This is a genomic window from Tractidigestivibacter sp. (genome assembly GCF_050946515.1).
GTDB lineage: Bacteria > Actinomycetota > Coriobacteriia > Coriobacteriales > Atopobiaceae > Tractidigestivibacter.
This window is the reverse complement of sequence record NZ_JBMNUX010000004.1, coordinates 115344-173014: the sequence shown is the minus strand read 5'-3', so window position 1 is coordinate 173014 and position 57671 is coordinate 115344. Positions and strand designations below refer to the sequence as shown.

Below are 57671 nucleotides of genomic sequence, written 5' to 3'. Positions count from 1 at the left end.
ACGTGGACCAGCTGGTTGACGCGCTCGACCGTCCCGAGGCGCAGACTCGCTGGGAGGTTCTGGACGCGCTCTCAGAAATGGCAGACGAGTATCCAGACCAGGTTGCCGGGGCGTTCGATGGCGCCGAGGCGTCCCTGTTTGACGATGACTCGGCAACGGTCCGCCTGGCGGCCTTCCTGTTCTTGTGCCGCGTGGGAGCGACTTCCGAGCAGCGCTCCGACGCTGCGTGGTCGCTTCTGGACGAGGCCGTTCAGTGCTATCACGGAGACGCCGAGTATCGAGACATGCTGGCAGGGCTTCTCGCCTTTGCAAACGGCACCATCTCCAAGAAGACTGCCAAGAGCTTGGTAGACAGGATGTCGTTTGATGCCGAGCATGGCAACGGATACACAAAGGAGTACTCCGAGCAGATCGTTGCTGCGGCGAAGCCCAAGACAAAGTAGGTTACTTGCAGCTTTGTAGTTCGCGTTCGTCTCTCACGCGTTGATTGGATGACGCTTGGGGGACGAACGCATGTCTGCGTTAGAATGGCAGATGCTCTGTACGTTTTGCCATGCGCCCGAGGGCGCTGGGCCGAAAGGTGAGGTATGGCTGACACCGAAAAGAAGGACGAAAAGAAGGATGAGTCAATAGAGACTCCTGACGATTCCTCCAAGAAGCCCGAAAAGGATGACAAGAAGGACGAGAAGAAGCCAGAGAAGAAGGCCAAGGAGCCTCGCGAGAAGAAGCCTGCGAAGTCCGCTGGTCCTCGTAAGAGCCTGTCCAACGCAGTCTGGATCATCATTTGCGTGGTCGCTCTTGTCGGCGGCATTCTGATTGGTCACTTCCTGATTGGCTCCTCGAGCACCTCCGTTGGAACTACTACGGTCGAGGAGTCTGCGCTGGACGACTCCATCGCTACCTACACGTATAACGGCAAGACCACTTCCGTTACTACTCGCGAGGTTCTCGAGCAGAACGGCGACGTCTCCGAACAGGCTAACGACGACGGAACCTACACCGTGCCTTCCGCCGACACCATCATTAGCTACATCCGCAACGAGATCGTGCTGCAGGCTGCTGAGGACCAGGGCATTGACGCCTCCGACGACGAGGTCGACTCGTATGCCACCAGCACGCTGGGCACCTCCGACTACGCCACCATCGGCTCCAACTACGGCTTGAGCGAGGACGCCACCAAGGCGCTTCTGAAGGACGCCACGATCATGAAGAAGCTTCGTGACACCGTGGTCACCACCGAGGTTCCCGACGCGCCCTCTGCTCCTTCGACCCCCGAAGACGGCAACGAGGACACCGCAAGCTCCGAATACGCTCAGTACATCATCGAGCTTGCTGGCGACGAGTGGGATTCCGAGAACAACACGTGGGCACGCACTGACGGCGAGTACTACTCCGCCCTCTCTACCTACGACATCTCGAACGACTCTGCCACCTATGCTGCAGCCGAGCAGGCCTACTACGTTGCCTACTCCGACTACTCTACCGCTTCGAGCGAGGCCTCGTCCGAGTGGACTGCCTACGTTAACTCGCTTCTGGACGCCTCCACCGTCCAGATCAACACGCTGGCTGTCTAGCCGCTGGCCAAGCGTTTGCTTGCGGGGGATGGGGCGCCTGCCTTGTCCCCCGCTTTTCATAGGTCGACGACACGGCACTCGAGGCAAGGCCTTGCTTGAGAGAGGTGACGTTCATGCGTGCAATCGTGAGCGCGTGTCTTCTAGGTGCGCCTGTGCGCTACGACGGGGGCTCCAAGCTCAATGCAGCCGTGGCAGAGCTTGCAAGCAAGCTCGAGGTCATACGCGTCTGCCCGGAAGGCTCCTCGGGGCTGCCGGTTCCCAGGCCTCCTGCCGAGCAACGGGACGGGCGCGTGTGGCTTCAGGACGGCACCGACGTGACCTTGCAGTTCGAGCATGGCGCTGACATTGCGTTTGAAGCGGCCCGAAGGTCTGGCGCGCCGCTTGCCGTACTGAAGGCAAAGAGCCCGTCTTGCGGAGTCCATCTCATCTACGATGGGACATACACTGGTCGAGTGATCAAAGGCGAAGGCGTGCTGGCTCGTCGCCTTGAGAAGGAGGGAATCTGCGTGGTTACCGAGAAGACCGTCGAATCCTGCAAGCCGTCCGTCGAGCATCCAGTTGCCATCGTGCTGGGCAGCGGTCTTGGCCATCTGGGGCAGCTTGTTAAGCCTGTCCGCCGCATTGACTATCACGACATCGAGGGCTTTCCGCAGTCGGCGCGCCCCATTGCCGGGCACAGCTTTGAGGCTACGGTCGGCTCCATCGACGACGTACCCGTTATTGTCTATCCGGGGCGCATCCACCTGTATCAGGGCTACTCGGCAGCTGAGGTGACCTCGCTCGTTCGCCATGCCTTTAGGCTTGGGTGCCGCGACATCATCTTTGCCTGCGCAACCGGGGCCGTTCCGGGCAATGCCCATAAGGGTCTTGGCATCATCACGGACCAGATTAATTTGACGGGGAGAAACCCGCTGGCCGACTGGGACGAGCTCCGTGACGTTGACACGCCGTTCGTGGACATGAGCACGGCATATTCTCCCTACCTGCGCACCATCGCCCGCGGCGTGGCAGACGATTTGGGCATCGCCGTCGAGGAGGGCGTGCTCGCTGGCGTCCTTGGACCCAGCTTTGAGACCCCTGCCGAGGTGGCCGCGCTGGGCAAGCTCGGCGTGTCCTACACGGGCATGTCTACGGTCAACGAGGTCATCATGGCGCGGGCCTTGGGCATGAACGTGCTGGGGCTGACGCTTGCCGCTAACGACGCCGGAGCGGCTGACACGACGCACGAAACGGTTCTTGCGGAGGCAAAGAAGCATGGCTCGGATTTCGAGAGCCTTGTCCGTGGCGTGCTCCACCTTCTGTAGAAGCACGTAAGTGTTGGTGGATTTAGGATTGACGCTTGAAATGCGGGCGCGTCACCCGTATAGTTACTTCTGCTGTTGGAAAAGCAGCGTGCCAGCATAGCTCAGTTGGTAGAGCACCGCTCTCGTAAAGCGGGGGTCATCAGTTCGAGTCTGATTGCTGGCTCCAGCGAATGCAAAAGGCCGGAAGGGTTTCTCGCCCTTCCGGCCTTTCTTGTTGCTGGCTTGCGGCTACTTCTTTGCTGCGGCAATGAACGCTTCTGCGCGCGCACGGTCGACCGGGTTCCAGAGCACCCCGTCTACCTTGATGCTCGTGCCGACGATGACGCCATCGGCGTGGGGGAGAAGCTTGCCGATGTTGTCGACGGTCCCGCCGCTGCCGATGAGGATTGGGACATCGGGGAACTTGCGCTTGAGCTCTGCGATGTGCGATTCCTCGGGCGGAAGTCCTGCGTGCGCGCCGCCAAAGAGGGCGCCTGCGATGGGCATGTTCGGCACGGCCGCGTCGAGCATCTGCTCGCTCGTGCGCGTGTCAAGGCAGGTGCCCGCATGCGGCTCGAAATACGTGTAGACGCGCACGTCATCGGCGCCAATTGCGTGGCGGTAGCGGAAGATCTCGCCGGGCTGGAAGCTCTGGTGGCCAAAGGTGCCCTCGTAGGTGTTGGACACGTAGGTGCGGACGAACTTTGCGCCAATTGCCTTTGCGACTGCGATGGTTGCGATGGGGTCAATGAGCACGCCGCAGCCATACGGAACGTCAATGACCGACGCGACTTCCGTTGCAATGCGAACGTAGTTGGCCACGACCTCGGGCCCTACGGTGGTCAGATAGGGGCGGTCGCCCTCGTTGGCGAACACGACGGCGTCAAATCCCGCGTCTTGCAGAATCTTTGCCTCGCCCTTCAGGCGCTTGATCTGGTCCTCAAGGGTCACGTTGGGATCTGCGAAGGGCGTCCCTGGCAGCGCCTGCATATGGAGGCACCCAATGACCGGCTTGTCTGTGCCAAAGGTTTCGCGATGTTTATCCATCAACTCCGACATTCTTGATCCTTTCGATGGTTCGTTTCTGATGCTGGCAGTTCGCTAGGAGAGGATTCCCAGCGGGGAGAGGACGCAGGCAATCAGGAACATAAAGATGATGATGGTCGTGGGCTTGGTGCCCTTCTTGATGAAGTGGTAGGTGACAAGGAAGGCAACGAGCGGGAGCAGGCCCGGAAGGATGGTGTCGAAGATTGACTGGAGCTCGATGGTGCCCGTGGAAAGCTCGAAGGTCAGCGGGCAGGTAATGGGGATGACTGTTGCGACGAGGCAGCCAAGAACCATCGTGCCCATGGCGCCGAGACCCTCGGTCAGCTGCTTGACGAGGCCCCCCGACAGAAGCTTCGTTACGGCGTTCTTGCCCAGGCGATAGCCAGAGTTGAAGCAGAAGTAGCCAACGCCCAGCGCGTAGACGGAGAACAGGACAATAAGCAGGATGGGTCCAAAGGCACTGCCAGCAGAGGCAAGGCCAATGGCGATGGAGAGCAGGACGACCTTCACGAGGCTCTGGGTCACGGAGTCGCCGATGCCGGCCATGGGGCCCATCAGCGCGGTCTTGAGGTTGTTCTCCATGTCGTCGTCGATCTCAGCACCGTTGGCCCGCTCTTCCTCCATAGCGGCGATGATGCCGGGGATGATGGCGCCCCAGGTGTTCTCGGTGTTGAAGTAGGCCATGTGGCGAGTGAGGCCGGCGGCAATCTTCTCGGTGTCGTCGCCATAGAGGTCCTTCAGGACAGGAATCATGCAGTGGGCAAAGCCGAGGCCCATCATGCGCTCGTAGTTATAGCAGATCTGAGCCCAGCACTGCCAGTTCCACCAGCACTTGCGAAGGGCCTTCTTGGAGAGGTGCTTCTTGCCGTCATCGGATGCTGCGGGCTGCTCGTCGCCCTTTGCAAGCGAGAGATCATCGAGAGAGGTGCCGTCCTTCTGTGAGGTATAGATGAGGTGCAGGATTCCAGCCGCTGCGCCAAGGATGGCGATGGGCATGGTGCCCAGGCCGAGATAGGCGGAAAGCGCAAAGCCGATAAGGAAGAACGGGATGAGCGAGGACTTGAACAGCACGCTCGCGAGCATGGCAAGTCCAAGGGCCGGGATGAGGTGGCCAGCGAGCGAAAGGATGGAGGTCACCTGAGTCGGGATAACGTTCATCAGAGACTCGAGAGCGCCAGAGCCGAAGACGACGCAGAGGAATGAGGGGATAAAGTAGGTGAGGAACGGGAAGATCTGGGACGCAAAGAGGTTCATTGCAGCAACGCCACGGGTGTCTCCCTTTGCGGCGTACTGGTCAGCCTTGTGCACCCAGATGGAGTTGAGAGACATCTTCACGTTGAAGCTGAGAAGGCCGAGCAGACCAATGGGGACTGCGATGGTCAGGCCGACTGACGGGTCGGCGCCTGCGTACATGGTCATTGCCACGCCAAGGTATCCGGCGAGGGCATAGTCGCTGGGCAGCGACCCGCCGATTGCGACCATGCCGATGTAGGCCATCATGACGGTGGAGCCTACCTGGAGCCCGTACGATACGTCGCCAAGGAGAAGGCCGTCGACAAGGCCGGCTACGAGGGGAGCGCCAAAGTAGACGGACCAGCGCAGCCACATTGGAGCTGCGGTAGCCGAGTACCATGCGCACAGAGCGATGATGAGTGCTTGAAATACCAGCATGTGTTTTTCACCCCTACCAATTGGAACTAACTATTTGATTGCGTCGCCGGCCGATACGCGCGGGTCGGTGTAAAGCATCTGCAGAAAGACGTTCACCCCCAATTTGCCAAGAGCGTTGACCTGCTCCTTCTCTTGTTCGGACAGAAACACGTTCTTCGTGACCTGGGTCCTTCCAGGAATCGAACCAAGATTTCCGAGGTTCAGCTCCTGCATGGGATGGCTGGTGTCTTTCAGCGCTTCTGCAAGCGCGAGGGCTGAGGGGATGGTCTTGAAGAGCAGCATTGTGTTTTGCTGGCTCGTGTCGCTTTCGAGCTTCGTGACTGTTTCCGAGACGGGGAGAATGTCTATCTCGAGACCTGAGGGAGCAGACATTACCAAGACTTGCTTCATGAAGTCGTCGGCAGCGAGCTTGTCATCCACGACCACGATTCTTTTGAGTTGAAGGTGCTTTGACCACGAGGTCATGATCTGCCCGTGTACCAGGCGCTCGTCTACCCTGCATGCAACAACGTTCATGCGTTACCTCCCGATTCGACGCCGTTTCCCATACCTTTGATTGACTGCCTTGCTGCATCAATGGCCACTTGCGAGCCTTGCGCGGGAGTCAGCCCGTCTCGCTCGGCAATTACCTCGAGAAGCATCCCAAGGTTGAGACCGCACACCACCTCGACGGGGCACCCAGTCGCCTCATGCGCTGCTCGAGCTGCTGTAAGAAACGGGCTGCCTCCAAGGATGTCGCACAAGATCAAGACGCCGCCGCTTGGTCGAGAGCGCTCTATCGCTGAGCAAATTGTTTCGTAGAGCTCATCAACGCTCTCTCCGGGGACGAACCCTATCGCGGACACTCCTTCTCCGAGGTCTCCGTAGAGCATTTGGGCTGTGGCAATCATCTCTGAGCCAAGGTGCCCATGCGTAACGACAAGGACTTCAAACATTACGACCTCCCACTCCTCCGTCGCTGCATGAACCATCCTAATACTATGTGAAACATCTATTCACATAGTATTAGGATGAACTATCCCAAACGGATGGTTTTCACCCGTGAGCGTTGATCATTCAGCATTTTATATGGGATAACGTGGAGAAACGAGCACTCCCGGAATTCGGGAGATAGAATGATTATTGGATGACATATTCAGCCATAGGACGTGATGACATGGACGCTTTCAGGCAGATTGACCTTCACTACGGCGAACTGACCGCGACTGAGCAGAAGGTCGCAGACGCCGTGAGGGAAGATCCCGAGTCTTTTCTCCAAAGCACTTCGACCATGGTCGCCAAGCAGGTTGGCGTGTCTCAAAGCACCGTGAGCAGGTTTTGCCAAAAGGTCGGGTACGAAAGCTTCTCTGACTTTCGGATGAACCTCATGGTCTCGCTTTCGGCCAACACTCCTCGGAAAAAGGACGAGAAGCAGGGCGATCCGATTGACTATCTGTGCAACATGATCCGAGCGACTGACGAGTCTCTGAAGAAGGGGACCATCAAAGCCCTTGCGGAGGAGATTGTCGAGGCACGTATCGTGTATACGACGGGCGGGGGGCTTTCGTCTGCCCCCGCAGAGGCCCTTTCCCTTGAGCTTCTGAAGTACAACATTCCGTCGCTATATATCCCAACCGGCCAAGAGATGATACAGATGCACGTTGCCGACGCGCGCGACCTCGTCATCATCTTCTCCTCGAAGAACGATACGCAAAGGATGCTGCTCAACGTGCTGCATGAGACGGCGGCGTCTCGGCGGCCGAAGACGGTCATGGTGGCGCACATCCCCACGCACCCCTTGAGGAAGCTTGTCGACGAGTTCATCGTGCTGCCCACGTGGCAGACAGAGCGCTATCCGGTCTACATCGAGCCCATGACCTCAATGCTTGCCTTCACCAGCATCCTGATGTTCGGCATCTCCTCTCTTTCGGAGCGCGATCCAGAGGTGTTGCCTCCAATCGTGAACGGCAAGCGGCTGCATTCATAGCTCGTAGTCAATTACGCACCGCTCCGGGATGCCGCCGGTGCCTCAGCTTTCCCGCACAAAGACGAGGCGCGTCTCGCTTGAGTTCGCCTCGCTGAGCTTGTAGCCGCGCTCGGCGAAGCCTCGAAGCTCGTCGGGAGTGCCCACGGCATGCTCAGCGCACCAGCGGGTCATGGTTCCGCGCGCGGCCTTTGCCTCGGTTGCCTTCTGGATGAGCCTTCCGTCGCTTGGGCGGATGGTGCCAAATAGGCACGTCACGACGGGGGTGCCGGCCCTCTGGGCGAAGGGCACCACTGCCTTTGCGTATTCGACGGATGCCAAGTTGACGATCGTGACGTCATTGTCCCTCGCGCTGGGATCATCGTCGGCAATAACGCGCTGGTAGAGCGTGCTGTCCCAGTACGAGTAGAGGTTGCGCGCGTTGCCGACGGAAAGTAGCGCTTGCATCTCAAGGCGATAGGGGACAACCCCGTCGAGTGGGCGGAGCACGCCATAGAGGCCTGACAAGACGCGAAGCGAGCCTTGCAGCCAGGCTATCTGGTCGTCTGTCATGACTTGGGGCGCCATGTGCTGGTACTGGATGCCCTCAAAGGCAAGGATTGCGGGCGTGAGAAGCGCGGGGTCTTGCTGCATGTCGGCCTCGAGCGTTCTCGTCCTGGCGTAGTTGAGCCGGGCAAGCTTGTCCGAGCAGCGCCAAAGCGCCTTTGACTGAGAAAACGACAGAGAGCCGAGCTGGTGGGCAAGGACGACTGCCCTGTTAAGCAAGAAGGGCGCCGCCGTTGCATAGGGCGGGCCCTCCACGATGTTCATTTTCTTTGCGGGCGAGACAATCAGCCGGATCCTCATGGCGCACCTCCGCAGAGATTCTACTTGAGCTGCCAGCCAATCTGCCGCCACGCGGGCTATTTTGTCCCGACCTCAGAGGGGTCGTCGTCAAGGTAACGGGCGAGGAACTCGCGCGTTCGGGCTTGCTTGGGATTCGAGAAGATCTGCGCTGGCTTGCCCTCCTCGGCAATGACGCCCTGGTCCATGAAGACGACCTTGTCGGAGACGTTCTTTGCGAATTCCATCTCGTGCGTCACGACGACCATGGTCATGCCGCCTGCCGCGAGGTCGCGCATAACGTTCAAGACTTCGCCGACGATTTCGGGGTCGAGGGCCGAGGTGGGTTCGTCAAATAGCATGATCTCGGGCTCCATGCACAGGGCACGGGCAATGGCCACGCGCTGCTTCTGGCCGCCGGAGAGCGTGTTCACGTCGGCGTTGATGAAGTCGGAGAGGCCGACGGCGGCGATGTTCTTGCGCGCCCGCTCCTCTGCCTCTTCTTTGGAGCACTTCTTCAGCGTGACGGGTGCCAGCGTGCAGTTGTCCATCACGTTCTTGTTGTTGAACAGGTTGAATCCCTGGAAGACCATGCCGATCTTCTCGCGTAGCGAATTGACGTTCACGTGCTCGCCGGCAAGGTCTTGCCCATGGAACCATACGTGGCCTGAGTCTGGCGTCTCAAGCAGGTTGATGCAGCGCAGAAGCGTCGACTTGCCAGACCCTGACGCACCGATTATCGTGACGACCTCGCCCTGCATGACGGACAGATTGATGTCTTTCAGGACAAGGTGAGCGCCAAATGACTTGCGAAGCCCCTCAACTTGGATGACCGGCTCTGAAGCCTGCGCGGTGCCGTCCTTCTCGTTTGCCATGTGTCTTGCTCCTTACCTACGCCTTGCTCACGGGGACGTCAGAGGTGCCCAGGACGGGGCCGGGCGCCTTTACCTCAAGCCGGTGCGAGAGCATGGTGAGCAGCTTTGAGGCGATTGCGGTCAATAGCAGGTAGACGAGGGCGGTCATCACGTATATCTCCATCTGCTTGTAGTAGATGCCGGCGATTGTGGTGGTGGCAAACATGAGGTCCACGACGCCAATCACGGAGAGAACCGACGAATCCTTGATGTTGATGACCAGCTCGTTGGAGAGCGCGGGGATTGAGTTCTTGATGCCTTGCGGGAAGACGACCTTGGACATGGCCTGCCACTGCGAGAGCCCGAGCGAGCGCGCCGCCTCGGTCTGGCCCTTGTCGACCGACTCGATGCCGCCGCGCAGCACCTCCATCATGTAGGCGGTGGAGTTGAGCGAGATGGTGGTCAGCGATGCCACGAAGGTCGACCAGATTCCGCCAATCTCGCTCACGGACATGCCCGTGCCGCGCAGCACCGAGTACCCGGCAAAGTAGATGATGAGGCCTTGGACCATCATGGGCGTGCCGCGGACGATCGTGGAGTAGATGCGAGCGAAGCCCTGGCCTATTACCTTCCAGAAGCGGATGAAGTCGTTGTCCTGGCGGTCAATCTGAAGCATCCGCAAGAACACCAGCAGAAGCGCGAGGAAGAAGGCGATGATCGTGCCGAAGAGCGCCAGCTCGATGGTAGTGATGATGCCCTGCAGGTAAACGGCGCGAGAGTTGTACACCATGTAGATGGTGCTCGCGAGGAAGTCCTGCGGGTTGGAGTCAAGCGCGATGCTAGAGGCGACGACGCTGCAAAGGCCGAGCACCCCGCGGTCAATGACAAAGATCGCGGCAATGACCCACACAAAATAGGAGCAAATGCGCTCGATGCGCATCGCTCGGGGCTTCTTGAAGGGGGAGGTGGCGGCGTAGTCGCGCCATTTGATGAGCTTGTTTACCAGCGCGACGAGCGAGATGACAACCCATGCCAGAAGGGCGTAGTACAGAACGCTCTCGACCGCATACGACGACGCAAGGATGCTCCAGTCCGAGTGGCGCTGGTTGCCGCACCAAAGGCCGACAAGCGCAATGACCGAGGTGCCGAGAAACACGTAGCGATGGTCAGCCAGGAAAAATCGCGCCAGCCGCCCATGCTTCTTCTGCCCCGTGGCCGCTGACGCTGCTGCTGTCTGGGTGCTTTCGCTCATGATTGCTGCTTCCTCCAAAACCTAAGACGGGGCGCCGAAGCGCCCCGCGCTGGTGCACTTTCTGCGCCCGCTACTCGGGCTGGCGAGCGTTGACCTCGTCCCAGTACTGCTGGCGCTCGTCCTGCGAGACGGAATTGATGACCTCGTTGATCGTGGCGAGGATGTCGTCCTGGCCCTTGGCGATGCCTGCGTTGATGGGCGCCGTCTCGCTGAACTCGACGACGTCTCCGTTCTCGTCGGTGATCTCCATGAGGTCGGGGTTGGCCGCAAGCAGGCCAGCGGCGTTCTCGACGTCGAAGGTGATGGCGTCGCAGGAGCCCTGGTTGACCTGCGAGAGCTGGGACGGGACGGAGTCGACCGGCGTCAGGTGGTTGACGCCCGGAATCTCGTCGATAACGGTGTCGAGCAGGGTGTCCTTCTGGCCGAGCACCGCAGCGCCTGAGAAGTCCTCAAGGCTGTGGGCGTCGGCGTACTCGGAGTCCTTGCGAACCAGAAGGCCGTAGTGACCCTCCCAATAGGGGTCAGAGAAGTCGATGGACTGGCGACGCTCGTCTGTTGCTGTCATGCCGCCGCAGATGATGTCGATCTGCCCCGAGGTGAGGGCGGAGATGAGGCCGGAGAAGCTCATCTTGCAGGCAATGGGCTCAAGGTCAAGCGCCTCGGCGATCTTCTTGGCGAAGACGATGTCGTAGCCATCTGCGTAGGCGCCGTCCAGACCGTCGACGGGGATGGTGTTCTCGGTCTCGGTGTCGGTCTGCCAGTTGTACGGCGGGTAAGCGACCTCCATGCCAACGCGCATCTTGCCGTCAGAGCCAAACGTCGAGGCGCTCGAGCTCGACGAGTCCGAAGAGTCGGTGCTGCTTGACGAGCTGTCGGTGGCGTCGGTCGACGGACCGCAGGCAGTCAGAAAAGTCATTCCGGCAACCGTAACCGCCGAGATTCCCGATGCCCTCAAGAAGTTGCGGCGGGAAAAGGCGTGGCCCTGCTCGCCAGCAGTGTTGTTCTCGTTCATGCTCATGTCATTCCTCCCTAATTGCGGGGCATTCGCGACAAATGCGCATGGATAACCCCAAACGTGGCTGAAGCTTACGCCACGATTTGGCCATGGCGGCAGCCGTCGGGAATGTTGATACATGGACGAAAAGAGCTTGGACGCTTTGCTGCAACAATTGGACGAGAAGCTGTGATTGTTGGAAAATGGAAAAAAGCTGTGCGGCTCGCGCCTGCACGATGAAGGAGGCAATCATGGCTGAGAAAAATCCAGTTCCCGGGACTTGCGGAAACGTCTATGTCCCCTATGACAAACGAAGCGGCAACGAGTCAATCGTGTATTTCACGCGCGACCTCTCTGCTTCTGGTCTTGAGCGGGCCTATGAGCAGGTTTCGGCCAACATTTTCGGCAAGGTGGCCGTCAAGCTCCATACGGGCGAGCAGCACGGCCCCAACATCATCCCTCGCTCGTGGGTGAAGGAGCTTCTCGAGAAGGACCTGCCCGACGCCACGATTGTTGAGACCAACACCTACTACGAGGGCGACCGCTACACCACCGAGCAGCATCTGGAGACCCTTCGCGTGAATGGCTGGACATTCGCGCCCGTGGACATCATGGACGAGGAGGGCACGGCTGACCTGCCCGTCAGGGGCGGAAAGTGGTTCGACCACATGACCGTGGGCTCCCACATGCTGGACTATGACTCGCTCGTGGCGCTCACGCACTTCAAGGGCCACACGCAGGGCGGCTTCGGCGGCTCCAACAAGAACCTGGGGATTGGCTGCGCCGACGGTCGCATCGGCAAGAAGATGATCCACACGCGCCCGGGCGAGGGCCAGTGGTCCATCTCGACCGAGGAGTTCATGGAGCGCATCAGCGAGTCGACCAAGGCGACGATCGACTACTTCGGTCGCCACGTGACCTACGTCAACGTGATGCGCAACATGTCCGTGAGCTGCGACTGCGAGGGCGTGAATGCCCAGCCGGTTGTGACGCCAAACGTGGGCATCCTCTCCTCGACCGACATCCTGGCGATCGACCAGGCGTGCGTCGACATCGTGTATGCCATGAGCGAGAAGCAGCACCACGACCTGGTGGAGCGCTTCGAGAGCCGCCATGGGCTTCGCCAGCTGACGTACATGAAGGAGCTTGGGATGGGCAACGACCGCTATGTGCTGATCGACCTCGATAATGGCGGCGAGCGCATCACGGCCGCCGATGCCGCCGCCAACCTTCCCGATGGCTTTGTGGACGACCACGCCGTGTAGCTGCTGGCGGCAGAGACGGGGAGCGAGAAACGCTGCTCGCGACCGCCTCTTTGCCTGTTAGAAGCGAAAGCCTCCCGGACGCCTCTTCAACGTCCGGGAGGCATTTTCTTGTCTCTGCTCGCTAAGGGGCTACTTGCCAAACGACTCGTCTGACATTGCGTCCTTCAGGAGCTTCTCGTAAACGTCGGGGCGCCAGTCGGTTCCCTCGACGGAGGGGTTGTACTTGTAGAGCATGCGGCTTGCCAGCGCCAGGTCGATCGTGGCGGTGTACATGGCCTCCTCGTCCGCGCCCTTGTCGGTCATCGCCATGCCGGCGTAGTAGTGCGGCGACCACGTCTTGACGCTCGGACCGAGGATGGACGAGCCGCCCCAGAAGTAGTTGTCCTTGTCCAGGCCTCCGAGGTTGGCCGAGACGATGAAGATGTTCTCGCGGTCGACGGCGGCGTGCAGGTTCTCGTCGGCATAGTGGTCGCCATGCGCATAGCAGATGGCGGTGGGGTTGAGGTACAGGCGCGCGCCCTTTGCGACGTAGTAGCGCATGAGCTCGGGGAAGCTGTAGGTGTCATAGCAAATGCCGATGCCGATGGGGCCCCACGGTGTCTGGAGCAGGCAGGGCTTGTCGCCGCGTGTTGCCCAATTGGGCTCAGGAGCGGGAAGGTGCAGCTTGTGGTAGCTGGTGATCGAGCCGTCGGGCGAGATGACCGCAAGCCCGTTGTAGACGATTGACGGGTCATCGTCGTCGAGGATGGGCATTCCGAAGATGACGTACATGCCGTACTTCTTGGCAATCTCAGCGACTGCCAGCGAGGAGGGACCGGGGACCTTCTCGGCGAGCTTGTGCTGCATCTTCTCGGCGACGGGCTTCTCGGGCTCGTCGTCATAGCCCGTCAGTGACATCTCGGGAAAGAGGATGAGGTCGCTTCCCTTCTTTCCAGCTGCTTCGACGTAGCCCTCGATGCGGTTGAGGTTGACTTCCTTGTTCCCCCAGATGGGGCGCAGGCAGACGGTCGACACAGTGATGATGTCCTTATACATGACGCATGCTCCTCTCGGATGCGAACCTGTTCGCTTCTGCGGACGCCTCAGAGTCTAGAGAGCGCCGCTTTCGCGTGTGTTATGCATGCGTTTCTCGAAATGAGTCATGACTGTTTCGGTTTGATGGCAATTGTTTTCGCGCTGTTACGGGGCTGGTGGCGGATGGTGTGGGGCTGCAGTCTGAAATATGGTCCGGAAATAATAAACACCGTGGCGCCAAACTGGGGTTACATCAGCGAAATACTCGCCGTCATGTTTATTAATCTGGGCCGGGAGCGATGCGGCTCCGAGCCGGGGGGATGCAGCCCTAAATTGGGGAAGTGTGGCGCAGTCGGCTTTCCGCTCCGCAATTAATAAACACCGCAACGCAAAACCCGGGTTGATTCAGCCTGACACTCGCCGTCATGTTTATTAATCTGGGCCGGCGGAGATGGCGCGACCCCGAGCCGGCGGAGATGGCGCGACCCCGAGCCGGGGGGATGCAGCCCTAAATTGGGGAAGTGCGGCGCAGTCGGCTTTCCGCTCCGCAATTAATAAACACCACAGCGAGAAGAACGCCAGCATTTTCTTAATAAGGTGCCGCCATGTTTATTAATTCGGGCTCGCGTGGGGAAGGATCCCCGGCTCGAGCCCTGGGTTGCATGCATGGGGAAGAGCTCCGAGCTGCATGCGCGCTATCCGCAGAGCCCGCCGTCGCGACGGCAACAAAAAAGCAGCCCGGACGCCGTTGTGGCATCCGGGCTGTGAGTACAAAATGCAGCCGTGTGAGAAGCCCAGCTTTACTGAACCTGCGCGACCATAGCCATGTTCGTGCTGGTGGTGTAGTCGCCTTGGCGCGGAGAGGTCTGCGGGTCGCCGGCGGTGATGATCACGATGTCGCCAGCGCTCACGACGCCGTTCTCCTTGGCGACGGTCAGCGCGTTGTAGAGCGTGTTGGAGAGCGAGCCCTGCTCGGTGGTCTTGAAGGCGTAGACGCCCCAGTAGAAGCAGGTGCGACGGATTGCCTCCTCGCTCGGGCTCATTGCGTACAGCGGGATGCGCGGGCGGAAGTTGGAGACGATGCGAGCAGTACGGCCAGAGTGCGTGGGGCACAGGATGACCTTGGCATCAACGCGGTCGGCCATCTCGATTGCGGCGAAGCCGGTTGCCCCGTTCACATTGCGGACGCCACCGCGGTCGTGATAGTTGTGGCGCTCGGGCAGGTACTTCTCGGTCTCCTTGGCGACCTCGGCCATGGTCTTGACGGCCTCGACGGGGTACTTGCCCGCCGCAGTCTCGCCGGAGAGCATGACGCAGTCGGTGCCGTCGTAGATGGCGTTGGCTACGTCGGCGACCTCGGCACGCGTGGGGCGAGGGTTGCGAATCATGGAGTCGAGCATCTGCGTTGCGGTGATGACCGGCTTGTAGGCGTTGTTGCACTTCTGGATGATGGTCTTCTGGATGTGCGGGACCTCTGCGGGAGGAATCTCGACGCCCAAATCTCCGCGGGCAACCATGATTCCGTCGGCGGCGGCAAGGATCTCGTCGAAGTTCTTGACGCCGAGAACGCTCTCGATCTTCGGGAGGATCATGACGTGCGGGGTGCCCATCTCGATGCAGATGTCACGAATCTGCTTCACTGCGTCAGCGTCGCGGATGAAGGAGGCAGCAATGGCGTCGATGCCCAGCTCACAGCCAAACATGATGTCCGCGCGGTCCTGCTCGGTGACGGAGGGAAGCCCGATGTTGACGTTGGGGACGTTGACGCCCTTCTTCTCGCCGATCTCGCCGCCGTTGGTGACCACGCAGTGCATGTCATTGCCCTCGACGTGGTCGACCTCAAGGCCGACAAGGCCGTCGTCAATCAGGATGATGGAACCCTTCTCGACCTCGTTGGGGAGGTTGAGGTAATCGAGCGAGATGTGCTTTGCGTTGCCATGCCAGTCGTCAGAGGTGGGCTGGGCGGTGACGACAATCTCGTCACCGGTGTTGACGGTGACCTTCTGGCCGCCTTCGAGAAGTCCGGTTCTGACCTCGGGGCCCTTGGTGTCAAGCATGATGGCTACGGGAATCTTGAGCTCGGAGGAAACCTTGCGAACCCTCTCGATCATCTTGCGGTGATACTCGTGGCTCCCGTGAGAGAAGTTAAAGCGGGCGACGTTCATGCCGTTCAAGATGAGCTCGCGTAGGACGCTCTCGTCCTCAGTGGCGGGGCCCATGGTGCAGACAATCTTAGTCTTCTTCTTTGCGGGCACGGATGTTCCTTTCTATGTTGCTTCCTAACCCCGAACGGGCGGGGAAATGCAACCCCCATTTTAGCAAGCGGTCAATAATATCGGTGTAAGCCATGCTATGGAGAGAGAAAAAGCATAGGCATTGGTCACATTTCAGGTCGCATCGTACGGTTTAGAAAAAAGCCGCCCAAGCCAATGGCAAGAGCGGCTTTGCGTTCGACTTTTTGGAGCTGCTTTTCTAGCAGACGACGCTCCTGGCGACAAAGTCGGTGCCGCTCGCGAATGCGTGGGCATTGTCGAGCGTAACGCGGGCAATCTCTCCCAGGGCCTCCTTGGTGAAGAACGCCTGGTGAGAGGTCATGACGACGTTCGGGAACGAGCAGAAGCGCGCGGTGATGGAGCTGCCGAGGATCTGGTCCTCGCGGTCCTGATAGACGTTGGCGTTCTCCTCCTCGTAGACGTCCAGTCCAGCGGCGCCGATCTTGCCGGCGCGGATGCCGCGGATTAGGGCATTGGAGTCGACCAGGCCGCCACGGCCGGTGTTCACGAAGATGACGCCGTCCTTCATCTTGGAGATGGACTCGTCATTGATCATGTGGTAGCTCTGCTCGTTCAGGAAGGCATGCAGCGAGATGAGGTCAGCGCGAGCGTACAGCGAGTCGTAGTCGACCTTGCCATCCGTGACGTCGACGTACTCGTCGACGACATGCTCCTCGTCAACGAGCTTCTGGTTGGGATAGAGGTCAGCGCCGATGACGTACATGCCGAAGCCCTTGCAGATGCGGCAGAGGGCGGCGCCGATGCGACCGGTGCCGATGATGCCGGCGGTCTTGCCATGCAGGGTGACGCCGACAAGGCCGGTGAGGTCGAAGTTGTTCTCGCGAACGCGGATGTAGCCCTTGTGGATGCGGCGGTTGGCGCACAGGGCAAGGCCCATGGCGTGCTCGGCGATGGCCTCGGGGGAGTATGCGGGGACGCGCGTGACCCTCATGCCGAGGTCCTTGGCCACGGGCACGTTGACGGCGTCAAAGCCTGCGCAGCGCATAAGGACGAGCTTAACGCCAAAGCCAGCGAGAATCTCGAGCGTCATGGCGCCGCAGTCTGCGTTTACGAAGGCGCAGACCGCGTCATAGCCCTTTGCCAGGGCGGCTGTCATAGGAGTGAGGTTGGTCTCGGTGTAGTCAATCGAGACATCCGGATAGTCCGGAAGCTCCTTGTCGAAAGAGTCCTTGTCATAGCTTCTGGTGCCATAAAACAGAATCTTCATGAGCCGCCCTTTCCTCGATACGATGCGGAATCAATCTCGCACGCGCTAATGTGCGCTGATGCCCAAATTCTATCGCATGGGTCTTGGCTGTGGGAGCGTCAATGCCAACTCGTTTGAGGCGCATTTCAGGTTTTTCGGGTGCCGTTTCGGACCACGATGGCTCTATACAAGAGTGTGGAGCCTTGTCGGTGGGCGGTGCTTATCGAGCCTCCCATCGGGTAAACTGTCATAAGCATCTACAAGGCGTCCAGCATGGCAGCCTTGGAGAGCCCTTGCCCCTCCTGGGGAGTTATTATCGGGCTTCAATCTGCTGGACAATAGAAAACCCAGGAGGAGAAGTGAAGGACTATCTTGTCCCTGTCGAAGACGTGCTGGCTGAGCAGTCTTCGAACGCCGAGACTGGCCTTACCTCGCAGGAGGCGGCGGCGCGTCTTGAGAAAGTCGGTCCCAACAAGCTGAAGGAAGCAAAGAAGACGCCGGTTATCGTGCGCTTCTTCCAGCAGATGGCCGACCCGATGATCATCATGCTGATCGTCGCGGCAGTCATCTCGGCCATTACCGGCGCAATTCAGGGTGACGGCGACTTTGCCGACGTCATCATCATCTGCTTCGTCGTTATCGTGAACTCCGTCCTTGGCGTCGTTCAGGAGTCCAAGGCAGAGGAGGCGCTGGCGGCGCTTCAGGAGATGGCAGCCGCGCAGTCCAAGGTCGTGCGCGACGGGCACATCGTGACGGTGCCCTCCGCCGAGCTCGTCCCCGGCGACATCGTGGTGCTCGAGGCGGGAGACGCGGTTCCCGCAGACTGCCGCATCATCGAGAGCGCCTCGATGAAGATTGAGGAATCCGCCCTAACGGGCGAGTCGGTTCCTGTCGAGAAGTTCATCAACGTCCTGCAGCTTTCCGCCGGCACCGATGACGTGCCCCTAGGCGACCGCAAGAACATGTGCTACATGGGCTCTACCGTCGTCTACGGCCGCGGTCGCGCAGTGGTCGACGCCACCGGGATGAAGACCGAGATGGGCAAGATCGCAGACGCGCTCGCCCAGGCGGAAGACGAGGAGACCCCTCTCCAGAAGAAGCTGGACGAGCTCTCCAAGATCCTCTCCGTCCTGTGCATCATCATCTGCGCGCTGGTCTTCGTTGTCACCTGGATGAAGCACGGCATGGCCTTCTTCGACAACCTCCAGCTGGTGCTTGACACCTTCATGGTGGCCGTCTCGCTCGCCGTTGCCGCAATTCCTGAGGGACTTGCCGCCGTCGTGACCATCGTGCTTTCCATCGGTGTCACCAAGATGGCCAAGGAGAACGCCATCATCCGCAAGCTCACCGCCGTCGAGACGCTGGGCTGCACGCAGCTGATCTGCTCGGATAAGACCGGCACCCTCACGCAGAACAAGATGACCGTCGTGCGCCACGAGACGCAGGACCTTGACTCGCTGGTCACCTGCATGGCGCTCTGCTCCGACGCCAAGTGGGACGACGCCGAGCAGAAGGCCGTGGGCGAGCCCACCGAGGCCGCCCTTGTCGCCGACGCAGCGCAGCGTGGCTTCACCTCGATGGGCCTGGACAGCCAGAACCCGCGCTTGGGCGAGGCTCCCTTCGACTCTGGCCGCAAGATGATGTCCGTCGTCAACCGCAACCCCTCCGGCAAGATCGTTCAGCACACCAAGGGCGCCCCTGACGTCGTGCTCTCTCGCTGCACCAAGATCCAGACCGCAGACGGCGTCGTGGACATGACCGACGAGATGCGCGACGAGATCCTGCGCAAGAACAAGGCCATGGCAGACGACGCGCTGCGCGTCATGGCAGCGGCACGCCGCAACTGGGACAAGGAGCCCGAGAGCTACGACGCCGCCTACCTTGAGCAGGACATGACCTTCATTGGCCTGTCCGGCATGATCGACCCCGTCCGTCCTGAGGCGAAGGCGGCCATCAAGGAGGCGCACTCCGCGGGCATTCGCGTTGTCATGATTACGGGCGATCACATCGACACTGCCGTGGCAATCGCGCGCGAGCTTGGCATCATCGAGGACCGCAGCCAGGCCATCACGGGCGCCGAGCTCGACAAGATCTCCGACGAAGACTTCATGACCAAGATCGAGGACTATGGCGTCTATGCCCGCGTCCAGCCCGAGCACAAGGTCCGCATCGTCGACACGTGGAAGAAGAAGGGCAAGATCGTCGCTATGACCGGCGACGGCGTGAACGACGCTCCGTCAATCAAGCGCGCCGACATCGGCATCGGCATGGGCATCACCGGCACCGACGTCACCAAGAACGTGGCAGACATGGTGCTTGCCGACGACAACTTCGCCACGATCGTCTCGGCCGTCGAAGAGGGCCGCAGGATCTACGACAACATCAGGAAGGCAATCGCGTTCCTGCTTTCCTCCAACCTTGCCGAGGTCATTGCCGTCTTCGTTGCGTCGCTCGTTGGCTTCACGATTCTTGAGCCCACGCACCTTCTGTGGATCAACCTGATCACCGACTGCTTCCCGGCGCTGGCAATGGCCATGGAGGCCGCCGAGCCCGGTCTGATGAAGCGCAAGCCGCGCAACTCCGATGATGGCATCTTCGCCAACGGCATGGGCGGCGACTGCATCTTCCAGGGCATCGTGGTCTCCGCCCTGACCCTGATCTCGTACTTCGTCGGCCTGCACATCGAGGGCGTGCCTCTGGAGACGGTCGTCTCCGGCGCCGACCCCGGCCTGGATGGCATGACCATGGCGTTCCTCACGCTCTCCATGGTCGAAATGTTCCATTCGTTCAACATGCGCAGCCGTCGCCAGTCCGTCTTCAAGCTGCCCACGCAGAACAAGTGGCTGTGGCTTGCCTTCGCCGGCTCGCTCGTGCTGACCTTCGTGGTCATCGAGACCCCGCTTTCCCAGGCCTTTGACTTCGCCGAGATCAGCGCTGGCGAGTACGGAATCGCCATGCTGCTCGCGTTCTGCATCATCCCGATCGTCGAGATCTACAAGGCGATAATGCGCGCCGTCGAGAAGAAGCGTGCATAACTTGGCCGCGGCCAAGCGAACAAGTAGGAAAGGCCGCCCGAGCAAGGCTCGGGCGGCACATGGCGCCGGTGGGTCCGCAGAGGGCCTGCCGGCGCTCTCCTCGCTTGCCGACCTCCCGACGTTCTCCGAGCTTGCCCCCTCTGAGCGCCAGAAGAGCGCGTTTGGCAAGGCTGCTGCCGACGCTGCCGCGGCCCTTGGCTGCGACGTGAGCGAGATGGCGCTCGGCTGCGTCGTGCGCCTTGACAGGGGCTTCCCGGCCGTCGTGAGCGAGGACGCGCTCTTTCGCGCGGAGTTCTCTGCGCACCTCACAAAGGGGGAGAACTCGCGCGTGGCCGTGGGCGACTGGGTGCTGGCGCGCTTGCCGGCTGGGCACGACATGGGGCTCATCCTGCAGATTCTCCCGCGAGAGAGCGACATTGCGCGTTGGCGTGGCGGCGCTCGCGGCGAGAAGCAGACGCTGGCTGCAAACGTGGACACCGTGCTTGTGGTGCAGCAGCTCGGCGCGCAGCCCATCTCGTGCGAGAGGGTCGCTCGCTCTGCCGTTATCGCGCGCGACTGCGGGGCAAAGGCCGCCATCGTCTTCACCAAGGCCGACCGTGCGCCGAGCGACGTGCTCAAAGAGGACGTCGCAATCGTCCGCGACGTCTTGGGCGAGGAGAGCCCTTTGGTGATGACCTCGTCTGCTCATGACGAAAAGGCCGCGCGAGCAGAGAGCGATGCCTCTGGGCTGGGAGTCCCTTGGGGCTCCGACAGCGTGCGCGCGCTGGTTCCCACAGGGCAGGTGGCCATCGTCTTGGGCGAGTCTGGCGCGGGAAAGTCGACGCTTCTGAACACGCTCCTTGGAAAAGACGTCCTCAAGACCGGGGCGGTCAGAGGCTCTGACGACGCAGGGCGGCACACCACAGTGGCAAGGCGCATGGTGTCGGTTCCTGGAGGTGGCGTCATCGTGGACGAGCCTGGTTTGAGGAGCCTTCCCATCGTGGGCCATGAGCGCGGCCTTGCGGCGGTGTTTCCCGAGATTGCGGGCGCTGCGCAAGGATGCCGCTTCCGAGACTGCACGCACACGCGCGAGCCAGGGTGCCAGGTGCTCGAGCTGCTCGCAAGCGGCACCATCTCAAAGCGGCGCTACGACGCCTACGTGGCCCTGGCGGCCGAGATGCGCGAGAGCGCTCGCTCGCTTGACCCGGACGTTGTCATCTAGAGGATGTGGCGGCGCTCGGCACCCTGCGCGCGCTGGCGCGGCATCAAATAGCTTGCCTCTTGTCAGCGCGACGCCAAGTCGGTCTGGCTATTGATGTGTCGTCTCGAGTTTTCAACAATCTGGCATAGGTCCGGTACATAAAAAATCTCATCATATGGAGCCCGTCGCACTAGTGACAGGGCTCCATACTTCTTATACGCGCCTGGTCGCGGTCTCCTACCTGCGTCAATGCCCCAAAATCAGCGCTCTGGGCTCGTTTTGGTACGGTACGCGAAAAAATGCCAACGTCGTAGAAAAGTCATCGTGCAGGCATTGCTACCTGCTCAAACGTTGATTCTGAAAGACTTGCTGCCATTTGGTGAAAGGCTTCTTTTGGCTCGCGCGCTAGTTTCGGGCCGCTTGAACCCCCAAGGCGGCAGAATGCTCTTACCTCAGCTTAGGCGGTCGTGGGGAAGGGAGATGGGTCTTCGTGTCTCGGCGTTTCAGAATCATGCTTGCTGGAGCATTCGCGCTGCTCGCGGTCGTTCTTTGCCTTGCATATGGCGAAGAGGTGCGAGCGGAAGAGCAAAAGTCTCGTCAAGAGTCACTCGAGCGTTATGGCGGCGAAGTCGTGAGCGTTCTCGTAGCTTCAAGTACGCTTGAGGCCGGCGAGACCATCAGCTCAAGCAACGCAGAGCTTCGCGACTGGGTGAGCGATCTTGTTCCCGAGGGCGCAATCACGAGTTTAGGCGACGCGCAGGGAAGGCAGCTTACCGAACCCGTTTCTGCTGGAGAGCCAATCTGCCAAATCGACTTCCGCGATGCAGAGAGCTCTGTGGAGATTCCTTCCGGCATGGTCGCATTTTCGCTTTCCATAACTGGCGAGCTGGGCGTTCCCGGGGGCGTTGCGGCGGGCGACAAGCTTGTTGCCTACAAGGTCTCAGACGGATCCGTGGAGCTTCTGAGCTCGGATGTCGTGGTCCTCTCAATGCCAAGCCAGGCGCAGTCGCTCTCGTCCTCTCAGTCGATGTCCATTGCGGTGCTTCCTGGCGACCTCCCCAGGATTCTGACGTCTTCGACCGAGGGGAGCCTGAGGCTGGCGGCTCCAGCGGAGGGGCTGACCCTTGATGACTCTGGGTTTGCAAGCGCTCCGACGAGCGTGGGAGCAACAGACGAGGAGGGCACGGCCAACGATGGATCAGCCGATAACGGTGCAGCTGCCAATGGCAGCGCGGAATCGTAGACAGGCGAGATAAAGACGCAGGAGGTTGCGAAATGAGCAATGCATGGATGTCGGTGTGCCCAGAGTCCGAGCGAAAAACCATGCTCAGGGCGCTTGACTCGGTGGATTCAGGGGCAACTTGCCAATTCGTCGGCGACGCGGCGGGGCTTAGGAACAGGCTCCAAGAGAGCGAGCCGGGGAGATACGGCGCCATCGTTGGCCTCACAAAAAGTGGCATTTCTGACATCAACCTCGCCGCAGCCATAGCGGCAGACGGGCGGGCGCAAAGGGTCGTGCTGGTGAGAAGATCGCCCTCCGGGTCACTGAGGTCCCGCGCTGCACGCGCTGGTATTGACCTAGTGATAAACCCCGACGACCTTCCCGGCGTGGTCGCGTCCGAGACAGTGCGCACCCGCGCCGTCGTACAAGATCGTAAGAGGGACGGGGGTCTCGACTCGGTCTTGCCGACGCGGGTGACACTGTCAGAAGGGCATGCTCCCGTGATCACGTTCTGTTCGGGTAGGGGAGGCGTGGGAAAGACCTCAATTGTTGCCTGCGGCGCGGTCGCCGCCGCGTCGTGGGGAATGAGCGTTGAGGTCGTCGACCTCGACCTTTCCTGCGGAAATCTCTACTCGGCATTTGGGCTGCCAGGAGGCTCCGATCTGTCCCGTCTTAGCACTGAGATAATCGACGATTCTGACGAGCTACAGCGGACTGGCCTTACGGCGACCGATGGCGTTCGACTTTGGGGTCCATGCAAGCGGCCAGAGACGGCCGAGCTTGCGATGCCTCTGGTAGCCAATCTGATTGAGCGTCTCTCTGCTATGTCTGACCTCGTGCTTATTGACACTTCTCCTACGTTCACCGAAGCGGTGGCGACGGCGTCTACAAGAAGTGACCGAGTGGTGCTCGTACATGACCAGCGCCCAGGATCTCTTGCTTCTCTTGCCCGCACCAGCGGTCTTGTCGTGCGTCTGGGCGTTGCTCGCACGCGCATTGCTCGCTTGGAAAATCGTGCGAATCCGCGGACGCGCCCAGACCCCTCGTTTGGTCGCGCCGAGGTTGGTCTTGAAGCGGCGCGGGGATTTCGTGTCTTCGATGGCGGCGATGAGGTCGCTGATTATATCTCGGCTGGTGAGGCTGCCGAGCTTGTGAAGCTCGGCTCTCCCTTTACCGACTCTGTTTCGAGCTCTCTGGCACAGATTCTCGAGGAGCTCGGAAGGCTTCCTAGCTGTGACGAAGCAAAGCGTGCCGCTCACGTGACGCGCGAGAGAAAAGGAATCTTTGGCAGAAGGAGGGAGGCGAGCTAAATGTCCGTGCTTCAGATGGTGCAGGCGGAGGAAGAGCGGCAAGGAAGGTCGGAAGTACAAGCACGTGACTTGCGAGCTCAGCGCGAGAATCTGAAGTCCCAGCTCGTTGAACGCTTGGGCCTCTCTACGATTGCGTCGATGGTCTCAGCGGAGTCTCTTGCCGAGGTAAAGGACAGCCTGTCCGTAAGCTGTCAAGCCATTGTCAATTCCGGCGGCTACGAGGAGCTCACCCCTGACGAGGCAATGTCCGTAATCTCTCAGGTAATCAACGAGATTTGTGGTCTCGGTCCTATTCAGCCACTCCTCGAGGACGATAGCGTGACCGAAATCATGATCAACGGCTGCTCGTCGCTCTTCTACGAGCGTGAAGGAGAGCTTCACTCTGCTCCCGCAGCGTTTGACTCTCCCGAGCAGATCATGATTGTAATCGACCGTATCTTGGCTCCTCTTGGCAGGCGACTTGATAGAAGCAGCCCCATCGTAAATGCCCGATTGGCGAATGGCGACCGCGTGAATGCCGTTGCCGAGCCCATTGCAATAAACGGGCCAGTTGTCACCATTCGACGGTTCTCTGACAGGATTCGTACGCTGGGAAGGCTCGTCGAGCTTGGCTCGCTCCCAAAATGGTACGCAAAGCTCCTCTCATGGGCCGTTCGGACACGTCAGGGAATAGCCGTTGCTGGCGGTACCGGATCGGGGAAGACGACACTTCTCAACGCCCTGTCTTGCGAGATTGAGCCAAGCGAACGCATCATCACCATCGAGGATTCCGCCGAGCTTCGCTTTGACGAGCATCCCGACGTCGTGAGCTTGGAGGCGCGAAGCGCGTCAATTGAGGGCTCTGGCGAGATCACCATTCGTGACCTTGTGAAAAATGCCCTTCGAATGAGACCCGACCGCATTGTCGTGGGCGAGGTCCGCGGCGAAGAGTGCATTGACATGCTCCAGGCCATGAACACCGGACATGATGGATCGCTCACCACCCTCCATGCGGGGACAGCCGAAGAGGCGGTGCTCCGCCTGGTCTTGATGGCGCGCTTTGGTATGGATCTTCCCACTGACATCATCGAGGAGCAGATAGCTACGGCAATCGACCTTGTCGTGATGTCTCGGCGCATGCCTGATGGCTCGCGCGTCATTTCTTCCACCTCAGAGGTTGGCTGGGACGCCGACAAACGCTCGGTGAGGCTTGATGAGTGCGTTTCTTTCGACCCGGCTAGCAGAAGCTGGAGGCTCAAGAGGCGTCCCGCCTTTCTGGACCATGCTGTTGCCGCCTCGATTCTGAGCGAGAAGGAGGTTGAAAGATGGGAGCAATCGTGCAGCTAGCGGCTGCAGGAAGTGCCTTTGCGGGCGTCTGCGTGCTTCTTTCGCCAGCGGGCGGAGGGGTTGGTCTCGTGGCTGAGCGCCTTCGCCGTGCCCTGACAAGAAGGCTTGCGGCGCTGTTCGTACGTGTTGGAAGGGCGTACGTCGTAGCGATACTGCTCAGTGGCGAAGATTGGTCTAGTGCGGCAAGAAGGCTTGCGGCGTCGTCGCGCAAGAGGTCGTTGGCTCTTGATGCGCCATCAGCCTGCGCCGCGCTGATGCTTGCTGGTCTTGCCGGGGGCCTTCTCGCTGGAATCCTTTTCTGGTCTCCCACCTCTTGCGCAGCCGTGCTCATTGCCGAGCGCGTGGCACTTCACTTTAGGCGGATCTCATCAGAGCAGTCCCGCGAGCGCCAAGCCTCCCGTGAGATGCCGGGCACGCTCAGGACCCTTTCCGTGGCTCTTGGCTCGGGTCAGACGCTTGCCCAAGCAATCGAATACGTGGGCGATCATGGCGAAGGACCCGTTGCCCAAGGGTTTTCCGAGGCGGCACTCAGAATCAAGTGCGGGACGCCAACGGAGGACTCCCTGGACGAGCTTGCCAGAGAGCTTCGCGCGCCTGGCATGGAAATGCTGGTCACGGCGCTCGTGATTTCGCATAGAACGGGAAGCCCGCTGAGGGATCTGCTGACGCGCTCTGCCTCTTTGGTCGAGCGCCAAGAGGAATTCCGCCGCTCGCTCTCGGCAAAGACAGCCCAGGTCCGGCTTTCGGCGAAAATTGTCTGCACGCTGCCGTTTCTCATGATTTTGCTGCTCTCGCTCATATCTCCGGACTTCCAACGGGGCTTGATGACGCCCATTGGCCTTGGGTGCGTGTGCGGGGCGGCTCTGATTGACGCTCTGGCCGTGCTGGTCATCAGACGAATCATGAGGGGGGCACTCTGATGGACGGCTTAGCCCTTGCGCTTGTGGGGCTTTCGGGGGCGTCGGCGATGGCCTCTGTGGAGGTCATCGCTCGAGGAAAGGCGCCTATGCGATTCGGAACCAAAGGAGGTGCTTCGGCGGACCTTGGTCATGCATTGGAGCGAGTGCAGTCCCTTGGCGTAGTGAGGGAGCTGGAGAAAGACTCGGAGCTGTCTCGGAGAAGGGCCGCGTGCCTGCACGAGATGCCCGTGCTCATAGACACGCTCACGCTCGGTCTCTCGTCGGGGCTTTCGTTTGACGCCTCGCTTGAGCTCTACTGTGAGCGTTTTGACACGCAGCTTGCGAGCGCTTTCTCCGAAGCAATGCTCAGTTGGAGAATTGGGGCTTCTAGCAGGGAGGAAGCGCTAAAGGGAATGGCGCGAGAGCTTGGGGTTCCAGCGCTTTCGCGATTCGCGTCGGTCGTGTCTGAATCTCTTGCATTTGGAACGCCGCTTGCGGCTGCGCTTGAGTCGCAAGCCCAAGCTCTGAGAGAAGAGCAACGGTCGGATACCGAGGAGCAGATTGAAAAGGCATCGGTGAAGATGCTGATTCCGCTTGGGACTCTCATCGTCCCGGCAATGCTTCTGGCAATTCTGGGTCCGCTTTTGTCGTCTGCCGTTACGACTGTCGGGTGAAAAGTCATGGCGCTGTGCCATGCGGAGAGGGAGGAGTGAGTCATGAAATGCAAAAACGTCGTACTGAAGGTAGGGGCAGAGCTACGAAGGGCAGCTCGCGAGCAAAGAGGCCAGGGCACAACGGAGTACGCGATTCTTGTCGGAGTGCTTGTGGTCATCGCAATCGTGGCAATCGTGGCGTTTCGCGACAGGGTGTCTCAGCTTTGGAACGCCATCGCAGAAGGCATCAATTCTCTCTAGCGTCTCGTGTGGTCTGCGCCGTGGCATTGGCGTCGATCGTTCTTGCAACGGCACTCTTGGTCGGTCGCATGGAGAAGAGCCCAGAGGGTTCCGTCGAAGGCAAGATGGGTCTTTCTGGCGAGGGCTTCTTCGAAACGCGAGGCATAGACGGTGCCGGCTCCTCGAGCTCTCTCGGAGAAGGCGAAGACGGCCAAGTCGGTCAGATGGTTGAGGGCGTGCAGCTTGGTGGCGTTCCGCAGGTGGGGAGCAAGTCCGGGTCGGGGTCTTGGGAGGTATCGCTGTCTCTTCCCGATGCCGGATCTCAACTGATTCAAGAGTATCAGGAGCTCCATGATTGCTCGCTCGTGAGGTCTGGCTACCTCGATTTGTTTGGAAACGTCTGGGGAATGGCCGTTCAGGGGGCTGGATGGTCGGAAGTTTGCGTCATTCAAGAGAAGGAAGGAGATCAGTCATGTGTTGTCACGCTCTTCTACATGGACGCGACGGAGTGGGTGGCGCCGACGGAGGCGCAATGAGGGGCTCTTGCGGGCAGTCGACGCTTGAATATGCCCTTGTGCTGATTGCCTTTCTCGCGATGGCATCCGCATGCGGTCTAATATGGCATGCCGCTCAAGATGGTGCGCTCACAAGGCTTGCGGCAGACGCTGCGTCCCACGCCACAGGCCCCTCATTAATTTCGACGCTGCAAGACGTTATGGGGTTCTAGTGGGAAAGGACAGGGGGCAGCGCGGCCAGGCAACTGTTGAGGCTGCCGCGCTGATCCCCGTCATGATGGTCGTGCTTGCCCTGCTCATGCAGCCGGCAATGCTGCTTTATACAAGGTCGGTGATGTCAGGGGCGGCGGCAGAGGCGGCGCGTCTTGCCTCGACTGCGAGCGTCGACGAGAGAGACGAGCTTTGCCGCAGCTATGTCCTGCGCCGCCTCGAAGCTGTGCCGAGCGTCTCTTGCTTTCACGCCGGAGGAAAGGAGGACTGGCAAGTTTCCACAAGCGTAAGCGGCTCTTCGATTCGAATTGAAATCGTGGGGCATGTGCGGCCCCTTCCGCTCATGGGCGCGCTCGCGCAGGCATTTTCTGAGCGCGATGAGCAGGGGATTGTGCTTCGCGTCTCGTGCGAGCGCGAAATGAGGGCCGATTGGGTGAAAGGAGGCTACGATGATTGGGTTGAAACCTGGGGGTAAGCCAACCCGTGGCGGCAATGGCGGACATAGGCTTCGTGCCGGTCTCGATCTCTTTATTGACGATGAGGGTGGCTATACCACGGTGACCGTTGCCGTGGCGCTTCTGGTGAGCCTTTCGCTCGTCTTTGCGGCTGCATCTGCAGAGTGGGTCATGGCGCGCTCCTATGAGGTGCAGCCTGTTGCCGATGCCGCGGCTCTTGCCGGGGAGAATGCCGTCGCCTCCTATGTCACGATTGCAAAGGTGCTCGATTCGTGCGTGTTGAGCATGGGACTTGCTGGGCTTCTTGTACTTGGAGCAGGTCTTGTGATGTCCTGCATTCCGGTAACAAGCGCTTTGGGCGCAGAGGTCTGCCAAGCTGGCGGCAAGATTTTGGACGCGCGGCGTAGCTTTTCGCAATCTGCAAGCGAGGGGTTGCAGCGGCTGGAAAAGCTCTTGCCGACAATCGTCGTCGCCAACTCCGCATCGTGCGTCTCTGCCAACTCGGACGAAAGCGGCATCTCTTATGTTGGCTGCGCCATCCCGCTTCCGACGGAGTCGATGTCTGACTTCTCGTCGCTTGCTTCAGACGTGGAGAGCGCCGAGCTAAGCGAGAATGCCAAAGACCTGCAGGATGCCTCAGGAGCTCTCAAGGATGCGCAAGATAGGGCAAACGAGGCGCGCCATCGTGGATGGGAGGCCGATTGCGGATCGAAGCCCTATTGCCTGCAGGAACGCGCGGCCAGCCTTGCTGGTCTTTCGGGTAGCCAGAACCCCTTCTATCCAAGCGAGGAGAGCTGGACCTTTGGCGCTCCGCTGCTACGCGCGCGCTGCTACTATGCGTCACGCCTTGCCACCGAGTCACCAGCAAGCTCGTCCGTTGAGGACATTACCGAATCTTCTGCTCGTCGCGAGTTCTATCGCTATGCGCTAGCTGAGGTGAATAGAGGAAGCTACGTCGAGAACCCAGACGGGTCGGTTGATATCGACCTCCCCTCTCTTCCGCATAACGCTGAAGAGACCCGAGCTTGCTCTCTCTATACGGATTCCGTCTGGCCCTGCACCCAGGAGGAGGGAGGGCGAACCCTTCACTCGAGCTTGTCCTGCCCAGGAGCCGCGGGGTCGTCTTTGGGGACGGCATCGCTTGCAGACCTTGATAGCGGTGCGGTCTTGCGCTGTGAGACCTGCCAAATGGACGTTGGTGTAATGGGAAGGGTCGCCGCTGCGTCCACCTCGACCTCCAATGGCTTTGAACATTATTGGCGGCAGATTGTGGAGGCATCCAAAGACTACGAATCTGCCCACGACGATCAGGCAGAGGCGGAAGGGCAACTCAAAGACATTGCCAAGGAAACGAGTGACTCCTTTTCCAAGGCGCTCGACCAGCTGTCTGCGGTGCGACCAACCATATGTCCGCCAGGGGCATGGGGCTGCGTCGCGGTAGTCGCAAGGCAGAGCTCAACGACCATCCCCACAGAGCTTACCGCGTCATTTCTCTCGTCGGGAGAGCTCCCTCCAGGAGCCGCAGTGTCTGCAGCGGCACTCGCCCCAGATGACTCGACCGCCGACAACAACGTTCTTGCAAGCTTCTTCGATGGCGTGGCTGCAAGCGGCGCAGGATCCGCTGCGGGAGGAGCCCTTGATGGGGTTTTCGAGCTTTGGGGCAGCCTGCTTGTGAACTATGGAGCTTCATACGATGCAGTTTCTTCAACTGCAGGAAATTTTCTCGACCGTGTCGATGGCGTCTTTGGTGGCACGACTGGCGCTTGGCTCAAGCAGAAGATGAAGAGCCTCGTCGAGAAGGTCGGCATGCAGCCAGTTGACATGAGGCTGATGAAGCCGGTTCTGGCAGGTACGAGCTCGGTGCTTGGAAAGGCTGGCTACGACGATGCGGCGCAAATCCGCAAGCTCGTTGAGGGCCTTCCGTCCACAACGAGCACGCGCGACCTTGCGCGAGAGTTGGGAGTTTGGCTTATCGAAGACAAGCAGCTGGGAAAGTTCACGATTGCGACGATAACGATTCCAGGGACGGATGTGTCATATGACCTCACGATAGACCTTACGGACGTGCTGGTCGGGCTAGCAAGGGCGGCGTGACCATGGATAACAGCGGGGGAGCGGCACGAAGGTCCCAACGAGGGCAGATGACCGTGGAGCTTGCGGTGCTGCTTCCTGTGGTGATCGTGATCGGGCTTGTCGTAGTGAACCTCATGGAGTTCGTGGACGCATGCGCTGCGTTTGACCGGCTCTGCGACGACGTTGTAATTGCGCAGGGAGTCTCGCCCTCTGGAGAGCAGACGCAGATGGCTTCCGTCGAGGCGGTGCGCTCTGAGCTCTCGTCGGCATTGGGAAGGGAGAGGTATTGCTCGGTAGAGGTGAGCGCGACAAAGCTCTCCGAAGATGAGGAAGCGGGCTCGCTGTCGGAATCTCCGCTGCTTACGCGCTATACGTGCACGCTGGTTTTTCGTCCGTGGCCTCGAAGCGTGAGGCTGCCAGGAATCTCGTACGAGGCGCCCTTCACGCTGACGCACGAAAGGACGCTCGTTGTTGACAGGTATCGACCGGGGGTGGTGCTGTGATGGTGCAGTGGATGGGTCTTGCAATCGACGCGTCAAGCGAGCCGCCTCAGGAGTTCAGAGTGCTTAGAACGCATGGGGAACGCTTGGTGGGGCTTCTCGGCACCCGCCCCGATGCGAGCCAAGTAGCCCTTCTACGTTGCGGATCCATTCACACCTTTGGAATGACCTATCCCATTGACGTGGCAGTCGTATCTGGCGATGGATTGGTGCTTTCGGCGAGAAGGTCTCTCCCTGCAGGGAGGTTTCACTCGTCGAAGGGCGGCTTCCTCACTTTGGAGAGACCAACGTCGAAGCAGCCGTGGTACGAGCGGGGACAGAGACTGAGGGTTGTCTCGCTTTGCGCGTATGACGAGCATGCGCTTTAGGAGGGTGCGAAGGATGAAAGAGTATCTGACAAAGGTGTGCCCGCGCTGCGGGGAGGAGCTCTTCGATGACATGGACGTCTGCTATGGGTGCCTTTACGAATTTCCGAAAGAAAACGCTGAGAAAGAAAGCGTGGCCCAAGCCGTCGAGCTGCCTATAGATGACGAGATCCCATCCCTTGCAGAGGAAGAGCCTTTCAAGTGGGATCAAGGGATGGCCCCTGCCGAGTTCGATTGGGAGGACGACACCCTTGACCTCTCCCTTGCTTGCGAGGCCGCAGGGCGGGCGACGGGACAGCCGCTCGCGCTCTTTCGTACCCCCTCTATGGATGTGAGTCTCCCCATCCCAAAGGCGGGCATGTCGATTGGTCGAGGTCCCGACAACGACGTTATCTTGCATTCGCGCGCCGTCTCGCGCTCACACGTAAGGCTCTTCGTACGTGACGGAACTGTCATTGCCCAAGACATGGGCGCCACGAATCCGGCGCTGTATCGGGGAAGAGAAGTGGGGGAGGGGACTCAAATTCCTTTTGGAGGAACCATCTCCGTCTGCGGGACCTTCGTAACAGTCATTTCTGCGCGCCGACTTCCGCTGCGAGGCGATAGCGCTAACGGCTAGGATTAGGGACTGCGGGGCCTCTGCTATTCTGTTCGGAGAAAGCCGTTTGTCCTTAGGGCGCTTGCGCCTCCCGAACCGCTTGCGCCTTCCTGTCCGTCAGGAGGTTTGGTATGGAACAAGTGAGCATGAGACAGAGAGCGCGCCGCCACGCTCTCTTTGCCTTGTTGGTGGTCTTTGCTACAACGTTCGTCCTCTTGCTAGGACGGTTTAGCTTCGCCTATGCAGATGACTACTACATGACCCAAACGGACATTGACGCCACGGTGAATGCCGACGGCTCGCTCTCTGTCGTTGAGACGCGCACGTTTGACTTCGAGGGAGATTACCACGGCGTTTACTGGAAGATTCCTTTGGGGGAAAATTCCTCGTCCGGCAAGCCCGTGGACGTGACTATTGAGAGCTGTGGCCTCATCGGATCTGATGGTCAGCTGGAAAGATTCACGGAGTCGGATAGTGGCGAGGACGGAACCTATACGGTCGATGAGTACAGCTCGTACCTCGAGCTGAAGCTCTATTCTCCGCATTCAGATGAAACGGTGCAGTTCCAGGTCTCCTACGTCGCGACAAACGTTGCGGTGCGATGGTCTGACACCGGAGAGCTGTACTGGACCTTCGTTTCGGAGGGCTGGGACCAAGAGTCAGAAAACATCACCTGCACGGTTCATCTGCCCGTGGCTGCAGGGGAGAGCGTGATCGCTGGCGATAACGTCAAGGCATGGGGGCATGGACCCCTTGACGCTACGGTGTCGTTTTCGGGAAATGACATCGTTTGCTCCGTGCCTGGAGTCGGGACAGACGAGTACGCCGCGGTTCGCGTGACCTTTCCCGAAGACTGGCTTTCGGAGGCCGAGGTGACGCAGGGCAACAAGCTAAGCTCGATTGTCTCTGAGGAGCAGGCCAACGCCGACGAAGCAAATCAGGAGCGGATGAAGGCTCGGGCCATGGTCTTTGGAGCAACGGGAATCTGCCTCGCCCTTCTCGCGGCGACGCTGTTCCTCTCCATCAGGACGATGATCGTCTACAGGCGCAACCAGACCCCGCACTTTGACGACAAGTATTTCCGAGACGTGCCGAGCTTCGATCATCCTGCGGTGCTTGGATGCCTTGAGGATGACCTCAACGTGGATCCCAGGCAGCTCACCGCCTCGCTGATGCGACTTTCTGAAATGGGCGTCGTGAAGCTCGACCAGGTACAGGTCTATTGGCGCAGGAGAAAGCGAGGAAGGACAAAGACCGACTATCGCCTAACGCTTCTGAAGGGTCTTGACTCTCCAACGACTGCTATGTCGCCCGAAGCTCTTTCGGCATGGCGAATAGACGACGCAACGATAACCTTCCTCTTTGACCATCTCGCGAAGCATGCGCTCAAACCCTATGAGGCGGGAGATCCGGGCGTTGAGACCGCCGATGAGCTTGACGACAAAACGCTCTACATGTCGTGCATTGAGATGTACGCAAAGGACTTTCCGCAGGAGTATGACGACGCATACAAGGCATGGACCGATACGGTCGAAAACGAATGCGCAACCCGCTTTCAGGAGGGCAGCTCTCCCAAGGGCGCCCATCGTTATGCTGCGGCCATTTGCTCCGTTGCATCAATTATCGCGGCCGTTGCCTATATCGTCTTTATCATTTCCAACGAGCTCGATGCCCCTTACTGGCTCTTGGCGCTGGGCAGTCTCGCCGCAGGCGTCATTTGCGTTGTGTTAATGCTCAAGCTGGTTGATATCAACGAGGAGGGGGTTGAAACCCGCGCAAAGCTCGTCTCCCTGAAGCGATGGCTCAAGGAGTTCACGCGCCTTGATGAGGCGGTGCCCCAGGACGTTGTCCTTTGGAATCGTCTGCTGGTGATGGCCGTTTCCTTAGGCGTTGCCGACGAGGTCATCAAGCAGCTTAGAGTGGCCATGCCCGAGATTCTGGAAGACCCTTATCTTTATCCGGTCTACAGCTGGTACTACATGGGTCCTCGCGTGGTCCCGGCAAAAATTTTTGGCGATGCCGTCTACAAGGCTCATAGCGTATCTACCGGAGCTCTGGCCGGCTCGTCGTTAAGCAGCGGCGGAGGCTCTGGCGGAGGATTTTCCGACGGAGGCGGCGGAAGCTGGGGAGGCGGTGGAGGAGGTGGCGCTTTCTAGCTTTCGCGTCCACTAGCTCTCTAATCGAATATGATGCTGGTGTATTCGCAAATCACGAGCTAGCCGATGGCTCGCGCTCGTTGCTCCGCTTGGATGGCGGATGAAGGGAGAGCAATGTACAACGTTTGCAAGGTAGCTGAGGACACTTGGTGGCTTGGGGCCAACGACCGTCGCATCGAGCTCTTTGAGAACACCTATCCAGTGCCTAATGGAATGTCCTATGACAACTACCTCATCATGGACGAGAAGACTTGCCTCATGGATGGCGTTGATGAGGCTGTCATGCCCCAATTTGTCGAGAACCTCGACCACGTGCTCGCAGGCCGCTCTCTCGATTACCTGGTGGTGCAGCACATGGAGCCCGATCACGCCTCCGCCATCATCCCAACGCTTACCGCCCGCTATCCCCAGATGAAGGTCGTTGCCTCTGCCAAGGCCTTCGAAATCATGAATCAGTTCTTTCACTTCGATATCGCTGATCGCACGATTGAGGTCAAAGAGGGCGACACCCTTGAGCTCGGCAAGCACATGCTGAACTTCGTGCAGGCGCCTATGGTTCACTGGCCCGAGGTCATCGTGAGCTACGATTCCTACTCCAAAGTCCTCTTCTCTGCGGACGCTTTTGGAGAGTTCGGTGCTCTAGGCGGGAACATCTTTGCTGACGAGGTTGACTGGGAGCGCGATTGGAAGGACGAGGCTCGCCGCTATTACACCAACATCGTGGGCAAGTATGGCCTGCAGACGAAGATGCTTCTGGGCAAGGCCTCCAAGCTAGATATCCAGACCATCTGTCCGCTGCATGGACATGTTTGGCGCAAAGACCTTGGCGTGATTTTGGACCTCTATACCAAGTGGGCAACCTATACGCCCGAGGACAAGGCAGTCGCAATTTTCTACGGCTCCATCTATGGGCACACTGCAAACGCTGCCGAAATTCTTGCTCGCAAGCTTGCCGATGCTGGCGTCCGTGACGTGCGCGTCTATGATGCGTCGAAGACCACGGTTTCCGAGCTGGTCTCGCAGTCCTTCCGCTGCTCGAACCTTGTCTTTGCTTCTTCTACGTACAACATGGGCATTTTCGACAGCATGCGCGAACTTCTCGAGGACCTGTGCGCCCACGCTCTGTGCAATCGTACTGTTGGCGTAATCTACAATGGGTCATGGGCGCCAATGGCTGGTCAGCTTCTTGAGCAGAAAATCGGAACCATGAAGAACATGACCGTCCTCGATCCGAAGGTGCACGTTACCTCCGCTGTGAGCGAGGAGAATTTGGAGCAGCTTCAGGAGCTTGCTGATTCTATAGTTGCTTCGATGAAAGATTAGAATATTGCTATTCCAGACTCGGGGGAGGGGCACCTCCGTAGGGCTTTGGTCCTGCGGGGGTGCTCCTCTTTTCTGACGAGCGCATGTTTTGAGAGAAGTTGTGGTTGATTTTAAAATCGGTTGAGAAAAACCGTTGACGTTCGCTCGCAGTCTGGTATAGTTACCTTCGCTTGCTTGAGCAGGCATTTCGGCTGGGTAGCTCAGTTGGTAGAGCAGGGGACTGAAAATCCCCGTGTCAGGGGTTCGACTCCCTTCCCCGCCACCAGAAGAACAGCAGGTCAGCGGCTATGTTCGCTGACCTGCTTTTGTTTTGTGGGGTCTGGTAGTGCACGCGGTAGAGCCAAAAGTAGTGCACGGATTCGCCGCCGATGGGAAAAGCTCAGGAATCGACGAATGTGCACTTCTGAGAGCCAGGGCCTTATCGGCTGGCAAGTTCTGCGACTTCTGATGCTGGGCTCTGACAACTTCTGCGACTTCTGATGCTCGTATTTGCCAGGTTGCGCGACTTCTGATGCTCAGCTGCCAAGTTGCGCGAGTTTTGATGCCGCAAAAGTCGCAGAACTTGGCAGAGCTCATTGTGCGGGGCTACGGCGCAGTCGTGTGGGGTCCGGCGACAGCGCCAGCGCTACGGTCTGGACCCAGCTGCTGGTCCACGGTCCTATCGGCCCTGCCCGCGAATCCAGGCGAACACGTACTGTTGTTGAATCCCGCCCCAGCGGGGATGCCACGCAATCTGGTATTCGCGCTCTGCTCGCTTGATCCACGTGTCGTGGGGAACGGCTTCGAGATATCCCAGTCCATAGAGGCAAATGCAGCTTGCAACTTTGGGTCCCACCCCTGGCAGCTCCTCAAGTTCCTCCATGCTCTGCTCGAGCGTCACATTTCGATGCCGTACGCGCATGGGCTCCCAGCCTTCAGCGGCAAGCTCGGCAAGCGCCTCGAGGTAGGGTCGTCGATATCCCAGCCGAAGCCCCTCGGCGAAGGCGTCATCCGCAAGAAGGGCGCGAAGCTTTTCCGGTCGCGGCACCATGCCGCAGCTTGCGTCCATAAGCGCGTCCATGGTTCGCTGAATCCGCGTGATGTTGGAGTTCTGCGAGATGACGAAGCTGACCGCCGTGTCCCACCAATCTTGCGCAAGCACGCGGATGCCTTGGCTGCTCTCGACGACCTCTGGCGGCATTGCCAGCTCGTCGAGAATCTTCCGGTAGTCCACATCTAGCGCAAGGTAGTGACGCCAAAAACGTATCTCGCGTGCGAAGGGTTCCTCGCCGCTTGTCCCGGTGATGCAAATCATGCGGCCCTGCTGCTCCATGCGGCAGCGCCGCTGTCCGCTTGACACAAGCCACCCGTCCCCGTCGCGCCTCCAGGTAAAGACCTGACCAGACGCAGCGACGGCGTCAAGAGAAATCCCGCGACCCCTTATCCGTGCCATGCGCGACTGCCTTCTGCTCCCGGCGCCACACGCTAGTAGAACTGCACGGAGAAGTCATTCTCGCTTGGGTCAAGCGGGATGTCCTCCTTTGAGTCAATCGTGTAGTGGATGGGGTAGCGCTGATAGCTTTGGACGAGCTTCGTGAAAAACGCCGCGACGTCTTCGCTGTTCCCCTGCAGCTCGAGCGTGACGCTCCCGTCGCTCTCGTTTTTCACCCAGCCCGTCAATCCAAGTCCAGCGGCAATCTGCCGAGACGTCCACCGAAAGCCCACTCCTTGGACCTCGCCAACAAAGCGCACATGCACTCGGCGCGAGTTTTCGTCCAGTGGCTTTCTCTTTGGCGCCTCATCGCCATCCGTCTTCTTGCGTCCCCACCCAAACATGGCGCCCCCTGTCCAAGAAGCTCTCCGTTTATCGTGGCCACGGTCACCGAGGTGCAGCCGGCCTTGCCGTTACGCTTACAATACTACCCAGCAATCGATTTGAAGCGAGGGGACCCTATGGCAGCCAAGTGCAACATCCTCACCGATTCCTGCTGCGACTTCAGCCAGGCGGATATCGACGAGGCGGGAATCAAGTACCTGCCCTTTACGTATATCGAGACCTCAAAGCCAGATGGTGGCTTCAAGGGCACGGACGACCTTTTTCAGACGCGCTCTGCCCATGAGTTCTATCAGGCGATTCTGGATGGAGCCTGTCCCATGACTTCGCAGCCGTCGCAGCTTGCCTATGAAGAGGCATACGAGGGCGCGATCAAGACGGGCGTCCCGACGGTCATGTTCACGCTCTCAAGCGGCATCTCCGGCGCGTATAACGGGGCCGTGACGGCGCTCGACCGCGTGAAGGAGAAGCACGGTGGCACACTCCCTACGCCCATCTATGTCGTTGACTGCCTGATTGGCTCAACCACCCAGAACCTCTTTATCCACGCCGCCGTAAAGAAGCGCGACGAGGGGCTTACCGCCGAAGAGCTGGTCAAGTGGGCTGAAGACGCTCGCTTCCACGCGCATACCATCTTCATGGTCGACAACCTCGACTGTCTTCACCGCGGCGGACGCATCCCAAAGTCCGCGGCAGTCGTGGGCGGGCTTCTCGACGTCAAGCCCCTGCTTACCTTCAAGCTGGATGGCTCGTTGGCGATCATCGGCATGGCGCGCGGTCGCCGCAAGGCCATGCGCAAGATGGCCGAGTTCTACGAGAATAACCACAGGACTGACGTCTGCGGCCCCGTGGTGGCCGTAGGGGACGCCGACTGCGATGCCGACGCCGACTCGCTTGTGCGCATGCTCAAGCCCGCCGAGCACGACCTCAAGGTCTATCGCTCCCACATCGGTCCCACCATCGGCTGCCATGTTGGCCCCGGCATGCTCTCCTGCTGCTTCTGGGGAGAGGACCGTCGCAAGGATGGGTACAATGACGCCAAGGAGTAATGCGAACGGTGAAGCGCGAGGGAGAAGGGCGCGCTTCTCGCGTAGTTTGTCGCGCCGTAAGGACTTCGCCACAAGGACTGGACGTAGCACTTCGAGGTTTGGGAGAACAAGATGAGCTGGACAAGAAGAGAATTCCTCTCGTTGGTGTCTGCGAGCGCCGCTACGGTTGGCCTTGCAGCGTGCTCCACGCCGAGCGCCCAGACGCAAGACACCTCTTCTTCGGATGCCTCCTCCGATCAGCAGAGCGCTGACACCTCCGTTGACCTGACGAAATACAAGGACCTGGCGATAGATATGTCCTCATGGCAGTATGACGAGGACAACGACGTCTACTACCAGCTTGGCCTTACCTACTGCTTGGAACCGGCGACTACCGCGTACGAGTCGCTCGCAATCTTTGTCCCCGGCGCTTTCTTTAAGGGCGAGAAGAACGGCAGCAAGTATACCTGCACGATCAACGACAAGGGCGTCGTTGGCAACTTCACTCCCGCTACGGCTCCCATCCTGATGCCCATCAATACCGGCACGCTCACGCCTCAGGCAAGCCCCACCAAATACGGCTATGACGGGCTTGACACCTACCTCAATGCCGGCTGCATCTACGTCTATTCGGGCTTTCGCGGCAGGAGTGCTGGCTATGACTCGTCATCAGGCACCGACGAGCTCTATCCTGGCGGCTCTCCATGGCCGGCTGTTGACCTCAAGGCGGCCATCCGCTACTTGCGCTACAACTCAGACTCGCTGCCGTGCGACACCTCGCGCATCTTCGTGTTCGGCTTTGCTGCAGGAGGCGGCCTGAGCGCGGTCATGGGCTCGACGGGCGATGCCGAGGAGTACAAGCCCTACCTCGAGTCCATTGGCGCAGCAGACTACGACGCCAATGGAACGACCCTCTCCGACGCTGTCTTTGGCAGCGCCTCATGGTGCCCGCAGACCTCCTATGACATGGCCGACCTTTCCTACGAATGGATGATGGGTCAGTATTCCACTACCGGAAACCGCACTGACGGAAGCTGGACCCAGACGCTCTCTCAGTCGCTTGCTTCCGACTATGCCGCATACGTGAACTCTGCCGACCTGCGCGCCGAAGACGACAGCCAGCTGACACTCGACGAGACCGAGGGCAGCGTCTACTCGCTCGGCTCGTATGTGAACGAGCTTCTGTCCATCCTGGACGACTCCGCAAGCAACTTTGTGGCTAGCACAACGTTCCCATACACCTATACGCCGCAGTACCTTGAGGAGCCCAGCTTCCCTGGCGACCCCAACCTTGCCACAACGCGCGCGACCGACGCCGCTGTCGCGGCGGCAAAGAACAGCGCCGCCTCGACGGAAGCCACCTCGGGCGATGCCACTGCCGAGGCTGGCAGCGAGACCGCAGACGGCACCGGAACCACGGACACCACCGCCACGTCAGAGACCACGGACGAATCCACGGAGAGCACGGCCCTTCCTACGGGCACCTCGCAGGTTCAGTCAACGATCTTCGACACGGTGCAGAACTACTTCTCGGCGCTGAACTCTGACCACTGGTGGATCAACTACAACGTCAGCCGTCAGACGGTCACTATCTCTAGCCTCCGCGACTTTGTGACCTATCTGCGCCCGGCCACGTTCTCGGTGCCCGCCTACGACTCGCTTGACCGGTCGAGCAAGGCAAACCAGCTCTTTGGCATTGGCGAGGAGAGCACGCTTCACTTTAACCAGCGCGTCGGCGAAAACGTCGAGACTAACGCCGAGACGTATGCGGCGCTCGAAGGCTGGGACGAGTCCTACGCCACGGCATGGTCAGACGACCTCGAGAAGGTCGACTCGCAGAACAACGACATCCCTGCTCGCGTCGACATGTTCAACCCGCTCTACTACTTGAGTGGCACCTATAGCGGCTATGGCACCTCTGCGGTGGCGCCACACTGGCGCATCAACGAAGGCGCCTTTGACAGCGAGGTCTCGCTGTGCACCTCCGCTAACCTGATGCTTGCCCTCAAGCACTACAGCGGCGTCTCAGACGTTTCCTACGAGTCGGTCTGGGGTCAGGGGCACGTGCTTGCCGAGAGCAGCGGAGCTCCGGTGGACAACCTGCTTTCGTGGGTCGTCAGTTGCTGCTCTGAGTAGCGTCATGCCGACTTGGCCCATGGCTTAGCGGAAAGATGCGAGCCGACTGGTCGTGACAATCGTCCGGAGGGACTTTCACATGCTTCACCAGATTCAGGACGGGGATGCAAGAATCGCCTCGCCAAGGCAGCGAGTGGGCTCGCAGCTCACGAGAAGGGGCTTTCTGGGCGCGCTGGCAGCAGCAGGCGCGCTTGTGCTTGGGGCGTGCTCCTCAGAAGGAGAGGGCTCTTCAAGCTCTGAGGGCAGCTCAGGCGACTCGGGCGACGCGTCGTCGGACTCCTCGAGCGACTCCGGTGTCATCACGACCACCTCTTCCGACGATCCCTATTCCACGGGCGTACATCACGCCACCATCGAGGTTCAGGACTATGGCACCATGACCGTGGCGCTCAACGCCAATATGGCTCCCATCACGGTGTCAAACTTTGCCAATCTTGCCAATGAGGGCTTCTACGATGGCTTGACCTTCCATCGTGTGGTCTCCGACTTCATGATCCAAGGTGGCGACCCCAACGGCGATGGCACGGGCGGCTCCGACCAGAAGATCAAAGGAGAGTTCAGCGACAACGGCGTCAAGAACACCATTTCTCACGTGCGCGGAACAATCTCTATGGCGCGCTCATCCGACTACGACTCGGCAAGCTCCCAGTTCTTCATCATGCAGAAGGAAGATACATCGCTGAACGGTTCGTACGCTGCGTTTGGCAACGTGACGGATGGCATTGACGTGGTCGATGCAATCGTGGATGCCACCTCCTCATACGGAGATTCAAACGGCATCCTACCTGCGGATAAGCAGCCCACTATCACGTCAATCTCAATGGTTGATTAAAACCAAAAGTCATAAAGATAGAACAATACGAGCAGAACGCAATAGGAATACCGCAAACGGTACAAAATAATCCTTTTTCGTGCTATACTCTTAGCATGTGAAAGGAGCAGATAGCTATGTATCAAGTTGGGGAGTACGTCGTTCATCCAGGTCAGGGTGTTTGTCGCGTTGAAGATGTGACGTCGGGTCCAACGGCCACCTATCAGCTCATGCCCATCGGCGAGCGTCATCCCATGCGCATCAGCTTTCCTGTCGCAAGCGAGAATCGCCTTCGCCCAGTGCTTTCTGCAGATGAGGCCCGCGCAATTATCGACGAGTATCCCACGATGGAGATCGAGGAGTGCCCTGAGCGCAGCGCCAATCTTGAGGAGGAGCACTTCAAGCGCGAGATTCGTAACGGCAGCTGCCAGGATTTGGTCCGCATCGTGAAGACCTTCCGCGTTCGCATCGCAGAGGTCAAGGCCAGAAACAAGAAGCCGCCCGTCGTGTATGACCGCATTCTTAAGCAGGCGTCTGCTCGCTCTCTGCAAGAGCTTGCCGTGGCGCTTGACTCTACGCCAGAAGACGTCAAGGCACTCTTCGAGGATCGCCTTGCACAGGAGCAGGTCGAGAATAACTAGCATTTCATAGACAGTGATTGCTGATTCTACTGAGCGTCGCCCTTCTCCACATACGAGCGGGCGGCGTTTCTGTTTTTGCACCAATGACCTCTCAGTGTTGCCACTTGGTCACCGTATGCTCGGACGAGGGGTAAACCGCCAGTCCTTGGGTACAATTCGAGCATTGCAGTATGTCGGGATGTTCGGGCCGATTTCGGAGGACATGCACATGGCAGACGAGGAAAACAAAGATCGCGCAATCATCACCGTGCTTGGAGCCGACAGGGCGGGCATCGTCGCCGCCGTCGCTGGCACGCTCTCTGACTGCTCGGCAAACATTCTCGACATCTCTCAGACCATCTTGCAGGGCATCTTCACGATGACCATGCTCGTTGACCTTTCAGATTCCACGGTTGACTTTGCGACGCTGAAGTCGTCGCTCGACCAGCTGTCGGAGCGCTTGGGCGTTCAGATCACCATCCAGCGCGAAGAGGTCTTCAAGTTCATGTATCGCTTGTAGCGCGCAAGACAATCTCGTGACGTCCCGGCGCAGATTCCTGACGCCGCATGGACGCCGCGACTTGGAAGAAAGCAGGTTTGTCATGGCTATGTTCAATCGTCGCAACAAAGAGGTCTTCGGCCCCATTCTGACTTCGCTTGACACCTCGGCTATGACCCACGTGGCTGATGCCTATCCCATGCCTTCCGTGGGTCTTGGCAGGCCGCCTGTCTCCGATGGTCTTTACAAAGGCTATGAGGTCGCTGACGAGATCGAGAACAACGCCGAGCTCTACCGCCGCTACGACGTCAAGCGTGGCCTGCGCAACGCTGACGGCTCGGGCGTCATCGTTGGCCTTACCACCGTCGGCAGCGTCCATGGCTACAAGAAGGAAAACGGCAAGGTTATTCCCGACGAGGGCGACCTGATCTATCGTGGGTATCACGTTGCCGACCTTGTGAATGGCGCGCAGGCGGCCGACCGTTTCGGCTACGAGGAAGTCGCCTACCTGCTGATTTCTGGTCATCTGCCGACGCAAGCCGAGCTGGACGACTTCTGCGCGCGCATCGATTCGAGAAAGCAGCTCCCCGAGAGCTACCTTTCGATCTTCCCGCGCACCAACTACAGCCACTCCATCATGAACGTCATGCAGCGTGCGACGCTGCTGCTGTACGCCTTCGACCCTAACCCCGACGACACTTCTCCTGAGCACGAGGTCGACGTGGCGCTCTCCCTGCTTGGCCGCTGGCCGCGCACGGCTGCTGTGGCGCACGAGGCGGACATTGCTGCGCAAAACGACGAGAAGCTCGTCGTGCCGCCCGTTCGCGAGGGCTATTCGATGGCAGAGACGGTGCTCGACGTGCTGCGCGGCGATGATGGCTTCACCCACGACGAGGCAATGATGCTCGACGTCATGCTGATGCTTCATGCCGAGCATGGCGGCGGCAACAACTCCGCGTTCACCACGCGCGTCCTTTCGTCTTCCGGGACAGACGCCTACTCAACGTATGCGGCGGCAATCGGCTCGCTCAAGGGGCCAAAGCACGGTGGAGCAAACTACAAGAGCGGCGAGATGATCGATGACATTGCCGCTCACGTGAAGGACTGGTCGAGCGACGACGAGGTTGCGGACTACCTCACCAAGATTCTGAACGGCGAGGCATTCGACGGCGCCGGCCTCATCTACGGATTGGGCCATGCTGTCTACACGCTGAGCGACCCGCGTGCGCAGCTGGTCAAGCGGTACGCTCGCAAGCTTGCAGAAAAGAAGGGCACCGAGGACAAGCTCGACCTTATCGAGCGTGTCGAGCGACTGGGACCGCAGCTCATGCGTGACGTGCGCGGCATCAAGAAGCCCATCTGCGCGAACATCGACCTCTACACCGGATTCGTGTACTCGATGCTCGGCCTGCCGCGCGACATGTACACGCCCATCTTCGCGATGGCACGCCTTGCCGGTTGGACCGCGCACCGCATGGAGGAGCTCTACTCGGCTGGTCGCATCATTCGACCCGCATACCACCCGGCGATCGATATGCACGACTACGTGCCCATGGACGAGCGCTATGGGAGCGCAAGCGAGTCCGAGGAGGGTGAAAGCGCTGCAGAAGAGCCCGCAGGCGAGAAGGGTGCCGAGCCCGAGGGCACCGCGACGGGCGAAGGCGTCGAGGGCTAGGCAACGCTAGGGACACGCAATAGAAGCAGCAGACAACGAAGGGCGCGTCGATTGGCGGCGTGCCCTTCTCGTTTGGCTAGCGACTAATGGTTGTCATCGTCGATGTTTTCGTAATGGCCGTAGGCTCCTTCGCCGAAGCCGCCGTCTTCGCTTTCGTAGTCGCCTTCATCGTCGTCGCGGGGGCGGTTGTAGAACTCCGTGAGCTTGGCGTTGTAATACTCGCTCTTCTTGCGCTCAACCCAGAGGTCGCGCTGCTCGACGAGAGCGACGGCCTCGTCAGCTGCCTCCTCGAACGTGGATGGCCTGACTTCTACGAGGTAGGTCGCCATGCGTTCCATGGCATTGGCCGAACCCAAATAGATAGCGAGCGCCTCGCCGAATTCCTGAGGCATTCCGCAGCGAATCGCGGCTCTTATCAGCCGGTCGTGTGCGATCTTCTCGTCGTATGTCGGGTCCATGTTCGCGCCTCCCTCATGAGCGTCTTCATCTTTCCCAATATGGCAGTCGCCTTGTCCGGAGGCAATCCTGCCAACGACCTTCGTCTGTATGCTCTGAGACTTCTACCCACTTGGCGCCTCTGCGTTCCCGCGCCTCCCGATGAGCTCCACATGACAGCCTGCACGCGTCCCCGCTGCCAACTTCTGCGACCTCTGATGCTCGGGCCTGCCAGGTTGCGCGACCTCTGATGCTGCTTCTGCCAGGTTGCGCGACTTATGATGCCGCTTCTGCCATGTTGCGCGACCTCTGATGCCGCAGAAGTCGCGCAACCTGGCAGGGGAGCGTTGTGTGGGGTCAGCGAAGAAATGGTCACGCTTGTAGTGTGGGGGTCCTTTTCGGGCGACCTGTCTGCCAGGGGCTTCTTCGAAGCCGCATCCTCGTTGTGTGGTTCACGGCGAAGCCCCAAGGACGCCGAGCCATTGTGTGGGGCTATTCTCCCTCGTGACGGGGAGCCTGACAAAGGGGCTTTGCAAATCTGCAGGTAGAAAAATGGCACAGGGAAAATGGCATTTTATGCAGTCCCACACAATGGAAGCAAACTGCGCCGATGACCGCGCAATCCCGCACGACGCAGCTTGCGACCTGCGGAAACCTTATGAGCTCCCACACGACAGGCGTGGCCAATTCCGCGCTGCTCCCACACGATGAAGAGCCGGCGCGTTGCACGAAGAGGCGGTGCTCCGCACGACTATCGCAGGCGTCAGGGGTCGCGGAGCTTTGCGGAGGCACGTCGTTTAGGGGGCTGCTGCGGGCTTTCGTGCGGGTCTCTGGTCCCGTTGTATGGCTCGCGTCAGCCCTTTCGTGCGGAGCTGGCCGCCAGCGCGCTGTCCTCTCGTCGGCAAGTCAAATAGGCAAGAAAAGAGAGGCCCGAGCCGCGCGTGCTTGCGACTCGGGTCTCTCGTCAGCCAACCGGACTTGGAAAAGGGCCAGCGGAAGCGGACCGGCTACTCGTTGCTCTCGTCGGAGGAGTCCTCGTCTTCGGTCTCGTCCTCGGCTTCGTCTACGCGGAGCGGCTTGAAGCTTGCCGTATCGCCACCAACGAGTGTCTTCTCGGCGTCGCTTTCGTTCTCGGCGCGCTCCTCGGACATTGCGGCGGAGAAGATGTCCTCGTCCTCCTCCTCGACCTCTGCGGCCCTCGCCACCTTCATGGAGCGCGTGGGCGCGCTTGCGGAGACGGTTGCGTTAGAGGGCTTGAACGGCAGGCGCGTAAGCTTGTGCTGACGCTTGACCTTGGAGAACAGCGGCACGTACTCGAAGATGATCGTGGAGTTCTCAAGTCCGTACCAGCGCGCGGGAGAGCCGCAGAGCCGGCGGATGAAGTACTTGGCCTCAATGGTGCGCGCGTCGCCGCCAGAGATGTCCGTCTCGGGGGAGAGGACCTTGCGAATCAGGCAGAAGCGGAAGTCGCCCACCTGGCTGTGCTTGCGATAGATCGAGTACTTGTGGTCCTGCGGCGCCAGCTGATGGTGCTCCACGAGGTCGGCGACGATCTGGTAGAGATAGGTGTTGACTCGCTGGTTCACCTTGAAGCCCAATCGCAGCTGCACCTTGAAGACGAAGTTGGTGCCAAAGTCGTTGACCATGTACTCGTGCGTGTAAGGCTCGTCGGTCACCTGGACATTCAAGAAGTAATACGCCTTGGCGCGCTTGGGGCGCTTGTCCAGAATCGAGTAGAGAATGTCACGGTCAAGCTTGTCGAGCGAAGAGTCGTTGGTCAGGAAGACGAGGTTGTCCGCAAGAAGCGGGTAGGACTCGTCGTGGCTCAGCTCAGAGAGCTGGTCCAGGTACTTCTCGACCGGCAGATAGACAGACTGAGTGTGCTCGATGGCCGTTCCGCGGCGCCAGATGTACATGACAAAGAACAGAAGCGTGGCAAGAAGCACGGTGACGTAGCCGCCGTGGAAGAACTTAGTGAGGCTCGAGAAGAAGAACATGAACTCAATGGCACCGAAGAAGATCACGAAGACAACGGCCGCCGCCGGCTTTCTGCGGATACGCGAGAGGTACGTGAACAGCAGTATTGTGGTCATGAGCATCGTGACCGTAATGGCAAGGCCGTAGGCAGCCTCCATGTGCTCGGAGCTCTGGAACAGCAGCACAACGCCGATGCAGCCAATCCACATGATGTTGTTGACCAGGGGAATGTAGATCTGGCCGCGCGTCTCAGAGGGGTAGTTGATCTTCATGTGCGGCATGAGGTCTAGGCGAATGGCCTCAGACACGATGGAGTACGACCCCGTGATGAGCGCCTGGGAGGCGATGATTGCCGCAAAGGTAGACAGGATGACGGCAAACACACGAACCTGTTCGGGCAGCATCTCGAAGAACGGGTTGAGGTCGGTGACCGCGGCGAGCTCCGTGCTCTCGCGATTTGCGATGATCCATGCGCCCTGTCCCAGGTAGTTGAGGATGAGGCAGACCTTCACGAACGGCCAAGACACGTAGATGTTGGCCTTGCCGACATGGCCCATGTCGGAGTAGAGCGCCTCTGCGCCGGTGGTGCACAGAAAGACGTTGCCCAGAACCATCAGGCCGGCGGCATTCAGGCGGTTGTCGAACAGAAACGTGATGCCGCGGACGGGGTTGAGCGCGCGGAACACGTTGAGGTCAAGGCCTATGTTCATGATGCCAGTGATGCCCAAGAACAAGAACCACACGGTCATGACCGGCCCGAAGGCCTTGCCGATCCTGGAGGTGCCCGCCTTCTGCAGGGCGAAGAGGAAGCACAGGATAATGATCGTGATGCCGACGACGATGTGCTGGTTCTCGCCGATGATCGCATAGAAGAAGTCAATGGTGCGCAGGCCCTCGATTGCGGTGGTAACGGTCACCGCGGGGGTAAGAATGCCGTCGGCGAGAAGCGCGGCTCCGCCGACCATTGCGGGGATGATGAGCCATTTCCCGCAGCGCTTGACCAGGCTGTAGAGCGCAAAGATGCCGCCCTCGTTGTGGTTGTCCGCCTTCATGGCGATAAGGACGTACTTCACAGTTGTGATGAGCGTAAGGGTCCAAATGATCAGCGACAGGGCGCCGAGGACCACATCTTCTTCCATGGTGGCGAGGCCGCCGTTGCCGCTCATGATTGCCTTGAGCGTGTACATCGGGCTCGTGCCGATGTCACCATAGACAACGCCAAGCGTAACGAGAATCATTCCGGCGCTCAGGGGGATACCGGCGTTCTTGGACCTCCTCTTGGGGGTCCGAGCGGCTCCGGTCTTGTCGATGCTCTCCATGATGCTCCATTCGATGGAAGACACAGTCGTCAGTAGTCTGAAATTATCCAACACCAAGCGGACAAATATAGCACTCTGCCCACATGAATGTATGTAGACAGTTCCCAACACCATAGTTGAGACCTTACTGCACAACACTACCACGCCTTGCTGTCCAATAGTGAGACGTACGCGCGGCTTCGTCGCGCCACTTGGATGATGCTTGCAGCAACATAAAATAGACGAGGTTATGTAAGCAGCATGAAAGGGAGAGAACAGCCATGGAGGACGAAGAGAAAAACGCCGCTTCAACTAAGGCGGGGAACGAGTCGCCTGCGGCAAAAAGGCCGTACCTGGGCGTGGAGCCCAGCCGTCTGCATCAAGTGCCCGATCCTGCGTCGGCACGCCTTAGCTGGACGGATGGCGAGAAGACCATCGACTACGTTGCCACGGCGGCACACCTGGACGTGGTGGATGATGCGGGCAAGCTTGAGGGAGAGATGTTCTCGCTCTCTTATGTGGCGGTTGACAAGGATGGCGCGGCAGACGCTACCCGTCCGGTGACCTTCGCGTACAACGGTGGTCCCGGCTGCGCGTCGGTGCCGGTGAACTTTGGCGGCTTTGGCCCCGTGCGCGTAAAGACCGACGGGACCAACCACCTCTCGTCCTCTGCCGAGGTCGCCGACAACCCCCATACGCTGCTCAAAGACTCCGACCTTGTGTTTTTGGACGCGTTGGGAACCGGCTGGTCGTATCTTGCTGACGATTGCGACCCCAAGTCGGTCTTCTCGGTGGATGGCGATGCTGACGCCTTCGCGCGCGCCATCATGGACTGGCTCGAGAAGAATCATCGCTGGTCCAGCCCAATCTACCTTCTGGGCGAGTCGTACGGAACGGTGCGAAACGCCGTCCTGATGCGCGTGCTGGGCGAGCGAGCGGTCAAGCTTACGGGCGTCGTGATGGTGTCCGCCATCTGGAACTGGGTCCAGACGCTTCCCGGAAACGACCTCTACTACTTGGGCATGATGCCCACCTACGCAGCAGCGGCCCAGTACTTTGGTCGTGCGGGCAAGGGCGTAGACGAGAACGTCTGGTTCGATCGCGCGATGGACTTCGCTGACCGCGTTCTGGCGCCAGCGCTTCTTATGGGCGACCGCATGAGCCCCGAGGAGGAGCGAGACGTTGCCGAGCAGCTCTCGAGCTACATCGGTCTTTCCGCCGACTTCTTGCTCGAGCGTCACCTGCGCGTGGAGCTCACGCAGTTCCGGCGCGAGCTGCTTCGCGATGAGGGCCGCGTGTGTGGCAGGCTCGACATGCGCTTCTGCTCAGACGCGCCCTCGCCCATGCAGTCGAGCGCTGACTGGGTCGGAGGCGAGGACGCCGCCGACGATGCGGTCGAGGCCAACTGGACAAACGCGTTCCGGGCGTTCTGCTCGGACAAGCTGGGCTACCATGGTCCGACTGTCTACCTCGCCGAGAACTACGAGCGCGTGGGCACCAAGTGGGGCTGGGACCACGAGGTTCCGGGGACGGGCGAGAAGGTCGGCGCCCCGGACGTGTCGGGAGACATTGCCACCGCGCTCCGTCGCAATCCTACCTGCAAGCTCGCCGTCGTCGGCGGTCGCTTTGACGCGGCGACTACCTATTGGAACGTCGTCCACGACCTGAGCTGCCAGTTCCTCTCGCCTCAGATCAAGGAGAACATCACGTGGCTTCGCTACGGCTGTGGGCATATGGCCTACGTGGACGAGCCCACGCTTGGAGCGCTGGATGCAGACCTTCACGCGTTCTATGAGAGGTGCTAGGGGGCTAGAAGGGCTCGGAGCTGGCAAATCGCTGGCAAAGCAGCTGGCAGAGTGATTGGCGGCGGCGTCGCGGAGGGGCTCTGCGGCGTTGCCGCCAAGGCAATTTGGCGACCATGCTGGCATTTTGCCGCGCGCGAGTGCGCTAGAGTAGCACCAATGTTGTTGCGCATCGGTCGGGTCGCCTGGCCCGAAACTCCGACAGAGGGGAGCACCACCATGGCTAAGAGCATCGACACCCGTTGTGTGCAAGCGGGCTATACCCCCAAGAACGGCGAGCCGCGCCAGATTCCCATCATCCAGTCGACGACGTTCAAGTACGACTCGTCAGACGCGATGGGCGCGCTTTTCGACCTCGAGGCGCCCGGCTACTTCTACACGCGCCTGCAAAACCCGACCAACGACATGGTTGCCGCAAAGATCGCCGACCTTGAGGGCGGTGCTGCCGGAATGCTCACGAGCTCCGGCCAGGCAGCCAACTTCTTCGCGGTGTTCAACATTTGCGAGAACGGCGGTCACGTGGTTGCCAGCTCCACCATCTACGGCGGCACCTTCAACCTGCTTGCCCACACGCTGCGCAAGATGGGCATCGAGACCACGTTCGTCTCGCCCACGTGCACGCCCGAGGAGCTCGACGCCGCCTTCAAGCCCAACACCAAGTGCGTCTTCGGCGAGACGATTGCCAACCCTGCCCTCGCGGTGCTCGACATCGAGAAGTTCGCGAGGGCTGCGCACGCTCATGGCGTGCCGCTGATTGTGGACAACACCTTCCCGACCCCTGTGAACTGCCGCCCCATCGAGTGGGGCGCCGACATCGTGACGCACTCCACCACCAAGTACATGGACGGCCACGGCGTGGGCGTGGGCGGCGCCATCGTGGACTCCGGCAACTTCGACTGGATGGCGCATGCCGACAAGTTCCCTGGTCTCACGACCCCCGACGAGTCCTACCACGGCATCGTCTATGCAGAGAAGTTCGGGCAGGCGGGCGCTTACATCACGAAGGCGACCTCTCAGCTCATGCGCGACTTTGGCTCAATCCAGAGCCCGCAGAACGCCTTCTACCTGAACCTTGGCCTTGAGAGCCTGCACGTGCGCATGCCGCAGCACTGCAAGAACGGCCTTGCCGTGGCAAAGGCGCTCGCGGCGAGCGACAAGATCGAGGCGGTAACCTACCCCAGCCTTCCTGGCGATGACAACTATGAGCTCGCCCAGAAGTACCTGCCCAATGGCAGCTGCGGCGTCGTGAGCTTCCAGGTCGCTGGCGGCCGCGCGGGCGCAATTCGCTTCATGGAGGCGCTCGAGCTCGTGAACATCGAGACCCACGTCGCCGACGCGCGCAGCTGCTGCCTGCACCCGGCAAGCTCCACGCATCGCCAGATGACCGACGAGGAGCTCATCGCCGCGGGCATCAGCCCCTCTACGGTGCGCCTTTCCTGCGGCCTTGAGGGCACGGACGACCTCGTGGCCGACGTGGAGCAGGCCCTCGCGCACGTGTAATCGCATAAGGCGCAAGAACGCCCAAGCGCATTGGCGAGCGCCGGCTGGCAGCTTGTGGCTGTCGGCCGGCGCTCTTTGTCCAGCTTCGGGTGCCTCGCTGCTCCCTATTTGCGCGTCACGATGTAGCAGTGGTGGATGCGCGGGTTTCTCGCGAAGTCCTCGGGAATCGTCTTTGCGGTGATGTCCTCGAGCTCGACGCCGGCGCGCGAGAGCGTCTCGAGGTCGGGCTTGAACGTGCGCAGGTTGCACGAGAAGATCGCCTGGCCCGCGCGCGTGAGCAGGCGCGAGATGTCAATGATCAGCTCGGCGTGGTCGCGCTGGACGTCCCAGCCCTTTGAGCGCATGCTGCTTGAGTTGGAAAACGTCGGCGCGTCGCAGAAGACGAGGTCCCAGCGGCGCTTGCCGTGGCGCTGCTCGCTCACCCAGCGCAAGATGTCTGCCTGAACGAACTCGTGCTCGTCTCCATCAAATCCGTTGCGCTCCATGTTGCGTCGTGCCCACTCGAGCGAGGGGCGCGAGAGGTCGACGGTCGTGGTGTGGCCTGCTCCGCCGTCTGCCGCGTAGCAGGTTGCGGTGCCCGTGTAGGCAAACAGGTTGAGGAAGCTTCCGCCCGGCGTCTGCTTCATCATCTCTCTAATCATTGCGCGCGTGTCGCGGTGGTCGAGGAAGATGCCGCAGTCAAGGCGCTGCGAGAAGTTCACCTCAAAGGTGAGCCCGCCCTCGTCCACTAGGTGCGCTCCGGCGGGCAGCTCGACGTGGCCCCGTCGCCGCCATCCGTTGCCCTTTGCCTGGCGCTTGCCCTCCTCGGCATACTGCGAGCCTCCCTTGGCGCGACGACGCACGCGCAGGCTCACGTTGGCGGGGTCTACGCCCATGACCTGCGGCGCTATGGTCAGCACGTCCAAGAGGCGCCGATGGGCAAGGTTGCGGTCGATGCCCTTCGGGGGCGCGTACTCAGAGATGGAAAGCCATCGGCCGCGAGTGAGCGAGCCAACGTAGAGATCGATCGAGACCGCGTAGTCGGGAAGGTCGGCGTCATAGACGCGGTAACAGCTGACGTCCTCGGACGCCGCCCACTTCGCGCGCGCCTTGGCCACCTTGGCAAGGCGCGCCGCAAACTGGTCGGACGCCGGGACGAGCACGGGAAGCTCCTTGCCGCCGACCGTGACTGAGGAATGCCCCGAGAGGAGCTTCTCTGTCGCGTAGGCGCGAATGCTCGCCTGGTCCCTGCCGAGAAGCACGTCGATCGTTTGCTCTGGCACGCCGCCTGTGGCCGCGTCGGTGACGTCTCCTGGTCCAAGCGTCACGATGGTCGAGCCCGCTTTGGTCGCCACTTTCTCGCTGACGGCTGACAGCACGGAAAGGGCGCGGGCCTCCTCTGCCGGCGCGTCCTCGTCCGGCCAGGCGACGTCTGCGACTACCAGCGCGTCTGCGAGCTCGCTCACAAGCTCGGGAAGCTTGGTGGGCGCGCTCTCCTGCGGCTCTAGGTCAAGCCCCGAGGCGCGCAGCGCCTTTCTCGTTGCCTCAACCGCTCCGCGGCGCGTGTCTGAGATGACCAGCTGGAAGTCCTTCTCTGCAGACGCCCGCGCTCGCTCGCTTGCCTCTTTGACAAGCTCGTCCCAGGTCTTGGGGTCGTTTTGCGCCCACTTCGAGAAGCCCCAGCGAGTTCGGAGCAGCCCCGGCGCCCGGTCAAGCGCCACGCCTGCGGCCTCGACCGCGACGCTTCCGGTGCCGCAGAAGGTGTCGACGAGGACGGGGGAGCCGTGGCGAACGTAGCGATACCAGCCGCCGGCGTCGAGCATGGCCGCGGCGTAGTCGGGGCGTCGAGCGCTCAGCCGCCCTTCTCCGCGTGAGCGCGTGCCGCTCTCGTAGCCGCGGCGAAAGAGCGGCTCGCCAGAAAGGTCGATGCCCACGAGCGCCTTCTCGCGCGAGAGGCGCACGACGACGCCTACGTCAGGGGAGGACGGGTCCACCATGGGGCGCGCCCCTCGGCGTGCGTGGAGCCGGTCGACGATTGCGTCCTTGGAGTGCAGCGCCAGAAACTGCGAGTTTCTGAGCTTCGCGTTTGTCCCATGCGCGCGGACGGCGATGGTCGCGCCGCTGGGAACGTGGTCTTCCCAGGAAATGGCCGATAGCCCCTCATAGAGCTCGTCGGCGTCTTTTGCGCCGATGCGCGAGAGGACGAGCGTGACGTTGGACGCCAGCCGCGACCAGAGGCAGACGCGGTACGCATCGCGGAGCTCGCCAGAAAACGAGACTTGGCCCCTCAGCGGCCGTACGCCGCCAATCTGAAGCGAGGAGAGCTCTCCGGCCAGAAGAGGCTCAAAGCCCTTGGGGCACGTTGCAATAAACTCCATCGGGACACCTTTCGCCCGTAGTCTGCCCGCCGCGCGCTTGCGGTTTGCGTGGCGTTGGCGCGCATGGTCGCGCGGCCAGGCAGGAATCCTGTCACTTTTTCGCTAGAGCCAATGATAGGGGAGCTTCTTGCGCCATCGCGCAAGGAAAGTCGTGCCGCTCACAGTTTCACAAACTCGCTTGCCTTTGTGTGGGTCAACAGGCCGCCCAACATGGATAGAATCATGTCAGGAATGTCCGTCAACGACCATGGTCGGCCGCACTCAGCGACCACCGGGATGGAGCAAGGGGGAGTCACATGGATTCTGAGATCCGCGATCGTATCCAGCTCTGGCAGGACAACGTTACCGAGCCCGACCTGAAGGAAGAGCTTGATGCGCTGGTCTCCGCGAACGACGAGGACAAGCTCGTCGACGCCTTCTATCGCAACCTCGAGTTTGGTACCGCCGGTCTTCGCGGCGTGCTGGGTGTTGGCACCAACCGCATGAATGTCTACGTCATCGCGCAGGCAACGCAAGGCGTCGCTGACTACCTGAACGCCCATTACGACAAACCAACCGTCGCCATCGCTCGTGACTCGCGCCTTAAGGGCGAGGACTTCCAGAAGGTTGCGGCCGGCGTGCTTGCCGCCAATGGCATCCACGTGTACGTCTACCCCCGCATCGAGCCCGTGCCGACGCTCTCATTCGCAGTCCGCTATCTGCATACCTCTGCCGGAATCGTGCTGACGGCCAGCCATAACCCTGCGCAGTACAACGGCTACAAGGTCTACAACGACAACGGCGGCCAGATTGCCAACGAGGCCGCAGATGAGATCTCTGCCTCCATCGCCAACACCCCGATGTTCGGTGGCGCAAAGATCATGGACTTCGACGAGGCCATGGAGAAGGGGCTTGTCGAGTGGACGCCCGAGGAGGTTCTCGACAACTTCATCGAGGCGGTCAAGAAGGTCTCCGTCCCGGGCTTCAAGGCCCCCGAGGGCTACAAGGTCGTCTACACGCCGCTTAACGGCACCGGCATGGAGTGCGTTACGCGCATCCTGAAGGAGATCGGCGTCAACGACGTCGAGGTCGTGCCCGAGCAGAAGGACCCGGACGGCAACTTCCCCACCTGCAAGTACCCCAACCCCGAGTTCCGCGAGGCACTGCAGCTGGCACTTGACCTTGCCGACAAGGTCAAGCCGAACCTCGTCGTTGCCACCGACCCCGACGCGGACCGCATGGGCACCGCCATTCCGCATGACGGCAACTACGTCCTGCTCACGGGCAACGAGATGGGCGTCCTGATGATGGACTGGCTCATCAAGATGGCAATCGACCGCGGCGAGGACCCCAAGCGCAAGGTGGCTGTCTCTACGATCGTCTCCTCCGTCATGCCCGACGCGTTGGCCCGCGACTATGGCTTTGAGATGCGCCGCGTGCTGACCGGCTTCAAGTACATTGGCGACCAGATCGACCAGCTGAAGGACGAGGGCGAGGAAGACCGCTTCCTCATGGGCTTCGAGGAGTCCTATGGCTACCTCGTCGGTACCCATGCCCGCGACAAGGACGCCATTGTCGCCGTTGAGATGTGCGTCGAGATGGCGGCCTACTATGCCGCCAAGGGCATGGACCTCTACGAGGCCATGGAGGAGCTGTACAAGAAGTACGGCTACTACCTGAACGGCACCGTCAACGCTGCCTTCCCGGGCGCCGCTGGCGCAAAGAAGATGGCGCAGATTATGGACGACCTGCGCAACAAGCCGCTGACCGAGATCGCCGGCTACAAGGTCACGGGCATGACCGACTTCGCCACCGGCCCCGAGATGCCGCGCGTCTCTGGCCTGCAGAAGGAGGATCCGCAGAACCTGCCGCCCGCAAACGTGATCGAGTATCGCCTCGAGGACGACAACAAGGTCATCTTCCGTCCGTCCGGCACCGAGCCCAAGGTCAAGGCGTACCTGTTTGCCAAGGGCGCTACCCGTGCGGACGCCGAGGCCATCCGCGCTAAGCTGCAGGAGGCCGCGGAGAAGATCCTGTCCTAGCGCATTTCCGCACGCTGAGCGCCAGCGTTTCTCTCCGTGTTTCGCGCCACAATGGGACCCTCGGTTCGCCGGGGGTCCCATTTTTGCTGTCTGCGCCTCCACGAAATGCTGTTTCAGCCCCACGGGCGGAGCTGCGGACTGCACGCAACGTCGCCGGCGCCCTAAAAATGGTGCGCTCCCAAGTTGTGCGACTTTTTCTGGCATCAGAACTCGCGGAAGTTAGCATCTCGGGCATCAGAGGTCGCGGAACCTGTCAGGAGAGGAGCCACCTTCTAGCTGCCTTCCGTTGTGTGGGGCCAGTGCTGAAATGGTCTTGCCTGTCGTGTGGGAGTTGCTGTCATTTCCGCAGGTCGCATGTCATGTTGTGTGGACTTGCGCGAAGGTCTGCGAGGCGCTGTTCCATTGTGTGGGACTGCATTTAATGATACTTACTATATGCCAATTTTCTACCTGCGGTTTTGCTGCGGCTCCCTCGATGGGTGGTCCGCGCCGGGGCGAAAAGCCCCACACAATGGGACCGGCACCCGGAGCTTTTTTCGGTTACCCACACGATAGGAAGAGCTCCTTGAAGAAACCGCAGGTAGGAAGGCTGGACTAGAAGGGTGCCTCGCACTACGGCAGGAATCAACTCTTTGCCAGCCCCACACAACGGAGCGTTGCCAGGTTCAGCGACTTTTGCGGCATCAGAGGTCGCGCAGCCTGGCAGATGCGGCATCAGAGGTCGCGGAACCTGGCAGCAGGGGAGACAGAGTCCTGAAGCCCACAAGAGAAGCCCCACACAACAAGCAACAAGGTCATTTGCTGCTGTTGCGTGGGGCTTAGGCAGCCCTTGGCTGCCTGGACCTTGTCGGAGAAGGTAGGCTAGCTCTACGAGGAGGTCTTCGTCAGCGCGTAGAAGCTGCCGTCGGTGTAGCTCGCAATGTCGCTGGCGCTCCAGGTCTTGCTTGACACCTCGGTTGAGGTGGGGTCGTGAATGACAAGGCCTTGGTCGGTATTCTCAACGATGAGAATCCAATGCTCCTCGGAGGTCAGCGTGTCGGCCTTCATCTGCACGGCAATGACGGCGCCTTCGCTCAGCACGGTCTGAATGTTCTCGGTGGTAACGTCGTAGCTGTGATAGGTGATTCCCAGGTCGCTGCTTTCGGTGGCGAAGAAGCTGCCGTCCATGTTTGAATCGCCGCTAACGACGCCATCTTCTGTAGCAAGCGCAGCCATGTCAGCAGGAGACTTGTCGTTGTTTCCCGTCAGTCCCATGTATGCCATCGAGGCGACGGTGGGCCCAGACCCCGTCACGGCAAGAGCGCTGTCTGCATAATCGACGTCGCCCCAGCGAGAATCCCAGCAATACAGCTGGGGATAGCTGCCTTCGGTGGCCGCTTCTCCATAGGCTTCGGCGGTCTTGTCGGAAGTCAGATACCCCGCCACAAGGTCAATCGCAGTGGGTTCGTCAAGCGCAAGCTGCACCATGCGTTCGTCGTACTGATCGGCATTCTTGGCAATCTCTGCAATCTTGTCGTCTTGGTCAAGGCGGGTGTTGAGCGCGGCTGTCAAGTCATCGGAAATGCCTGACGCAACGCGCGTCTCTTGCTGCGCCGCCTCTTCGGCTGCCTGCTGCTCGCTGTTTGCCCGGACGCAGCTGGAGATTGACAGAATGATGAGCAAGATGGCAATGATGGCGACGCCCACAATAATAACGAGGCGATAATCAAAGCCGTTTCGCCCGCCGCTAAAGCCGATGCTGTGAGAATGAAGCTGATAGTCCGTTTTGCCGCCTCCGCGGGCGCGCGCCTGCCTGGTTCCTGAGCTTGTCACGGAGCCATGAATGTTGCTGCCGCTGCGCCTGCGCTGGCGGTTGTAACCTCGCGGATCGTTGTTGTAGGACCGTTGTCCATTGCCGCTGCGATTGCGCTGCTGACGACTGTCGCGTGGCCGACCATCAGTTCGGCGGCGCTGATCAGACGGGCCTTGAGGGCGGCGGTCGCGATCGGAGTATGCCATGAATCCTCCCCTGGATGCTCTTTTGCACGCTGTTGGTCTGACTTCGCAAGCCGACCTAAGCGCGTGCAAGCAAGCGAGCATACGCATTGCATATTTACGGCTATTACCGCAATGAGGCTACTATAGGACACAATGCGACCATACCGGATGGAAAACGAACGGGGAAGCCCATTAATGAGGACAATGCGACCACGAACGGTGCAGATTTCCTTCATTTTCGTAAAAAGGTCACAATACAATTAATAGCTTGATTTTTTATAAGCTTTCTTACACCTTTCCACCGTATAATCGCGGTACGGTATACACCTCTGGCGTTACCTTTTGGCGATACTCCTAAAAGAGGCTGTGAGGAAATAGTGGCAAAGCAGAGAAATGATAGACAAGAGGCCATCAGGAGAATCATCAGAAGCCAGTCCATCAGG

At 60.1% G+C, this 57671-nt stretch carries 47 protein-coding genes and 2 tRNA genes (2 of these 49 cut by a window edge); 32 read left to right on the top strand and 17 right to left on the bottom strand.

What is annotated here, in order from left to right; genetic code table 11:
* From ACOYJL_RS04090 to ACOYJL_RS04075, 4 genes are all read left to right on the top strand, one after another.
* A protein-coding gene (locus ACOYJL_RS04090) for a hypothetical protein (RefSeq protein ID WP_433568942.1) crosses the window boundary here: on the top strand, positions 1-443 show its 3' portion. 151 nt of this gene lie to the left of the window's left edge; the window shows 443 of its 594 coding nt (coding positions 152-594); the start codon falls outside the window, past its left edge; its stop codon occupies positions 441-443.
* Between the two features lie 144 nt (positions 444-587).
* Positions 588-1574 (top strand): hypothetical protein, encoded by a 987-nt coding sequence (locus ACOYJL_RS04085; protein WP_433568941.1) that lies wholly within the window; start codon positions 588-590, stop codon positions 1572-1574.
* Between the two features lie 113 nt (positions 1575-1687).
* Positions 1688-2878 (top strand): purine-nucleoside phosphorylase, encoded by a 1191-nt coding sequence (locus tag ACOYJL_RS04080; RefSeq protein ID WP_433568940.1) that lies wholly within the window; start codon positions 1688-1690, stop codon positions 2876-2878.
* A 90-nt stretch (positions 2879-2968) separates the two neighbouring features.
* Positions 2969-3044 (top strand) — tRNA-Thr (locus ACOYJL_RS04075).
* A 62-nt stretch (positions 3045-3106) separates the two neighbouring features.
* On the opposite strand, the gene ACOYJL_RS04070 is transcribed toward ACOYJL_RS04075, so the two are convergent.
* Genes ACOYJL_RS04070 through ACOYJL_RS04055 form a run of 4 tightly spaced genes read right to left on the bottom strand, consistent with a single transcriptional unit; the run spans position 3107 to position 6510 of the window.
* On the bottom strand, positions 3107-3904 hold the full coding sequence (locus ACOYJL_RS04070) for a BtpA/SgcQ family protein (RefSeq protein ID WP_433568939.1): 798 nt from the start codon (positions 3902-3904) through the stop codon (positions 3107-3109).
* A 54-nt stretch (positions 3905-3958) separates the two neighbouring features.
* The gene (locus ACOYJL_RS04065; RefSeq protein WP_433568938.1) at positions 3959-5575 is read right to left on the bottom strand and encodes a PTS system mannose/fructose/sorbose family transporter subunit IID; all 1617 of its coding nucleotides are present in this window, start codon (positions 5573-5575) and stop codon (positions 3959-3961) included.
* A gap of 30 nt (positions 5576-5605) precedes the next feature.
* On the bottom strand, positions 5606-6091 hold the full coding sequence (locus tag ACOYJL_RS04060; RefSeq protein ID WP_433568937.1) for a PTS system mannose/fructose/N-acetylgalactosamine-transporter subunit IIB: 486 nt from the start codon (positions 6089-6091) through the stop codon (positions 5606-5608).
* Positions 6088-6510 (bottom strand): PTS sugar transporter subunit IIA, encoded by a 423-nt coding sequence (locus ACOYJL_RS04055; RefSeq protein ID WP_433568936.1) that lies wholly within the window; start codon positions 6508-6510, stop codon positions 6088-6090. Before ACOYJL_RS04055 ends, ACOYJL_RS04060 begins: the two co-directional genes overlap by 4 nt.
* A 221-nt stretch (positions 6511-6731) precedes the next feature.
* Between ACOYJL_RS04055 and ACOYJL_RS04050 the strand changes: the two genes are divergently transcribed.
* Complete coding sequence (locus tag ACOYJL_RS04050) at positions 6732-7541, top strand: MurR/RpiR family transcriptional regulator (RefSeq protein ID WP_433568935.1); 810 nt, start codon at positions 6732-6734, stop codon at positions 7539-7541.
* A 42-nt stretch (positions 7542-7583) separates the two neighbouring features.
* Here the strand turns inward: ACOYJL_RS04050 and yaaA are convergent, their stop codons facing one another.
* From yaaA to ACOYJL_RS04030, 4 genes are all read right to left on the bottom strand, one after another.
* A complete protein-coding gene (gene yaaA, locus ACOYJL_RS04045) occupies positions 7584-8384 on the bottom strand; it encodes a peroxide stress protein YaaA (RefSeq protein WP_433568934.1) in 801 nt (266 codons plus the stop codon).
* A 56-nt stretch (positions 8385-8440) separates the two neighbouring features.
* A complete protein-coding gene (locus tag ACOYJL_RS04040) occupies positions 8441-9235 on the bottom strand; it encodes an amino acid ABC transporter ATP-binding protein (protein ID WP_433568933.1) in 795 nt (264 codons plus the stop codon).
* Positions 9236-9251: 16 nt separating this feature from the next.
* Positions 9252-10466 carry an amino acid ABC transporter permease gene (locus ACOYJL_RS04035; RefSeq protein ID WP_433568932.1) on the bottom strand — a complete coding sequence of 405 codons (1215 nt, stop codon included), beginning with the start codon at positions 10464-10466 and terminating at the stop codon, positions 9252-9254.
* Positions 10467-10536: 70 nt separating this feature from the next.
* Positions 10537-11484: a transporter substrate-binding domain-containing protein gene (locus ACOYJL_RS04030; RefSeq protein WP_433568931.1), complete on the bottom strand. Its 948-nt coding sequence runs from the start codon at positions 11482-11484 to the stop codon at positions 10537-10539.
* 227 nt (positions 11485-11711) lie between these two features.
* Between ACOYJL_RS04030 and ACOYJL_RS04025 the strand changes: the two genes are divergently transcribed.
* Positions 11712-12725, top strand: coding sequence for a DUF362 domain-containing protein (locus tag ACOYJL_RS04025; protein ID WP_433568930.1), 1014 nt, complete (start codon positions 11712-11714; stop codon positions 12723-12725).
* A 129-nt stretch (positions 12726-12854) separates the two neighbouring features.
* Here the strand turns inward: ACOYJL_RS04025 and ACOYJL_RS04020 are convergent, their stop codons facing one another.
* The 3 genes from ACOYJL_RS04020 to ACOYJL_RS04010 all read right to left on the bottom strand — a co-directional run bounded on the left by ACOYJL_RS04020 (position 12855) and on the right by ACOYJL_RS04010 (position 17240).
* On the bottom strand, positions 12855-13760 hold the full coding sequence (locus ACOYJL_RS04020; protein ID WP_433568929.1) for a carbon-nitrogen hydrolase family protein: 906 nt from the start codon (positions 13758-13760) through the stop codon (positions 12855-12857).
* Positions 13761-14539: 779 nt separating this feature from the next.
* Positions 14540-15994 (bottom strand): pyruvate kinase, encoded by a 1455-nt coding sequence (gene pyk / locus ACOYJL_RS04015; RefSeq protein WP_433568928.1) that lies wholly within the window; start codon positions 15992-15994, stop codon positions 14540-14542.
* A 217-nt stretch (positions 15995-16211) separates the two neighbouring features.
* Positions 16212-17240: a 2-hydroxyacid dehydrogenase gene (locus ACOYJL_RS04010; protein ID WP_433568927.1), complete on the bottom strand. Its 1029-nt coding sequence runs from the start codon at positions 17238-17240 to the stop codon at positions 16212-16214.
* Between the two features lie 338 nt (positions 17241-17578).
* Between ACOYJL_RS04010 and ACOYJL_RS04005 the strand changes: the two genes are divergently transcribed.
* The 16 genes from ACOYJL_RS04005 (at position 17579) to ACOYJL_RS03930 (ending at position 35544) form a co-directional block, all read left to right on the top strand.
* A complete protein-coding gene (locus ACOYJL_RS04005; protein ID WP_433568926.1) occupies positions 17579-20254 on the top strand; it encodes a cation-translocating P-type ATPase in 2676 nt (891 codons plus the stop codon).
* Positions 20247-21455: a ribosome small subunit-dependent GTPase A gene (gene rsgA / locus ACOYJL_RS04000; protein ID WP_433568925.1), complete on the top strand. Its 1209-nt coding sequence runs from the start codon at positions 20247-20249 to the stop codon at positions 21453-21455. Before ACOYJL_RS04005 ends, rsgA begins: the two co-directional genes overlap by 8 nt.
* A 610-nt stretch (positions 21456-22065) precedes the next feature.
* Positions 22066-22677, top strand: a complete 612-nt coding sequence (locus ACOYJL_RS03995; RefSeq protein WP_433568924.1) for an SAF domain-containing protein — start codon at positions 22066-22068, stop codon at positions 22675-22677.
* Positions 22678-22709: 32 nt separating this feature from the next.
* Positions 22710-23966, top strand: coding sequence for an AAA family ATPase (locus ACOYJL_RS03990; RefSeq protein ID WP_433568923.1), 1257 nt, complete (start codon positions 22710-22712; stop codon positions 23964-23966).
* On the top strand, positions 23967-25292 hold the full coding sequence (locus tag ACOYJL_RS03985; RefSeq protein WP_433568922.1) for a CpaF family protein: 1326 nt from the start codon (positions 23967-23969) through the stop codon (positions 25290-25292).
* A complete protein-coding gene (locus ACOYJL_RS03980) occupies positions 25271-26212 on the top strand; it encodes a type II secretion system F family protein (RefSeq protein WP_433568921.1) in 942 nt (313 codons plus the stop codon). Before ACOYJL_RS03985 ends, ACOYJL_RS03980 begins: the two co-directional genes overlap by 22 nt.
* A complete protein-coding gene (locus tag ACOYJL_RS03975) occupies positions 26212-26865 on the top strand; it encodes a type II secretion system F family protein (RefSeq protein ID WP_433568920.1) in 654 nt (217 codons plus the stop codon). The genes ACOYJL_RS03980 and ACOYJL_RS03975 overlap by 1 nt, the downstream gene beginning before the upstream one ends.
* Positions 26866-26907: 42 nt before the next feature.
* On the top strand, positions 26908-27105 hold the full coding sequence (locus ACOYJL_RS03970; RefSeq protein ID WP_433568919.1) for a Flp family type IVb pilin: 198 nt from the start codon (positions 26908-26910) through the stop codon (positions 27103-27105).
* Between the two features lie 20 nt (positions 27106-27125).
* Complete coding sequence (locus tag ACOYJL_RS03965; protein WP_433568918.1) at positions 27126-27620, top strand: hypothetical protein; 495 nt, start codon at positions 27126-27128, stop codon at positions 27618-27620.
* Positions 27621-27810: 190 nt separating this feature from the next.
* Complete coding sequence (locus ACOYJL_RS03960; protein ID WP_433568917.1) at positions 27811-28284, top strand: TadE/TadG family type IV pilus assembly protein; 474 nt, start codon at positions 27811-27813, stop codon at positions 28282-28284.
* Positions 28259-30358, top strand: a complete 2100-nt coding sequence (locus ACOYJL_RS03955; RefSeq protein WP_433568916.1) for a hypothetical protein — start codon at positions 28259-28261, stop codon at positions 30356-30358. The genes ACOYJL_RS03960 and ACOYJL_RS03955 overlap by 26 nt, the downstream gene beginning before the upstream one ends.
* 2 nt (positions 30359-30360) lie before the next feature.
* On the top strand, positions 30361-30840 hold the full coding sequence (locus ACOYJL_RS03950) for a hypothetical protein (RefSeq protein WP_433568915.1): 480 nt from the start codon (positions 30361-30363) through the stop codon (positions 30838-30840).
* Between the two features lie 378 nt (positions 30841-31218).
* Positions 31219-31821, top strand: a complete 603-nt coding sequence (locus ACOYJL_RS03945; protein WP_433568914.1) for an FHA domain-containing protein — start codon at positions 31219-31221, stop codon at positions 31819-31821.
* A gap of 125 nt (positions 31822-31946) precedes the next feature.
* Positions 31947-33956, top strand: a complete 2010-nt coding sequence (locus ACOYJL_RS03940) for a DUF2207 domain-containing protein (RefSeq protein WP_433568913.1) — start codon at positions 31947-31949, stop codon at positions 33954-33956.
* Between the two features lie 114 nt (positions 33957-34070).
* On the top strand, positions 34071-35279 hold the full coding sequence (locus ACOYJL_RS03935) for an FprA family A-type flavoprotein (protein ID WP_433568912.1): 1209 nt from the start codon (positions 34071-34073) through the stop codon (positions 35277-35279).
* 189 nt (positions 35280-35468) lie between these two features.
* Positions 35469-35544: transfer RNA gene (locus ACOYJL_RS03930), tRNA-Phe, on the top strand.
* Between the two features lie 393 nt (positions 35545-35937).
* On the opposite strand, the gene ACOYJL_RS03925 is transcribed toward ACOYJL_RS03930, so the two are convergent.
* Complete coding sequence (locus ACOYJL_RS03925; protein ID WP_433568911.1) at positions 35938-36711, bottom strand: DNA glycosylase; 774 nt, start codon at positions 36709-36711, stop codon at positions 35938-35940.
* Positions 36712-36743: 32 nt separating this feature from the next.
* Positions 36744-37094: an acylphosphatase gene (locus tag ACOYJL_RS03920; RefSeq protein ID WP_433568910.1), complete on the bottom strand. Its 351-nt coding sequence runs from the start codon at positions 37092-37094 to the stop codon at positions 36744-36746.
* Between the two features lie 117 nt (positions 37095-37211).
* On the opposite strand from ACOYJL_RS03920, the gene ACOYJL_RS03915 reads away from it, so the two are divergent.
* The 6 genes from ACOYJL_RS03915 to ACOYJL_RS03890 all read left to right on the top strand — a co-directional run bounded on the left by ACOYJL_RS03915 (position 37212) and on the right by ACOYJL_RS03890 (position 43861).
* On the top strand, positions 37212-38141 hold the full coding sequence (locus ACOYJL_RS03915; protein ID WP_433568909.1) for a DegV family protein: 930 nt from the start codon (positions 37212-37214) through the stop codon (positions 38139-38141).
* A 111-nt stretch (positions 38142-38252) separates the two neighbouring features.
* The gene (locus ACOYJL_RS03910) at positions 38253-40256 is read left to right on the top strand and encodes a subtype A tannase (protein WP_433568908.1); all 2004 of its coding nucleotides are present in this window, start codon (positions 38253-38255) and stop codon (positions 40254-40256) included.
* Positions 40257-40335: 79 nt separating this feature from the next.
* Entirely contained in the window at positions 40336-41088 is a 753-nt protein-coding gene (locus tag ACOYJL_RS03905) for a peptidylprolyl isomerase (RefSeq protein ID WP_433568907.1), read from the top strand.
* 116 nt (positions 41089-41204) lie between these two features.
* Positions 41205-41708, top strand: coding sequence for a CarD family transcriptional regulator (locus ACOYJL_RS03900; RefSeq protein WP_433568906.1), 504 nt, complete (start codon positions 41205-41207; stop codon positions 41706-41708).
* A gap of 202 nt (positions 41709-41910) precedes the next feature.
* Positions 41911-42207: an ACT domain-containing protein gene (locus ACOYJL_RS03895; protein ID WP_433568955.1), complete on the top strand. Its 297-nt coding sequence runs from the start codon at positions 41911-41913 to the stop codon at positions 42205-42207.
* A gap of 82 nt (positions 42208-42289) precedes the next feature.
* Complete coding sequence (locus ACOYJL_RS03890) at positions 42290-43861, top strand: citrate synthase (protein ID WP_433568905.1); 1572 nt, start codon at positions 42290-42292, stop codon at positions 43859-43861.
* Between the two features lie 83 nt (positions 43862-43944).
* Here the strand turns inward: ACOYJL_RS03890 and ACOYJL_RS03885 are convergent, their stop codons facing one another.
* Positions 43945-44319 (bottom strand): hypothetical protein, encoded by a 375-nt coding sequence (locus ACOYJL_RS03885; protein ID WP_433568904.1) that lies wholly within the window; start codon positions 44317-44319, stop codon positions 43945-43947.
* Between the two features lie 984 nt (positions 44320-45303).
* The gene (locus ACOYJL_RS03880; protein ID WP_433568903.1) at positions 45304-47592 is read right to left on the bottom strand and encodes a KUP/HAK/KT family potassium transporter; all 2289 of its coding nucleotides are present in this window, start codon (positions 47590-47592) and stop codon (positions 45304-45306) included.
* 260 nt (positions 47593-47852) lie between these two features.
* Here ACOYJL_RS03880 and ACOYJL_RS03875 point away from each other — a divergent pair, with 260 nt between their 5' ends.
* Together ACOYJL_RS03875 and ACOYJL_RS03870 are read left to right on the top strand one after the other, a co-directional pair.
* Complete coding sequence (locus tag ACOYJL_RS03875) at positions 47853-49376, top strand: S10 family peptidase (RefSeq protein WP_433568902.1); 1524 nt, start codon at positions 47853-47855, stop codon at positions 49374-49376.
* Between the two features lie 216 nt (positions 49377-49592).
* Positions 49593-50873 carry an O-acetylhomoserine aminocarboxypropyltransferase/cysteine synthase family protein gene (locus ACOYJL_RS03870; RefSeq protein WP_433568901.1) on the top strand — a complete coding sequence of 427 codons (1281 nt, stop codon included), beginning with the start codon at positions 49593-49595 and terminating at the stop codon, positions 50871-50873.
* 104 nt (positions 50874-50977) lie between these two features.
* Here ACOYJL_RS03870 and rlmKL read toward each other — a convergent pair whose 3' ends face one another.
* Positions 50978-53230 carry a bifunctional 23S rRNA (guanine(2069)-N(7))-methyltransferase RlmK/23S rRNA (guanine(2445)-N(2))-methyltransferase RlmL gene (gene rlmKL, locus ACOYJL_RS03865; RefSeq protein WP_433568900.1) on the bottom strand — a complete coding sequence of 751 codons (2253 nt, stop codon included), beginning with the start codon at positions 53228-53230 and terminating at the stop codon, positions 50978-50980.
* Positions 53231-53526: 296 nt separating this feature from the next.
* Between rlmKL and ACOYJL_RS03860 the strand changes: the two genes are divergently transcribed.
* Positions 53527-55251, top strand: a complete 1725-nt coding sequence (locus tag ACOYJL_RS03860) for a phospho-sugar mutase (protein WP_433568899.1) — start codon at positions 53527-53529, stop codon at positions 55249-55251.
* Between the two features lie 867 nt (positions 55252-56118).
* Here ACOYJL_RS03860 and ACOYJL_RS03855 read toward each other — a convergent pair.
* Positions 56119-57249, bottom strand: a complete 1131-nt coding sequence (locus tag ACOYJL_RS03855) for a hypothetical protein (RefSeq protein WP_433568898.1) — start codon at positions 57247-57249, stop codon at positions 56119-56121.
* A gap of 356 nt (positions 57250-57605) precedes the next feature.
* Here ACOYJL_RS03855 and ACOYJL_RS03850 point away from each other — a divergent pair, with 356 nt between their 5' ends.
* On the top strand, positions 57606-57671 hold the start of the coding sequence (locus ACOYJL_RS03850; RefSeq protein ID WP_433568897.1) for an arginine repressor. Its footprint extends 369 nt past the window's final position; 66 of the gene's 435 nt are visible here — the first part of the coding sequence; the start codon lies at positions 57606-57608; its stop codon lies beyond the right edge, outside the window.

Coding starts and splice junctions, on each gene's coding strand:
- ACOYJL_RS04080 (WP_433568940.1), top strand. CDS start 1,688: ATGCGTGCAATCGTGAGCGCGTGTCTTCTAGGTGCGCCTGTGCGCTAC.
- ACOYJL_RS03875 (WP_433568902.1), top strand. CDS start 47,853: ATGGAGGACGAAGAGAAAAACGCCGCTTCAACTAAGGCGGGGAACGAG.
- ACOYJL_RS03945 (WP_433568914.1), top strand. CDS start 31,219: ATGAAAGAGTATCTGACAAAGGTGTGCCCGCGCTGCGGGGAGGAGCTC.
- ACOYJL_RS04035 (WP_433568932.1), bottom strand. CDS start 10,466: ATGAGCGAAAGCACCCAGACAGCAGCAGCGTCAGCGGCCACGGGGCAG.
- ACOYJL_RS03870 (WP_433568901.1), top strand. CDS start 49,593: ATGGCTAAGAGCATCGACACCCGTTGTGTGCAAGCGGGCTATACCCCC.
- ACOYJL_RS03900 (WP_433568906.1), top strand. CDS start 41,205: ATGTATCAAGTTGGGGAGTACGTCGTTCATCCAGGTCAGGGTGTTTGT.
- ACOYJL_RS04060 (WP_433568937.1), bottom strand. CDS start 6,091: ATGAACGTTGTTGCATGCAGGGTAGACGAGCGCCTGGTACACGGGCAG.
- ACOYJL_RS03860 (WP_433568899.1), top strand. CDS start 53,527: ATGGATTCTGAGATCCGCGATCGTATCCAGCTCTGGCAGGACAACGTT.
- ACOYJL_RS03880 (WP_433568903.1), bottom strand. CDS start 47,592: ATGGAGAGCATCGACAAGACCGGAGCCGCTCGGACCCCCAAGAGGAGG.
- ACOYJL_RS03905 (WP_433568907.1), top strand. CDS start 40,336: ATGCTTCACCAGATTCAGGACGGGGATGCAAGAATCGCCTCGCCAAGG.
- ACOYJL_RS03890 (WP_433568905.1), top strand. CDS start 42,290: ATGGCTATGTTCAATCGTCGCAACAAAGAGGTCTTCGGCCCCATTCTG.
- ACOYJL_RS04050 (WP_433568935.1), top strand. CDS start 6,732: ATGGACGCTTTCAGGCAGATTGACCTTCACTACGGCGAACTGACCGCG.
- ACOYJL_RS03925 (WP_433568911.1), bottom strand. CDS start 36,711: ATGGCACGGATAAGGGGTCGCGGGATTTCTCTTGACGCCGTCGCTGCG.
- ACOYJL_RS04010 (WP_433568927.1), bottom strand. CDS start 17,240: ATGAAGATTCTGTTTTATGGCACCAGAAGCTATGACAAGGACTCTTTC.
- ACOYJL_RS03910 (WP_433568908.1), top strand. CDS start 38,253: ATGAGCTGGACAAGAAGAGAATTCCTCTCGTTGGTGTCTGCGAGCGCC.
- ACOYJL_RS03935 (WP_433568912.1), top strand. CDS start 34,071: ATGTACAACGTTTGCAAGGTAGCTGAGGACACTTGGTGGCTTGGGGCC.
- ACOYJL_RS04070 (WP_433568939.1), bottom strand. CDS start 3,904: ATGGATAAACATCGCGAAACCTTTGGCACAGACAAGCCGGTCATTGGG.
- ACOYJL_RS03895 (WP_433568955.1), top strand. CDS start 41,911: ATGCACATGGCAGACGAGGAAAACAAAGATCGCGCAATCATCACCGTG.
- ACOYJL_RS03980 (WP_433568921.1), top strand. CDS start 25,271: ATGGGAGCAATCGTGCAGCTAGCGGCTGCAGGAAGTGCCTTTGCGGGC.
- ACOYJL_RS03955 (WP_433568916.1), top strand. CDS start 28,259: ATGATTGGGTTGAAACCTGGGGGTAAGCCAACCCGTGGCGGCAATGGC.
- ACOYJL_RS04025 (WP_433568930.1), top strand. CDS start 11,712: ATGGCTGAGAAAAATCCAGTTCCCGGGACTTGCGGAAACGTCTATGTC.
- ACOYJL_RS03855 (WP_433568898.1), bottom strand. CDS start 57,249: ATGGCATACTCCGATCGCGACCGCCGCCCTCAAGGCCCGTCTGATCAG.
- rlmKL (WP_433568900.1), bottom strand. CDS start 53,230: ATGGAGTTTATTGCAACGTGCCCCAAGGGCTTTGAGCCTCTTCTGGCC.
- ACOYJL_RS03915 (WP_433568909.1), top strand. CDS start 37,212: ATGGCAGCCAAGTGCAACATCCTCACCGATTCCTGCTGCGACTTCAGC.
- yaaA (WP_433568934.1), bottom strand. CDS start 8,384: ATGAGGATCCGGCTGATTGTCTCGCCCGCAAAGAAAATGAACATCGTG.
- ACOYJL_RS04065 (WP_433568938.1), bottom strand. CDS start 5,575: ATGCTGGTATTTCAAGCACTCATCATCGCTCTGTGCGCATGGTACTCG.
- ACOYJL_RS04020 (WP_433568929.1), bottom strand. CDS start 13,760: ATGTATAAGGACATCATCACTGTGTCGACCGTCTGCCTGCGCCCCATC.
- ACOYJL_RS03940 (WP_433568913.1), top strand. CDS start 31,947: ATGAGACAGAGAGCGCGCCGCCACGCTCTCTTTGCCTTGTTGGTGGTC.
- ACOYJL_RS03975 (WP_433568920.1), top strand. CDS start 26,212: ATGGACGGCTTAGCCCTTGCGCTTGTGGGGCTTTCGGGGGCGTCGGCG.
- ACOYJL_RS03950 (WP_433568915.1), top strand. CDS start 30,361: ATGGATAACAGCGGGGGAGCGGCACGAAGGTCCCAACGAGGGCAGATG.
- ACOYJL_RS03990 (WP_433568923.1), top strand. CDS start 22,710: ATGAGCAATGCATGGATGTCGGTGTGCCCAGAGTCCGAGCGAAAAACC.
- ACOYJL_RS03885 (WP_433568904.1), bottom strand. CDS start 44,319: ATGGACCCGACATACGACGAGAAGATCGCACACGACCGGCTGATAAGA.
- ACOYJL_RS03970 (WP_433568919.1), top strand. CDS start 26,908: ATGAAATGCAAAAACGTCGTACTGAAGGTAGGGGCAGAGCTACGAAGG.
- ACOYJL_RS03920 (WP_433568910.1), bottom strand. CDS start 37,094: ATGTTTGGGTGGGGACGCAAGAAGACGGATGGCGATGAGGCGCCAAAG.
- ACOYJL_RS04085 (WP_433568941.1), top strand. CDS start 588: ATGGCTGACACCGAAAAGAAGGACGAAAAGAAGGATGAGTCAATAGAG.
- ACOYJL_RS03985 (WP_433568922.1), top strand. CDS start 23,967: ATGTCCGTGCTTCAGATGGTGCAGGCGGAGGAAGAGCGGCAAGGAAGG.
- ACOYJL_RS04030 (WP_433568931.1), bottom strand. CDS start 11,484: ATGAGCATGAACGAGAACAACACTGCTGGCGAGCAGGGCCACGCCTTT.
- ACOYJL_RS04055 (WP_433568936.1), bottom strand. CDS start 6,510: ATGTTTGAAGTCCTTGTCGTTACGCATGGGCACCTTGGCTCAGAGATG.
- ACOYJL_RS04040 (WP_433568933.1), bottom strand. CDS start 9,235: ATGGCAAACGAGAAGGACGGCACCGCGCAGGCTTCAGAGCCGGTCATC.